This is a genomic window from Brevundimonas sp., from assembly GCF_003248455.1.
Lineage (GTDB): Bacteria > Pseudomonadota > Alphaproteobacteria > Caulobacterales > Caulobacteraceae > Brevundimonas.
In genome coordinates this window covers 1-56,241 of the sequence record NZ_QFNM01000013.1, presented here as the reverse complement: position 1 = coordinate 56,241, position 56,241 = coordinate 1, and the positions used below count along the sequence as shown (strand labels likewise).

The window sequence follows — 56,241 nt, the reverse complement described above, 5'->3', positions numbered from 1 at the left end:
CCGGGCGCCGTCGATGACGACGCCCGCCTGGTCGATGGAGAAGGTCAGGTCCAGGGCCGTGACCTCGGCCCCGGCCGACAGGCTGTCGGCGGTCAGCCGCTGGTTCGGAGCCGTGACCAGGGGCGTCAGGCTGGTGAAGGCGATGTCGCCCTTCAGCCCCTTCACCGCGCCGGCGGGGCTGACGAAATCCAGGCCGGGGGTGCTGAGACGGCCGCTGGAGGTCGGCTCGGCGTCCTTGGTCCAGTCGAAACGCCCCTCGAACCCGACCGAACCCTCGACAGGGGACTGGATGAAGTCGGCGACCAGGGGACTGAGCATGGCGGGCTGAAGGCCATGTTCGGCGAAGGCGACGTTCGGCGCGGAAACGGCGACGCCGCCCGCGCCGACGCGCCCGTCATGCGCCAGGGTCAGCCGCCCCAGGGCGTAGGCGGCGGCCGGCCCCGTTCCCTTCAAATCGAAGGCGCCGCTCCAGCGTTCGTCGGCCAGGGCGACCTGGCCGCTGGCCGACAGCGGCTCGAACCGTTCGGGCTTGGCCGTGTCGAATATCCGGGCGTCCGCCACGCTGGCCCTGAGGCCGACGCCCGCCCTGGCCCCGTCGACCACAACGCGGCCCGAGGCGTCGGCGAACCGCATCCCCAGGAAGGGCGCCTGGGCCGTCAGCCGGTCGAAGCCGGCCGCCACGCGCCAGACCCCGTCCTTGGACGTCAGCAAGGGTCCGGCCTCGGGGCACAGGCGGCCCGCGACCCGATGGACGTCGTTCTCGTCCATCTCCAGCCGTTCGACGGTCAGGTCCACGCAGTCCCGGGTCGTATAGGTCAGGCGGCCGGCGGCCAGGGCCAGGACGCCGCGCGTCCTGGCGTCCAGGCCCCGCGCCAGGTCGAAATCCAGCCGGGCGCGGCCGTCCAGCGTCGCCTCGAACCCGCCTTCGGTCAGGCGCCAGTCCGGCACGGCGACCGCCAGTTCCGGCAGGCCCTCGCCGCGCGTCGCCGTCAGCGTCAGGGCGCCGCCGCCCAGCCGGCCCGGCTCGGCCCGATAGGCGCCGCCTCCCCCCTGCGCGATCGTCAGCAGCCCGCCATTGGCGGGCGTGAGCGTCGCCGGGCGGGTCAGGTCGATCATCGTCCCGGCCGAGCCGGTCGATAAGCGCACCGCGGGCGCGTTCACGGCGAAGGCGGACAGCGCGCGCTTCATCCGACCCAGTTCGACGATGTCGTCGCGTCCGGCCGGGCCGAACAGGGGCCAGGCGCCGTCGGCGGCGCGCAGCGAGCCTTCGGCGCCGATACGGACGGCCCCGTCGCTGACGATGTCCAGGTCCAAGTCGGCCCGGCCGCGCTTCAGCGCCAGGTCGCCGAAACCGAAACGGTCGAAGGCCGCCGACAGCGGGCCGGTCGCCTCCAAGGCCGCATCCCGGCCGCCCAGGGTCAGGCCGCCGGACGACAGGGCCAGGTTCCGCACCTGGGTCTGGCCCAAGCGGGCCGAGGCGGCCGTCAGCGACAGCGGCGTCTGAACGCTCCAGCGCAGGGCGTCGTCGCGCGAGACCCTGACCTGGGCCCTGGCCGCCGTGACGACGGCTGCGGCGGCGTCCAGACCGGCGCCCTGAACCGCCCGGACGGCCAGGCGGGCGTCGGCCGCGCCGTCCAGCCGGAAGGTCTCGATCCACCCCGAGACGGCGCCGTCGAACCGGGCGGTCAGTTCGGCGTCGCGCGCTCGAACGGACGGGGACCCCAGCAGGTCGCCGGTCAAACGCGCGTCCAGCACGGCGCGACCGTCGCCGCGTCGGGTCTTCAGGTCGGGATAGGGCAGGTCGCCGGTCAGGTTCAGGATCGCGCCCCGGCCCTGGGCCGCGCGGGTGCGGAACCGATCGGCGGCGGCGTCGAGGCGCAGGGCCACGCGGTCGCCGGTCGTGGTCAGGTCCAGGACGGCGGACAGACCCGAAGCTTCCACATCGCCGCTCTTGAGGGCGCCGGCGGGCAGGCGCGCGGCCAGGCGCATCAGCTTGCCGTCGTCGATCCGCGCGTCGGCCAGCAGATCGACGGTCCCGTATTCGGTGGACAGCCGGCCGCGGCCGCCCTCGACGACGACCAGGGGGCCGCGCTGGTCCGGGCGAGGCGGGCCGCCGGTGAATTCCTCGACCAGCGGATCCAGCGATCCCAGCGACAGCCTGCCCCCCTTCCAGGTGGCGCGCACCACCGGGCGGACCAGGCGGATGCGGCTGGGCGCGACGCCCAGGCCGGTCTTCGACCACGGCAGGGCGACGGCGTAATCGACCTCGGCCCGCTCGACCGTCACATCGGGATTGCGCGGATCGCCGATGCGGATGCGGCCGACGAAACCGTCCAGCTCGATCCGTTCGATCTCGACATCGGCGGGAACCCCGCGCTGGTCCAGCCAGCCCACCAGCACCTCGCGCGCCACCGCCCGGCGGTTCAGGTAAAGCAGGGCCGCCGCCGCGCCGATCAGCAGGATCGCGACCAGGATCACGGTCGCGACGAGGCGAACGCGCCGGCGCGGACGGGCCGGCTGGGGCGCGGATGCGGCGGTCTGTGGCGTGGCGTCGGTCAAACGGGTCGATCGGCAGTTTCGAAAACGGCGTGGCGCCCACCATCGCCATCCTGATCCCCAGCACAAGATCAAAGCGCAGGCCGAACGCCGAACCTTGCATGACCTTCAAGCTGGGCCGGAAAGGGGCGCGGCGACGCTTTATCCGGTCGTGAAGAATCGCGACAGGGTAAGCGCCGCGTTAACCCTTTGTAACAGTCTGCTTCCCAAAGTGAGACGAGCAGGCTATACGACCGCCTTTCGCGCCACGGGCGATGGGCGCGGACTTCGAGAACGAGTAAGGCTTTGGCGCCGCCTGGCGTCGCAATACGACGGGGACCGATGGCTCAGTTCGACCCACGCCGCCAGCCCATGCGGTTGGCGCCGCATGCACTTACCGCTGTGGCTGCGATCTCGGTGGCGATGATCGCCGGCAGAGCCTATCAACCCGCGCAGGCCGAAGAAGTTCCCGCCCTGACCTCGGCCCAGATGGCCGCGATGGAGGCCCGGGCCTTCGCCGCCGCCAACGCTCCCGCCGGCCTGACCGCGCCGGAAGCCGTTCCCGTCCAGATTCGCCGCGGCGAAACCTTCGAACAGGCCGTCGCCCGCACCGGGGTCGCCCCCGAAGAGGCCAGCGCCGTCGCCGCCACCGTCGCCAACGCCTTCGACCTGGCCGACCTGCGCGCGGGCCTGAAGTTCGAGACCGCCATCGCCAAGCCGCGCGACGGCCGGGGCGACGCCCGCCTGATCGGCCTGACCATGCGCACCGGCCCGGCGTCGCAACTGACCGTGTCGCGCAGTTTCGACGGCGCCCTGCGCCTGCGTTCGCTGGAGGAGAAAGTCACCCAGGAGACCGTGGTGCTGAAGGGCGACGTGGAACGCAGCCTGTCGGCCAGCGCCCGCGACCTGGGCGCCACCGCCTCCATCGTCCGTGCGGCCAGCCGCCTGTTCGCCACCAAGTTCGACATGCAGCGCGACATCCGCGCCTCGGACGAATTCACCATGGTCTTCGACCGCGACGTGACCGAGGCGGGCCGCACGGTCAATGTCGGCGACCTGATGTACGCCGAACTGCGCGGCGTGACCTTCTATCGGTTCAAGCCGGCGGGCGCGAAGGAGGCCCAGTTCTTCGACGCCAACGGCAAGAACCTGCGCTCGGCCATGATGCGCACGCCGCTGCAAAGCTTCCGCCGCGTCTCTTCCAACTTCGGTTTCCGCACCCATCCGATCTCGGGCTTCAAGAAGATGCACCAGGGCATCGACTTCGCCGCCGGCGCCGGCACGCCCGTCGTGGCCCCCGCCGACGGGGTGGTGGTCGAGGCGCGCCGCTGGGGCGGTTACGGCAACTGGCTGCGCATCCGCCACAACAACGGGCTGGAAAGCGGCTACGGCCACCTGTCGCGCTACGGGTCGGGCATCCGCGCCGGCCAACGCGTCAGCCAGGGCCAGATCGTGGCCTATGTCGGTTCGACCGGCGCCTCGACGGGTCCGCACCTGCACTATGAACTGTGGCGCAACGGCCAGCGGATCAATCCGGCGGGCGTGCGCACCCAGGAAGGCACCGAGCTGAGCGGCGCCGACCTGGCCGCCTTCCGCGCCGAAAAGAGCCGCATCGACCGCATCATCGCCTCGGGCGGCCAGAAGCGGCCGGCCCTGCAGCAGGCCTCGGCCGAGGGCCTGCGTCCCGCGCGCGGCTGAATCCGCCTCAGCCGACCAGGCGCGGCGTGGCGCGCTGCTGGTCCGGGCAGGACAGACCATGGACGGCGACGTCCGCCTCGCCCAGCTTCAGCCCGAGCAGGTCGAGGACGGGGTTCAGCACCCCGTCCAGCACGGGCCCCAGCGGCGTCAGCAGCAAGCCCAGGGCCTTGGTCAGGTCGCCCAGACCCAGGCCGAGGCCGATCACGTTCACCGTCACCTCCAGCCGCTGGAGCAGGCTGGCGACCAGGCCGCCGACCAGGCCGCGCGACGTCATGGTCTTGATCTGCTGCGCCTGGATGTCGGCCGCATCGAACCGCAGGGGCCGAAAACCGGCGTCGGCGACCTCGATGTCGGCCTTGGCGGCGACCGAGACCAGGCCCAGCACCGACAGAAGGGTCGCCTGACGCGGGACCAGCGCGGTCTTGAAGTCGTGCAGCCGCGCCTCCTCCACCACGCCGATGGAGGCGCGCGCCAGGCCCGGCCGCACATCGACCTCGACCGACCGCGCCGGATCGCAGGACAGGGATTTCAGCCGAGCCTCCGACGCGGCGAGGTCGATCAGGATGGGCAGTTCGACGCGCGCGAGGCCCGACAGGGACTGGGCCGTCCGTGCACGGACATAGAGGCGCGCCTGGGCCGTGCGGATCACGGGCCGGCCGTCCGCCGTGACCGTCAGCCAGGGCGAACGGTTCGGGCGTTCGCCGATGGCCAGGGTGGTCTTCAGGTCCGCCAGGCCCGCCGGCACGCCAAGGTCCAGGGCGATCTGGCGCGGCCCGGCGCCGACCTCCAGCAGGGCCATGACCAGGTCCAGGGCCGAGACCGAGGCGTCCAGCCCCTGGCGCAGGCCGTCGGGCGCCTGAACATCCGCGCCGATCAGATCGCCCAGCTTCACCTCGACCCCCGCCGAGGCCGAGGCCAGCCGCCCCAGCGCCCCGCCGTCCTTCCCGCCGGCCAGCGCCTCCAGAACCTTCAAGGCCCGGCCCGCATCGACCTGGGTCGCCAGCAGCCGGTCGTAGTCGCCGACCTCGACCCCCAGATCGACGGCCAGGGCGTCGGTGAAGCCCAGCAGATTGACGTCCAGGTCGATCAGCCGCCGATAGTCCATCAGGCTGAGCGACACCTTGGAGCCGGTCAGGGCGCCCAGCAGCTGATTGACCAGGCCGCCGTCCAGCCGCGCCAGACGCGAGCCGATGGAGATCATGGCCTTGGGCGGGGCGCCGCCGACGCGCGCGGCGACGGCGCGGCGTACGACGACGACCCGATCCCGCCCCAGAAGGAGGGGAGCGAAGAACAGGGGCGCGGGACTGGCCACCTCGACCCGCGCGGCGTTTGCGGACCCGCCGGGCTGGAAGCGCTGGTTGCGCGGGATCCCGGGGTCGGGCCTGTAGACGCCCAGCACGGTGGAGACGGCGACCACCGCCTCGGGCGAGACATTGGCCTGGACCGTTCCATCGGCGGCGCTGCGGGCCGGCGCCTCGCCCCGCTCCAGGACCCGCGCCGCCGACAGGGCCGCCAGATCGGCTGCGCCCTGGACCCGGCGCGTATGCAGCGCCAGGACGCCCAGGTCGACCACGGCGGCGGTGAACAGGCACAGAAGCCCGCCCGCCACGGCGGCCATCACCGCGACCGCGCCGCCCCGATCCCGACGGAAGCGGACCAGGCGAAGCCGGGCGGCGCCGCGGATCACGACGGATCGCCGACCTGGACCACGGCCGCGCGGCGGATGACCGCCGGCGGGCGGGGCAGCATTCCGCCCATCAGCATCAGGGGACTGTCGCTGGCGTCATAGGCGACGACGATGCGCAGGCGACCGGCCTCCTCGGCGACCTGGACGCTTGTCCGCCGGGGGTCCAGGGCCACGCCGCGCACGGCGGTCGCGACCTCGCCGCGCGCCAGGGTCTCGCGCTCGGCGGCGTCAAGTCCCCCGATGGCGGCGCGGGCGCCTTCCGACGCCACGGCCTGGACCGTCTGGGCCGTCAGGAACCAGCCGCCATAGACGACGATGCCGATCAGAAGCAGGATCAGGATCGGCCCGACCAGGGCGAACTCGACCGCCGCCGCCCCCTCTCGCGTCCTGAGCCTATCGCATGAGATGGGACCGCGCCGCGTCATGCCAACCTCGTCAATACTCGTATTGGTTGTATTCCTGCGCGGTTAAGAGATCGTATCCGCCGAAGGCGGCCTCAGCGGCGGTTGGCGGAAAGCTCGAGGACGAAGGTCGCGCCGGTCGCGGTCTCCGCGCCCCGGCCGATGTCTCCAATGGCGCGGGTCAGGGCGCCGCCGCCGCCCAGCCGGTCGTCGGCCAGGGCGACCAGCCGCGCATTGGGGGTGGCGAAAGGGGCGGCGGCGCGCAGGCGGGCGGCCAGGACCGAAGCGGCGGGCGGCCCCTCGACCGCGCAGCCGACGGCGTAGGCGGCGGCGGGGGAACGGCTGACCCCCGCCCAGCAGTGGATCAGCAGGGGCGCCTGACCCGGCCAGGCGGCGGCGAAGTCCAGAAGGTCCGCGACCTGGCCCGGCGTGACGGCCTGCAGCCCCTCGCGCGGTTCGACGATGTCGTGAAAGGTCAGGGCCAGGCGCGACACGCCGGATGGCGCCGGAAAGGCCTCGGCCCCCGGCGACCCCAGGCTGACCAGATGCGAGGGCCGCCACCGGCGGATCGCCGCCTCGACCTCGTGCAGGGGGGCGACGACGATCCTCACGCCAGGACCGCCGCCAAGGCCAAGAGAAAGCCGATCTCGAACGCCTGTTCGGCCGCGCCCAGCACATCGCCGACCCAGCCGCCGATCAGCCTGCGCGCCAGAAGGGCGACGAAGGCGGCGCCGGCGGCGCCGGCGATCACGGCGGCCATCGCGGCGCCCGGAGCGGCCAAGGCCAAGGGCGCGACCGCCAGGGCGGCGAAGGCCAGGGCGACGAAGGTCTCGCGGCCCGTCACGCCGTCGGCTGTCGGCTTGACCTTGGTCCGGTCGCGGTCGCCGGCGTAGGGCGCCAGCCCCATGATCAGGACCGCCGCGCCGCGCCCGCCCCCATTGGCGCCGATCAGGGCTGCGACCGCGAGCGGGAGGGCGTGCGCCATCGCCTGGAGCGCGCCGATCCTCAGCGCCACCGACAGGATCAGGGCCAGGGCGCCGAAGGTGCCGATGCGGCTGTCCTTCATGATCTCCAGCCGTCGCGCCGGGGTCTGGCCGCCGCCCAGGCCGTCGGCGCTGTCCGCCAGCCCGTCCTCGTGAAAGGCCCCGGTCAGGGCGATAGCGGCGGCGACGGCCAGGACGGCGGGAACCGGGCCCGACCAGAGCTGGGACGCCCCGGCCAGAACCGCCGCCGATACTGCGCCGACCAGGGCCCCGACGACGGGGAAATAACGGGCCGAACGGGCGGTCCAGTCGGGCTGGAACCCCGGGATCGCCGGCACGGGGATGCGCGTCAGGAACTGGAGGGCCGTCAGGAACAGGGCGATCTGGCGCGCCACGTCAGAGACGGCCGGCCATGACGTCGTCCAGGCTGGCGACATCGGACAACAGGGCGGCGGCGGCGCGGACCAAGGGCGCGGCCAGAAGGGCGCCGGTTCCCTCGCCCAGCCGCAGGTTCAGGTCCAGCAGCGGCCGGGCGTCCAGCGCCTGGAGCATCCGGCCGTGGCCCGCCTCGGCGGAACGGTGGGCGAACAGGCAGACGCGGCGCGTCTCGGGCCTCAGGCGCACGGCGACCAGGGCGGCGGCGGTGCAGATGAAACCGTCCACGATCACCGGCGCATTGCGATCCGCCGCGCCATGTATGGCGCCGGCCATCATGGCGATCTCATAGCCGCCGAACTGGCGCAGCACCTCCAGCGGTTCGGTCGCGTCGGAGCGTCCGGCGGCCCGCGCCAGCACCGCCCGCTTGTGCGCCAACCCCGCCGCATCGTGGCCCGTGCCGACCCCGACGCAGTCGTCCAGCGGCGCGGGCGCCAGCCGGTGCATCAGCAGGGCGGCCGAGGCGGTGGAGCCGATGCCCATCTCGCCCAGCGCAAGGATGTCGGCGCCGCGATCCAGGGCGGCCCTGGCCTGCTCGGCGCCCCGCGCCAGGGCCAGGCGCGCCTGATCCGGGGTCATGGCCGGCTCGCGGGCGGCGTTTTTCGTGCCCCGGCCCGTCTTGGCGTCGACCAGGGCGGGATGGGACAGGTCGGCGGCGACCCCGGCGTCGATCACGGTCGTCTCGACGCCCACGGCGCGGGCGAAGGCGTTGGCCGTGGCCCGCCCGGCCAGGAAGGTGGCGACCATCGCCGGGGTGACGTCGGCCGGATAGGCGGAGACGCCGTCCTGGGTCAGGCCATGATCGCCGGCGAAGATCAGCAGGGCGATCCGATCGGCGCGGGGCGTGGCGGTGCGCTGGATCAGGGCCAGCTCGACGGCCAGATCCTCGATCCGGCCCAACGAACCCGGCGGGCGGGCCTGGGCGTCCAGCCCGGCGCGCACGGCCGCTTCGGTCGGGAAAGGCTCGCTCATGATCGCAACTCTCCAAGGCCCGCCAGCCGCGCCAGGGCCGCCACGTCCAGATGGGTTTCCAGAACGGCGGCGATCTCGTCCAGGGCCTGGTCGACCTGCAGCCGGTGATCCAGCGCCGTAGAGGCCGCGCCCAGGCCGGACAGAAGATCGGCGCGGGCCGGACCGCTGTCGAACAGCCGATGGACATAGGCGCCGAACACGCGGCCGTCGGCCGAGATCGCCCCCTCGCCCGTCCCGTCCGACCGCCGCAGCCAGGGCCGCGCCAGCCCCGGCCCGGTCGTGCGTCCCATATGCATCTCGAAGCCTTCGTAAGCCGCGCCGCCGGGCGTGAGGCCGCGACACGGCGCCAGCACCTTGTCCCCGGTCAGGACGGTGTCGATGGCCAGAAGGCCCAGGCCCGGCGTCGATCCGGGCGGACCCTCGATCCCGTCGGGATCGGCGACGCTGCGGCCCAGCATCTGGAACCCGCCGCAGACGCCCAGCACCCGGCCGCCGCGCCGCACATGGGCCGCGATGTCGATGTCCCAGCCCTGCTCGCGCACGAAGGCCAGGTCCGACAGGGTCGCCTTGGAGCCCGGCAGGACGATCAGGTCGGCGTCGCCGGGCAGCGGGGCTCCGGGCGGAACATAGGTCAGATCGACCGACGGTTCGGCCCGAAGCGGGTCGAAATCGTCGAAGTTGGCGATGTGGCGCAGGACGGGGACGGCGATCTTCAGCCGAGGCGCGCCGCCCCCGACCGGCGTGTCCAGCACCACCGCATCCTCGGCCGGCAGGCGGCGCGCGGCCGCCAGCCAGGGGACCAGGCCCAGGTCGGGCCAGCCGGTGCGGGTTTCGATCCAGCGCCGTCCGTCGTCGAACAGGGCGGGGTCGCCGCGGAACTTGTTGACGATGAAGCCCTTGATCGCCGCGGCGTCCGCCGCCTCCAGCACCGCCTGGGCGCCGACCAGGGCGGCGATGACATGGCCCCGGTCGATGTCCCCGACCAGGACGACAGGCACGCCGGCGGCCAAGGCGAAGCCCATGTTGGCGATGTCGCCGTCGCGCAGATTGATCTCGGCCGGACTGCCCGCCCCCTCGACGATGACCAGATCGGCCTCGGCTTCGAGCCGACGAAAACTGTCCAGCACCACCGCCAGCAGGGCGGCCTTTCGCGCCTGATAGGCCATGGCCGGATAGCTGGCCTCGACCTGGCCCCGCACGACCAGCTGGGCGCCGACATCGCTCTGGGGCTTCAGCAGGACCGGATTCATGTGGACCGTCGGGGGGGTGCGGCAGGCGACGGCCTGAAGCGCCTGGGCGCGACCGATCTCGCCCCGCCGCCCTGTCGCGTCGGGTTCGGTCACGGCGGCGTTGTTGCTCATGTTCTGGGGCTTGAACGGACGCACGACATAGCCGCGATCAGCGAACAGGCGGCACAGGCCCGCCACCAGCACCGACTTGCCCACGTCCGAGCCGCAGCCCTGGATCATCAGGGCCGCCATGCGCGTCCCCCGACGGCGACCGCCGCCCACAGCAGGCCGCAGGCGCGGACATGGATGTCCAGCGCGCGCCTCAGATCGCCGGGCGTCGGCGCCGGGCCCTCGCCGAAGGTCGGACGTTCGGTCATGACCCCGTCATAGGCGACCGGGCCGCCGAGACGAACCCCCAGCGCGCCCGCCATCGCCGCCTCGGGCCAGCCGGCGTTGGGCGAGGCGTGGCGACGGGCGTCGCGGGCCATGACGCGCCAGCCCGCGCTCCGTCCGCCCGCCGCCGCGATCAGCGCCCCGGCCAGACGCGCGGGCGCCAGGTTCATCACATCGTCGGTCCGGGCGGCGGCCCAGCCGAAATCGCGCCAGCGCGGCTCCTTGTGGCCGATCAGGCTGTCGGCGGTGTTGACGGCCTTGTAGGCGTAAAGGCCCGGCAGGCCCGCGACGACCAGCCAGAAGGCGGGGGCGACCACCCCGTCGTTGAAGCTTTCGGCCAGGCTCTCGATGGCGGCGGCGGCCACGCCCGAGGCGTCCAGGGCGTCGGTGTCGCGTCCGACGATCCGGCCCACGGCCAGGCGGGCGGCGTCCAGATCGTCCGCCTCCAGCGCCAAGGCGACGGCGGCGACATGGTCGTGGAGGCTGCGCTGGGCCAGGCCCAGGGTGGCGGCCAGCACCGGCGCCGGGCCGGGCAGGCGCGCGGCGAAAAGGCCGGCCAGGGCGGCGACCCCGGCCGCGGCCGCAACCGTCGCCACGCCCGCGATCCGGCGTTCAGACGGCAAACGATCCGGTCGGTTCAACCGCCGCTCGCCCGCGTCGATCAGGGCGCCCAGGCCGACCACCGGATGCGGCAGGACGCGGTGCAGGGCTTGCGGATAGCCCACGGCCGCCTCGCCGGCCAGGGCCGCCAGGGCCAGCCGGGCGCGGCGCCTAAGCACGGCGGACGACGTCTATCAGCGGCCCGCCGGCGCCCTGGGCCACGGTCGCCTCCACCCCATAGGCCCGGCGCAACACCTGGGGCGTCAGGGCCGTCTCGGGCGGATCGTCGGCCAGCACCCCGCCCTCGGCCAGGACGACGATCCGGTCGGCCAGCCGCAGGGCCAGGCTGAGATCGTGCAATGTCAGGACCACGCCCGCCCCGTCGTCGGCCAGGCGGCGGAACAGGGCGGCGGCGTCGATCTGGTGCGCCGGGTCCAGGCCGGTCAGCGGTTCGTCCGCCAACAGCCATTCGGGCTCGCCGGCCAGGGCGCGGGCGATCAGGACGCGGGCGCGCTCGCCCCCCGACAGGGTGTCGACGATCCGGCGTTCGAAGGCCGAGACGTTGGCGGCGGTCATGGCCCGATCGACGGCGGCGCGGTCGGCCGCCGTCTGGCCGCGCGCGCCGACGAAGGGGGTGCGGCCCAGTTCGACCAGGGTGCGCGCCTCGACCGACCAGGCGATCTCGGGCGTCTGGGGCAGGAAGGCGATGCGGCGGGCGCGGGCGCGCGGCTTCATCGCCGCCAGGGCCTCGCCGTCCAGGGCGACCGCGCCGGACGACGGCGCGCGCAGCCCGGCCAGGCAGGACAGCAGGGTGGACTTGCCCGCGCCATTGGGACCGACGACGGCCGTGACCCGGCCCACGGCGATGTCCAGGGCGACGTCGGACAGGATGCGGGTCGGACCGATGACGACCGACAGGTTCCGGCAGGCCAGGACGCTCATGCGACGGTCCTCCTCAGACGCAGCAACAGGACCAGGAAGAAGGGCGCGCCCACGGCCGCCATGGCGACGCCCAGCTTGACCTCGCCCGCCGCCGGGGTCAGGCGCACCAGGACGTCGCCGGCCAGGACGATGACCGCCCCGCCCAGGGTGCCGGGCACAAGAAGCGCGCCCGGCCGCGCCCCGACCAACGGCCGCAGCAGATGCGGCGTGACCAGGCCGACGAAGCCGATCACGCCCGTCACCGCCACGCTGGCCCCCGCCGCCAGCCCGACGCCCAGGGCCAGGGTCCAGCGGGTCAGCGGCATGGACACGCCCAGCGACCGCGCGCCCGTCTCGCCCAGGGTCAGGGCGTCCAGCGCCCGGCCCAGGGTCAGCAACAGGCCGCAGCCGACGACGATGAAGGGCAGGGCCGTCCTGACCTCCTCGAAGCTGCGGTCGGCCAGCGATCCCATCAGCCAGTCGACGATCTCGTTCACCGCCCAGGGATTGGGCGCCAGCGACAGGGCCAGGGACACGCCCGCGCTGGACAGGATGTTCAGGATCGCCCCGGCCAGGATGAAAGTGACCAGGCTGGAGGCCGAACCGGACAGGGCCATCAACACCCCCACCCCGATCAGGGCGCCGCTGATCGCCGCGACCGGCAGGGCCCACGGCGCCACGGCCGTCACCCCGTAATAGAGGGTCAGCACCGCCCCCAGGGCCGCCATCGCCGACACGCCCAGCACGCCGGGATCGGCCAGGGGGTTGCGCGTATAGCCCTGCAGCACCGCGCCCGACAGGCCCAGAGCCGCGCCGACGGCGACGCCCAGAATCGTGCGCGGCAGACGCAGTTCAAAGACGATGGCCCAGCGCGGGTCGATGTCTGGAGACATCCAGGCGGTCCAGGGCACCCAGACCTTGCCGGCGATCAGGCTGGCCCCCGACAGGATCAGCAGCAGGACGACAAGACCCGCATAGAGAAGGGGTCGGCTGACAGGTTTCATCTTCGGCTCGCCAATGCGTCGTCGCGCGCCCGGGCCAGGGCCGCCGCCGTCTGGATCAGGACCGGGCCGCCGCAGAACAGCAGCCGCTCGGGGAAGGTCGCCCGGTTCATTCCGCCCGCCAGATGCGACAGGGCCGGATGCTCCATCACCCGTTCGGCCCAGCTGGGCGCGCCGGGATAGGGTTCGCCGGACAGGAGGACATCGGGCGGATCGGCGATGACCTGTTCCAGCGGCACGTTCATGGTGCGGCGCAGGCCATAGCGGCCGGCGGCGTTGATCAGGCCCGCGCGGCGCATCATCTCGTCCATCAGGGTGCCGGGGCCGGAGGCGAAGCCGCCGGGCATGAAGACCAGGGCCGACAGGAGCGGAGTTCCGGGCGGCGGGGCGGCGGTGGCCAGGGCCGCCTCGATGCGGCCGACCAGGGTCTCTCCGCGCTCGGGATGCCCGACGGCGGCGGCCATCTCGCGCACCTGGGCCAGGCTTTCGGCGACGGTGTCGGGCACGCCGAACAGGGCGGCGGGAATCTTCAGCCGATCCAGGGCGTTGCGGGTGGCCAGCGACGAATGCCGCCCGGTCAGGACCAGATCGGGGCGAAGGGCGATCACCTCCTCGGCCGTCTCGTAGGTGAAGGGCAGGGTCCGGGCCAGGGGCGCGATGGTCGAGCCGTAGTCCTCGCGCGCATAGTGGCTTAGGGCGGCGATCTGGTCGCGGTCGGCGACCTGCACCAGGATGACATCCAGACAAGGGTTCAGCGACACCACGCGACGTGGCCGCCCCTCCGCATTCGCCGTGGACGGAGGCCGCGCGACCGGCGCAGGCGTGCATCCGGCGGTCATCGCCAGCCCTGCAACCAACAGCCCTCGCCGGTCGATGGTCATCAGAAGTCGATCCCCCGCTGGGCCTTCACCCCCTGGTCGAAGGGATGTTTGACCAGGGTCATCTCCGTGACCAGATCGGCGGCGGCCAGCAGCTCCGGCCTGGCGTTGCGGCCGGTGACGCAGACGTGCTTGCCCTGCGGCCGCGCCGTCAGCCCCGCCACCACCGCATGGATGTCCAGATAGTCGTAACGCAAGGCGATGTTCAGCTCGTCTAGCAGCACCAGGTCCAGCGTCGGATCGGCGATCATCTCCAGCGAAATCGCCCAGGCCGCCTCGGCCGCCGCGATGTCGCGCGCCCGGTCCTGGGTGTCCCAGGTGAAGCCCTCGCCCATGACCTCGTAACGGACTTGGTCGGGGAAGTTGCGGAAGAACTGCCGCTCTCCGGTGATCCACTTGCCCTTGATATATTGCACCACCCCGACCCGCTGGCCCCAGCCCAGGGCGCGCGCGACCATGCCGAAGCCGGCCGTGGACTTGCCCTTGCCGTCGCCGGTGTTGACGATCAGCAGGCCCCGCTCCTCGGTCTTGGAGCGCATCAGCTCGCGCCGTTCGGCCTGAAGCGCCTTCATCGCCTCGGCGTGTTCGGCGTCGGTCTTGGTCTCGTCGGTCATCGCGACATCTCCAGGGCGGTTTCAAGTCGCCGCCAGTCCTTGGCCCCCGGCAGGCCGAAGCGGATCAGGGTCGGGTCGTGATCGAAGGTTCGCACCAGAACCCCCTGCCCCGCCAGCCGCCGCGCGCGCGCCGTCCCGTCCGCGCACCGGGTCAGCCGGAACAGGTCCGCGCCGCCCGCGATCTCGAACCCGTGCGCGGCAAGAAGCCGATCCAGCCGCGCCGCCTCGCGCGCCAGCCGCATCCGCATTCGCGCCGCCCATCCCCCGTCCGCATAGGCGGCGCGCCCCAGGGCGATGGCGTCGGCCCCGACCGGCCAGTCGCCGATGCGGCGCCGGATATCGACCGCCAGCGCAGGCGCGCAGACGACGAAGCCCAGCCGCACGCCCGCCAGGCCGTAGAATTTTCCGAACGAGCGCAGGACGACCGTGCGATCGTCGGCCAGGGCGGCCGCGCTGATCTCCGGCCGCGTCTCCACGAAGGACTCGTCGACGATCAGCCAGCGCCCCTCGGCCGCCGCGACCAGTTCGGCGCCCGGCGTCGCCGCCCCGTCGGGATTGTTGGGATTGACCACCACCAAAACCTCGGCGTCGCTGCGAAACAGGTCGGCGCGCGCCACGGCCTGGACCGTCGCGCCGGCCTGGCGCCAGGCGTCGGCGTGACTGCCGTAGGTGGGCGAGGCGACCGCCGCATGGCGCACGTCAAGGAGATCAGGCAACAGCCGCAACCCCGCCTCGGCCCCCGCCACCGCGACCACCCCCTGGGCCGCCACGCCGAAGGCCGCAGCGGCCGCCGCCTCCAGCGCCGACGTATCCGCCGGGTCCGGCAGAGACGTCAAAGCCGAAAACGCCGGCCGTCCCCGGCGCCATCCGTGGGGATTGATCCCCGTCGACAGGTCGAGCCAGGGCCGGGGCGCAAGCGGATGATCCGCCTGCGCCTGCCCCAGTCGCCCGCCATGCGGAACGGCGCCGGTCATTTCAGCCCTAGAAGCGCGCCCGCACGCCCACGAAGGCGCCGCGACCGGCGACCCCGTAGTTGCGCGTCGTCTCATAGTGTTCGTCGCCGACGTTCTCGACGCGGCCATAGACCTCCAGCGTCGCGTTGATCGGATAGGAGGCGCGCAGATCGACCAGGGTGTAAGGCTCCAGCCGGGTGCTGTTCGACGCATTGTCGAAGCTTTCGCCCGCATACTGCACCGCCACCGTGGTCGACAGGCGGAACGGCCAGACATAGGTCGCCGACAAATTGGCGGCCTCCTCCGGGCGGCGCGCCAGCCGCCGGCCGAAGTTGGCGCCCGGCGTCTCGTTGGTCGCGTCCGTATAGGTGTAGTTGGCCTGAACCTCGACCGGCCCCAGCGACGCCGCCGCCGCCAGTTCGACGCCCTTGGCCTGGGTCTTGGCGGTGTTGTCGTAATAGCCGAACCGGCGCACGCTGTTGACGAAGCACAGCGGCTGGGCCGCCGGCGTCGCCGAGGCGGCGCAGGACACATAGTCGATCTGGTTGGTCGTATCCCGGTCGAAATAGGTCGCCGAAACGATCAGACGGCCATCGAACAGATGCTGTTCGACGCCGGCGTCCCAGGCGTCCGCCTCTTCCGCCGCCAGACCGGTGTTCCCGTATTCGCTGTAGAGCTGATACAGGCTGGGGGCCTTGAAGCCCTGGCCGAAGCTGGCGCGCAGCACGGTCGCGCCCTGGTTCAGCGACCAGGCGACGGCCGCCTGGCCCAGGGTCTTGCCGCCGAACGTATCGTGCTCGTCGCGACGCACGCCGCCGGTCAGGGTCAGGCCGTCGATCACCTCGCCCTGAATTTGCAGATAGGCGCCGTCGATGCCGACCGAGGCCCGCGCCGGCGTGGGATCGGGCGCGAAGGCCGAGGGCGAGGCCGAACGGAATTCGCTGTCCTCGTGCTCGGCGCCGAAGGTGGCGACCCAGCCCTGGCGGATGTCGAACACGCCCTGGTATTCATAGCGCTCGTTCTTCCCCTGGGCGTCGAAGGTCAGGGTCGTGACCGCCTGGTCCGGGTTGAAGTTCTGGCGGTCGGTCCGGGTGTAGGCGTAGCCGATCCGGTTCGACAGGCGGTTGTCCAGCAGGCCAAAGTTCAGGCCCGCATAGGCGACCAGATCCTTGGTCTCGGCGTATTCGCGCGTGTCGCCGAACGCATAGGTCGGCGCCGGAAAGCCGTCGATATCCACCCGGCCGTCCGAATAGACCGAACGCAGGTCCAGCGACAGGTCCTGGGCCAGCTTCAGATTCAGGCTGCCGCTGAGGCCGGTGTTCTCATAGCCGTCGTCCTCGGTCCCGCGCGCGAAGGTCGAGAAGCCGTCGGTGGCGAAGTGCGACGCCGCCAGGCGCCAGACCGCGCGTTCGCCCGCCCCGCCGACGCCGCCGCGCAGATATCGCGTGCCGCGCTCTCCGGCCTCGGCGTCCAGCGAGGCTTCCAGCGGACGCCTGGGCCGGGCCGTCTGGATGTTGACCACGCCGCCGATGGCCTGGCTGCCCCACAGGGTCGACTGGGCCCCGCGCAGCACCTCGATCCGGGCGATGTCGCCGACCAGAAGGTTGCCGGCGTTGTAGCCGCCGCCGGTCGAGGACGGGTCGTTCAGCTTGACGCCGTCGATGACGACCACCGTCTGGTCGGTCTCGGCGCCGCGAATGCGCAGCGAGGTCGCGGCGCCCACGCCGCCGTTGCGCGACAGGGTGACGCCCGGCGTGCGGACCAGCAGGTCGGCGACCGCGACCGCCTGGCTGTCCTGGATGTCGGCGGTGGTCAGCACCGTGACCGACTGGCCGACGCGATCGGCGGCTTGCGCCGAACGGTTGGCGGTGACGACCACGTCGCCCAGCAGGTCCGGATCGGTCTGATCCGTCGCCGCCGCGGCGATCTCGGGCGTTTCGGCAAGCGCGCCGTTGGCGCTCAGCAACAGCGCGGCCGCGGCGGCGCTCAGATGAAGTTCGGGTCTCATGCGGGTCCTATCCCTTGCTCGACAACGAGCCGGCCGCACGACGCCGCGACGGGACATGGACGCGCCCCGTCACGACCGCGCGCGAGCGCGGCCCAACAGACGTCGTCATTCGGGATATTCCCCGTTCCGCCCGGCACACCACGTCCGCGCGAAGGACGACCGCGACGGGCAGGTCTCCTGGCTCGCGGGTCTACGCCGGTGCGCACCGCCTTCCCAGATCCTCCGGCTTTCGCCTTGTGGGCCCAGTGGCTAATGGTGCGCGGGCTCGCCGCTTACAGTTGCGTGGGCAGCCCAGGTTTCACACCTGAGTTCCCTTTTCATCCCCATCGCTGGGGAACCTGTCGCGCTGCGGGCCATAAGCCATCGCGACGCTTCAGGCAACGGAGTGATTGGAATGGCGACGCTGGTTCTGGGCGGGGCGCGATCCGGCAAGACGACCTACGCCCTGGCGCGGGCCGAGGCCCTGGCGGCCCAAACGGGCGGACGGAGGGTCATGATCGCCACGGCCGAGGCCTTCGACGACGAGATGCGCGCGCGGATCAGCCGTCACCAGGCCGAGCGCAGCTCCGCCTGGGCCACGCGCGAGGCGCCGCACGACCTGATCGCGGCGATCGCCGCCCTGGCGCCCGACCAGGTGGCGGTGGTCGATTGCCTGACCCTCTGGCTCAGCAATCTGATGGCCGGCGGAAAGGACGTCGACCAGGAGACCGACCGGCTGTGCGCCGCCGTCGCCGCCTGCCCCGCCCCGCTTTTCCTGGTGTCCAACGAGGTCGGCTGGGGCGTCGTGCCCGACAACGCCCTGGCCCGCGCCTTCCGCGACCACGCCGGCCGCCTCCACCAACGCCTTGCCGCCCATGCCGACGAAGCCGTCCTCATCGTCGCTGGCCTGCCGCTCGCGCTGAAACCCGGCCCGCGCTGACGACGCGTCCGGCGGACAGGAAACTTAAACCTTCAGGGAAAGTGTCGGACATCACATAAGGCTGGACTGCGGGATTAAGCCAATCAATCACTTAGGCGCGCCGACGTCAGATGAGCTGGACCTGAACGGTCACGGAAGGCTGGACTAACCGACGACTTCGCCACATATCATTGGACTCCGCGAGGCTATCGGATTTCCTTTCGCCAGTTCCGGTCGAAGACGGGAGCGTCGATGATGTCCTCGAGCCTTTCAGGCGACTTCCAGATCCAGCCCTCTTCGCCGAATACCCCCGGCAGCGGCCGCAGGCCCAGATGGCGCTCGTAGTATCGGATCATGGCGCGACGCCTCCTCTCGAAAGCAGACCTTTCCGGTGCGTCGTCCGGCAGCTTGCCTTCGTATTCAAGCGGATAGGCTTTCGCGATGATGATCGCGGTTTGTCGTCTCACTCGCCGAAAAAGCTCACGGACGACAGGAATCCAAACTCCAGATGTCCGTTGTCCAGGCTCCACCCAGAGACGGTTCAATTCCAGAACCGAACCGTAGCACGCGACATCGAACGGGAAATCGGGCCATGCGGATAGCAGGACTTCTGAAAGCTCGTGAGTCTCACGGCTGTAGGCATCCATCGCCTCCCAGAACCAACCGATAGAGATTTGCGGGATATCGTATTCGACGATCTTCACGCCCCCGATCACTTCACCGTCTCGTTCGATGGAGGCGGACGTGAACCTGTGGCGAAGGCGAGAGACATCCTCGTCTTCCTCCGAAAAATCATCAAGGATATGCCACCTGCTACGGCCAAATCGGGCCTGATAGCCTGGCGCGGGATCAGGCAACTTCTGAGATAACCGGACTTCTGGCTCTCCAGGACCGAACAAGCTTACTGAACCCGGCAGGCGTCTTATTCTCATTTGAGAGGTCAAAGGGCGCCCGTGGGTTCAAGTGCGCGATGCGGGAGCAGGGTAATCCAGCGCCCCATCAATACGCGCGATGGCTGCGGCTCTCGCTTCCGCCTTGGTTCTCGCATCGCCGCGTCCCAGGGGCGTGACTTGATCGGAGCTGAAAGCCATCCAGGTAAAAGCCGGGACGTCTGGGGCGAATATCGTAGTAGCGATCACGATGGGTTGGCATCAAAAACGCCTACCATCAGATCGGAACAATACAAGAACAAAATTCGGCACGATCAATCCTCCCATGTCGGGGTCAGGTCGCGCGGCAGGCCCCGTGCGAACCGTCGCGCGCGATCGCGGCCGCCAGTTCGGACCTGCGGAATTGGTCGGCGGAGGGGCTGCGTCCCTTCAGGCGAATGAGAGGCTGGATACTGCGGCGGAAGCAAAATTCGTCAAAGCCAGCCAGCGACAGGTTCACCAACCTTGCCGCCTCTCTCCTCGAGATGAGATCGTCCAGCACATCCTTCAATTGCGAGACGGCGGTGCGATCGAAGCAGTGCGACTGAGCTCGGCGCGAGCTGGCGTCCGTAAGGCCGAGCCTGACCGCTATGGTGCGTAACGAACTGTGGGAGATGTGGAGTTCAGCCGCGAGTTCATGGAGGCCCTTGAGCCCGGCTTTCCGTCTGAGCTCCGCGCCGCCTTTACGCGAGAAGATGCCTTTCGCCGCAGCCAGTTCTGCCAGCAGGTCTTTTAGGCGCGAAGATACCGGATTCGGTTCAAGCGTGTTTATGGCTTCCCTGATCCAGCCCCAGTAGGTGTAGAAGGTGAAGTTCATTCGACCTGGAACGGGCTTCACCGTAGAGCCAGAAGCGTAACCTTCCAGGCACTTGGCTTCGGCGCCACGCGCCAGGATATCGAAGCCGGTGGCCACGGCTTCGCGGAACGATCCGGAATGCTTCTTCTGCCGCTGCGGGGCGGACCGCGACCATCCTCGAAGATGAGCGTACTGCTGATCGACGCGTGCCTGCTCGGCCGCGATGATGGCGATGTGCCGTTGGCAGGCGGACATGATGCTTGCCTGCATACCGTCGTATTTTGCCCGCGCCGCTTGGCGGAGTTTCTGCAACTCCCGACGGGAGGCCTCCTTCCGCTCCTTGCCGGCTGTGATGATTTCGACCTCGTTCATCGCTTTGATCCTTTCGTTGGCAGCCTCCGTGGCTTGATGATTGAGAAATATTCGGAATGGAAAAGATTGTCAATGGTCATTCCGAATTTTTCTGCTAAAAGCATTTCATGGCTACAGCAGGTGAAATGATCAGCGTCGTCGCAGGCGCGATCGCGCGGCCCCAGGCGACCGTGACGTCCTACTATGGCGTGCTACGAAAGGGCGGCCTGATATCCACCACCGGGCGTGGGAGAAGCGCTCAGCACCTTTCCTCGCTGGATGTCGCCCGCATCCTTATCGTGATGCTGTCGGCGGACTCATTGCAGGAAGGCGAAGCCGTCACCCGCCTTGTCGGACAGCTAAGACACGATCGAAGCGACGAAGAGTTCAACTCTATCTGCGATCTTAAGTTTGAGGGTGCGCTTGCCAGGCTCATCGATTTCAAGACTGCTCGCCTTCATGGCAGGCCCACGAATGATGAAGGACACCTTGGCGATCTGAACTCCGACGACATTCAGGTGCGCGTCACCGCCACCCACATGACCGCCGAGATCATCGTTGCGGGCGAGACGACGCAATTCGTCGATTTGAGCGGCGCCAATCCTCCTGTCACCTATCCAGACGATTGGGAGGAGGTGTCGATAGAAGACCGCCTCATCCTAAGGGCGATGATGGAGGGCATGTCGGTCACGCGTGAGATCGATCAGGTGGTGATCTCCAGAGTCGTTGCGGCGATGCCTTAGCGAGGAATGTCAGGGCATCTTCGTGCGAGGGCAATCTGCGGCGAGTGACTGTTTCGCTGTGGCTCCGGGCCGTCGATCTGACGATCCCGCGCCGCCAACCCGGTTAAGCCGCATAGATCGTAGTCTGCGCCGTTCCAGCCCGTCGTCCTCCAAGCGTTGAGAGCGAACAGGATGGCCTATGCGATGTCTGGGCGTCCGAGCGGATGGCCCGCGCGCTATCATCAGACCATCACCCTAACGTCGTGATCCGTCGCTATTCGGCGCAGCAGGCCATTTGAATCGCGCGCTTTCGATGTCATCACAGGATTCCTCGGAAGCGACCCCGTCGCAGCGGCCGCTGACCGAACAGGTCGGCCTCGAACGCGCGCGCTGGTTCGACCGGAACATCCTGCCGCACGAGGCGGATCTGCGCGCCTGGCTGCGTCGGCGGCGTCTTGAATCCAGCGATATCGAGGACGTTATCCAGGAAACCTACGCTCTCCTGGCGTCGCGAGCGCGGCTGGACGATCTGATCCATCCCAAGGCCTATATGTTCAGGGTGGCCCATTCGCGCGCCGAGCACAGACCAACTGTCTCTGTCCGTGGCGGCGGGTCCGTTCGGTTCCTTCCCTTTGCAAGGTGGCGTCACCTACAGCAGAAACGAAGCCGTCGATGGTGTCGGTGCCCTGCCGGAGCCGACGCCCGAGATTGAGGCCGCCTTTCCAGAGCGGTTCCAACGCGATTCCGACGGCCGCCTCGTCAGCATCGACCAGCGCCCCATCAACCATGCGTCCACACTTGCCGAAACCCTCAACGCGAACCTCGGCGCCACCTTGCAATTCGGGCAAGGCGACAGGAGCCAGAGATCGACTCTTCGACTGCGCTTGAACCATAGCTGGAATCTCAGCAACGCCTCGACCATTCATAGCGGCCTGCCGTCGATGGACCGTCTGGCGGGCGACGGCGGCGGTATGTCGCGACGCAGGGCGGGCCTAGCGGTGGACCTGAGCCGCGGTGCCTGGGGCGTGAATGCGGCGGCGAACTGGCGGGATGGCTACCGCACCAGCCGAACGATCGGGCAGGATGGCCCAGATGACCTGCGCTTGGACGCGTTCAGCACCGTCGATCTGAAATTCAGCTATCAGTTCGCAGGACCGTCTCCAGAGGGGGGAGGTCGGGCGCGGCGGGGAACGGCCCTCCAACTCGAGTTCGCCATCGCCAATCTCTTCGATACGCGACCCAGCGCCCGCCTCGGCGATGGCCGGCCCGCGCCCGGCTATGGCCGCGACGACCAGGATCCGGTGGGACGCACCATCCTCCTCAGCCTGAAGCGGCGTTTCTAACCTCAGGGAGGGTTCACCATTCGTCATTTCATCGAGAGCCCATGTCGGCGCCATGGTGGCGTCTACCGGTGGACATCTCGCGTCCTGGGCTTGTCTCGACAAGCTGGACGATTGCGGTTGTCGCAATCCCGACTTCTGACTGGGGCTCATGACCAGCCTGCCCCATTCGACGACACGCTGGCTGGCGATCCACGCCTTGCCGAATGAGCCGGCCCTGCGCAGATGGCTTGGCTCGCGTTCGGTCGCGGGGCTCGATATCGACGACATCATCCAGGACACCTACGCCGCCCTAGCGCGGCGGGATGACCTGGACCAGATTCGCAACCCGCGCGCCTATATGTTTCGGGTCGCCTATACGTTGATCCTCAACGAAGTTCGTCGGGCCAAGGTGGTGTCGATAGACGCCTATGGCGATCTGGCGCGCCTGGAGATCGCCGGTGACGCGCCCTCGCCCGAACAGGCGACCGTCGATCGCGATGAACTGCGAAATCTGGCCCGTTTCATCGACGAACTGCCGCCACAACCGCGCCGTGTTTTCACCCTGCGACGTGTGCGGGGCCTGTCGCAGCGCGAAGTGGCACGGGAGATGGGATTGTCGGAAAATACCGTCGAGAAATACATGACCCAGGCTTTACGTCGGCTCTCTGATCATTTCGGACGTGACGGAAAGGGGTCGTCTCGCGCATCTAACGAACATGGAGAAGGAACGAATCGGCTTGGCGACGGAAAGGGAGAGCAGTCTGGCGATTGAGGCGGAGGCCGCCCAGTGGGTGGCGCGCTCCGATCGCGGGCCGTTATCGGCCCCTGACCAGGCTCGTCTCGATGAATGGTTGGCGGGGGATTCGCGGCGCCTGGGCGCCTATGCCCGCCTTAGCGCCCTGTTCTGGCGCACGGAACGGGGCGAGGTGCTGGCCTATGACGACACCGCCGCTGCTGGCCGCCGGACCTGGGCGGTTCGACTGGTGGAAAAGACAAGATCCGGGATGGATCGACGCCGGTTGTTGATGGGGGGCGGCATGGCCGCCGCCGCTACGGCGACCGTGGGCGGACTGGCCTTGTGGGGCGGCTCGGGCGGCACAGCCTATGCGACCACCCTGGGAGAGGTCCGGCGCATCCCCTTGGGCGAGCGTGTGACTGCCACCCTCAATACCGACACCGCCTTGCGGTCGAAACGCGCCGGCCAGATCGAACTGATGAAGGGCGAGGCCCTCTTCGAGGTCGGCGCAGAGGACGCGCTTCCCTTCCGCCTGAACATCCGGGATGTCGATGTTCAGACTGGCGGCGCCGTCTTCGCCGTGCGTCGCTTCGCGGATGGCGGTCTTGGCCTGTGGGTGCGCCAGGGGATGCTGCGTCTGGATCATCGGAAGAAGAAGTTCGCGCCGACCCGGGTCAGCGAAGGGTTTTCGGTCCGCCTGGCCGGAGCGTTGGATGCGTCCCTTGAAGTCAGCCCGATCACCCCTGAGGCCATGGGCCGCATACTGGCCTGGCGCGAGGGTGAACTGGCCTTCGCCGACGACACACTGGCCTTCGCCGCCGCCGAATTCGCTCGCTATGGCGGCCCCCCCATAGTCATCGCGGACCCGCAACTCGGCCGCAGCGCCATCAGCGGATGGTTTCCCGCGCGCGATCCGGCGGCTTTCGCCACGGCGGCGGCGACGGTGTTCGACGCTACGGTGAGGATCGAGTCCGACCGTATCGTTCTGGACTCCAGATAGGTTCGCTCGAAGCTGTCGCGGCGGCGTCTCGTGAAGTTTGTGCGACAGCCCCCCGGGAAAATGCGGCGCTGTGCATCTGCCTCCTTGAGGGGAGGGCGCAGAGCGATCCCCGGCATTTAACGGGGAGCTATCGTGTCCAAAAATTCCTATCGCCGCTTTCTGGCGACAAGCGCGGCCGTCATCGCATTGGCTGGCGCCGGCCATGCGGCGGCCCAGCAACGCAACTTCAATCTGCCGGCTCAGTCTGCGGTGAACGCCATTCCCGAGTTCGGTCGCCAGTCGGGCGTGGCCATCATCGCCCCTGCTGAAGCGCTGCGCGGCGTGAACACCCCGGCGTTGCACGGCGAACATGACGTCCGCAGCGGTCTGCGCCGTCTCATCGCCGGGTCGAATCTGGAGGTCGCCAGCGACACCGGGTCCATGATCACCCTGCGCGTGGCTCGACAGGCCCCGGCACGCCCGCGCGCCAATGCAGCCTCGGTTCAGGATGCACCGGTGACGCCGCGCCGTCGCCCGACCGCACCGCCTCCTCAGGCGGCTCCCGTCGGTCCGCAGGTTTCCACGGTCGAGGACATCGTCGTCACCGCGCGTCGGCGCGAAGAGCGGATCATCGACGTGCCCATCGCGGTTTCGGCCTTCAGCGAGGAGCGGCTGGAGACCCTGCGCATCGATGGGGGTTCGGAGCTTCTGCGCGCCATTCCGAACGTCAACTTCTCTAAGGACAATTTTACCGGCTACAATTTCTCCATCCGCGGCATCGGGGTGAAGGCCCTATCGGTCACCGCCGATCCGGGCGTGGCGGTGTCGTTCAACAACACCGCCCTGCTTCGGAACAGGTTGTTCGAGCAGGAATATTTCGATGTTTCACGGCTGGAGGTGCTGCGCGGGCCGCAGGGCACCCTCTATGGCCGCAACGCCACGGCGGGCGTGGTCAACATGCTGCCCAACCTGCCGGAACTGGGTGAGTTCGACGGCGAGATGCAGTTGGAGGTGGGCAACCACGACACCCGCCGTGGGCGGGGTTTCGTCAACATCCCGATCGGCGACACCCTGGCGGTGCGCGTCGCTGGCGCCTTCACCCAGCGGGACGGCTTCGACTACAACACCGTCACCGAGCAGAATGTTAATGGTCGCGACCTGTGGGCGACGCGGCTGGGCGTGTTGTGGGAGCCGAACGCACGGTTCCGCGCCAACCTTCTGTGGGAGCATTTCTCGGAGGACGATAATCGTGCGCGCACGGGCAAGCAACTGTGCACGCGCGGCGAGGCGCCGACCAGTTTCGAATGGACAGACGCCTCGGGCGCCACAAAAACCGCGTCGAATCTTCCTTACTGGACCCGCACTAGCATAACGCCAGGCTGTCAGCCTGGCAGCCTCTACTCTGATGATGCTTTCGGCGCGCCTAACGGAACGGGCTTCCCGATTGTCACAGGCTTGATCCTGGCCACTCCCTACAGGGACGGATCGTCACTGCCTGGCATTCCCTGCCGGACGGCGCCTGCTGGGACGCAATGCTATGGCAACTACACGGGACCCCGCGGCGCCTGGGGCGGTTATCTGTTCCAGACTGAAATTGATCCCTTCTCACCGAACTCGGGCCGCCAATCCTCGACGGATCTGCGCGAGATCGAAACCTTCTACGACCCGACGTTCCAAGCGGAGAACGACGTCTTCCAATTGAATATGGAGTTGGATCTGACGCCGAATCTGACGCTGCACTCCCAGACGCTCCATATGGAGGACCGTTATTACGGGTCTCAGGACTACTTCCGCCTGAACCCCGTGGGCGGCCTCATCGCCTGCGCTGACATCCGGCAAGTGGATGTCGCGTTCGAGGGCTATCTGGGAGGTTGTTCTGCTGACCGACCGACCGATCGTAACGAGATGGCCTATTGGGGCGGCGGCAGCTTTATCGATCCGCAACTGGGGGAACTGGATCGCCTGGTGGCGGTGGACCTGAGCCGGTCCGAGAGCCGTCAGTTTTCCCAGGAGTTCCGTCTGCAATCCGCCTTTGATGGGCCGATCAATTTCAATCTTGGCGCCAACTATCTGAAATTTGAGACGAACGAAGACTACTATATCTTCTCCAACGCCTTCACCATCGCGGCCCTCGGACAGAACAGCGCAGAAGGTCTTAAGGGCGATTGCACGCCGGCTACGCCGGCCGCCAATCCTGACCCTAACGCTTGCACCTACATTGACCCCAATCCGATCGACCAAATCGACGGCGAGGGCCACAACTACTATCGCAACATCAATATCGCCGAGACGGAATCTTGGGCGGTGTTCGGCGAGGGTTATTTCATCCTAGGTCCCGATCTGCGCCTGACGACGGGCCTGCGCTACACCGATGACAAGAAGACCATCACTCCGGTGCCGACTCAGCTGCTGAACTCGTCTGGTGCATTCAGCGGCGCCGATCTGGGCCGGGGTCATCCGGCCCTGCCGGATGTGACCTATCACTGGCGCGAATGGACCGGCCGCCTGGCCATCGACTGGAAGCCCGATCTGTCCTTCACCGACGACACCCTGGTCTATGCCTCCTATTCGCGCGGCTACAAGGGCGGTGGCGGCAACCCCAGCGGCCCGGCCAACGGGTTCGACACCAACTATGTCCAATTGGATCCCGCCTTCGACGCGGAATTCGTCGACGCCTTCGAGATGGGGGTCAAGAACAGCCTGATGGACGGCCGTCTGATGCTGTCTGGCTCGGCCTTCTTCTACGACTATCAGGACTATCAGGTCGCCCAGGTTATCGACCGCACCCTGCACAACGAGAATTTCGACGCCCGCATCTGGGGTGTGGAGTTCGAGACCGCCTGGGCGCCCACCCGCAACTTCCGCATCGACGCCACGCTGGGCCTGCTGCGCACCGAGATCGCCGATGGCGAAACCTCCATCGACGTGATGAACCGCACACAAGGAAATGAAGACTGGCTGGTGCTGCGGCCCTGGCCCACCAATCCCAACACCTGCATCGTTCCGAAGAGCATCTACGGTAAAAACAGTAACGCGAACACAGCCTTCATCAAGGTGCTTTGTCCAGGTCCCAATATCCTAGGGCTGACGCCGGACAGGTTCGGATACGACTGGAACAACGCCCCTAACCAGGGCCGGGGCTTCGACGCCGACCTGTCGGGCAACGAACTGCCCAACGCGCCGAAGATGACGTTCAACGTCGGCGCCCAGTACCGGTTCGAACTGCCGCAGGGCTGGGATGTCACCGTGCGCGGCGACTACTATCGTCAGTCCGACAGTTGGATGCGGGTCTACAACCTCGCGCCTTACGATCGGCTGGAAGGCTGGGGCAACGCTAATCTGTCCATGACCGTCGCCAACCCCGACGGGACCCTGACGGCCCAGCTCTATGTGAAGAACCTGTTCGACGACGCCCCCATCACCGACGGCTTCACCGGGCCGGACGAGATCGGCAACACGACCAACGTCTTCACGCTGGACCCGCGCATCATCGGTCTGTCGGTGCGCAAGAGCTTCTGACCTCCCCGAGCCTGGGATGGCGCGGCCTGAGTTCGAGGACTCCGGGTCGCGCCGTCCCGTTCTTTCCTCTGACGGAGACCTTCCATGATCCGATCTTCCATTGTGTTCGCGGCCATGGCCGTCGTGCTTCCAGTGGCCGCCTGCGCCTCGGCCCAGGAAGCTCCGGCGGCGGCCGATTCTCGGTCGGCGGCTTCCGCTCCGGTTGCGGCCCATACGCTGGACACGCCGATCGAGCGGCTGGTCGCCGATCCGGCGGCCAAGACCGTGCTGGACCGAGAGCTTCCGGGCCTGACCACCCACGCCCGCTATGACCAGTTCAAGGGCATGAGCCTGAAGGCCCTCAAGCCCTTCTCCGGCGGCCTGATCACCGACGAACGCCTGGCCGCCGTCGAGGCGGGCCTGCGCGCCCTGGCTTCAGAACGTTGACCTGATCCTCCCGCCCCCATAGGCCCATGTTCCGTCGTCTCACGACGCTCGCCGCCCTGCTTGGCGCGGCGAGCCTGAGCGCCTGCGCGACAGGCGCCGACATGACCCCCGTCAACGCCCCGCGCGCGGCGGCGGCCGTGACCGCTGTCCCCGCCGGGGTTCCGGTTCCGGCGGACCGGGGGCTGGAGGGCGAGGTGGTCGCGCTGGCCTTCTCGGGCGGCGGGGCGCGGGCGGCGGCGTTTTCCTATGGCGTGCTGCTGGAGCTGAGGGACCGGCGCCGCCCCGACGGGGTGCGCTGGATCGACCGGCTGGCCTTCGTCACCAGCGTGTCGGGCGGGTCGCTGACCGCCGCCTGGTTCGGCCTGCACGGTCCCGACGGCCTGGACGGCTTCAGGCCCGCCCTCCTGGACAAGGACTGGCACGGCGACATCCATTCCAGCCTGGCCTGGCCGACCAACTGGGCCCGCCTGGCCCAGGGCGGCGTCAACGGGCGCGACCGCATCGCCGACTGGCTGGACCGCGAAGTCTATCACGGCGCACGGCTCAGCGACCTCACCGGGCCGCCCGTGCTGCTGAACGCGGTCGAACTGATGACCGGAACGCCCTTCGTCTTCGCCGAGCCATGGATGGACGCCCTGTGCAGCGACCTGGGCGAGGTGCGGGTCGCCGACGCCGTCGCCGCCTCGGCCGCCTATCCGTTCGGCATGCGGCCCGTGGTGCTGGGCGCCCATGGCGAGACCTGCGACCGGCCCCTGCCGGACTGGGTGAATGAAGCCGCCGCAGAGCGCAACGGGCCGGTGGTGGTGCGCGACACCGCCCGCGCCTTCCAGATGTTCCGCGACCCCGAGCGCCTGGCCTATGTCCACCTGCTGGACGGCGGGATCGTCGACAACTACGGCCTGTCGGGGATCGCGGTGATCCAGCGCGCCTCGGGCCTGCCGTACGGTCCGCTGATGGGACCGGGTGATGCGGTCGGCATCCGCCGCCTGCGGGTGATCGTGGTCAACGCCGAACGCGGCGCCGAGCGACCCTGGGGCCAGGCGCCGGACGGACCCGACGGCGTCCAGGTGCTGGGCACCGTCGCCGACCACTTCGTCGACGGGATCAAGCGCAACGCCTATGACGCCCTGTTGGGCCATCTGGAGCGGTGGGAGCGCGACACCATCGCCTGGCGCTGCGCGCTCACGCCCGAAGACGCCGCCGCCCTGGGCGCCTCCGAAGGCTGGGACTGCGCCGACCTCGACTACACGCTGGAGGTCATCGCCTTCGCCGACCTCTCGCCCGAACGCGCCCAGCCCCTCCTCGCCATCCCCACTCGCCTCAGCCTCCCCGCCCAACAGGTCGACCTCGCCATTCAGGCCGGGAGAGACCTCGTCGCAGGCAGGCTCAGGTGAGGGCGCGGGCGGGTCTGCGCCGTCGCTTTTCTTGGCCGCATCAAAAATTCACGCGCCTGACATGGGGATCGGCATCGCTCGTTCGTCTTGTTTGATGAGGACTGTCGTGAAAGGCCCCGCCATGTTCCGTATCGCTCTTTCCCTGCTGGCGACCCTGATGCTCGCCGCGCCCGTACAGGCGCAAGCGTCCGCCGGAACGTCGCAGGCTCAAGGTCGGGATCAGGCCCGCACGCCCGCCTTCACCCTGGACACTCCCATCGAGCGGCTGGTCGCCGATCCGCGCGCCCGCGCCGTGCTAAACCGCGAACTGCCCGGCCTGACGACCCATGATCGCTACGACCAGTTCAAGGGCATGAGCCTGAAGGCCCTCAAACCCTTCTCCGGCGGCCTGATCACCGATGCGCGTCTCGAAGCCGTGCGGCGCGGCCTGGCCGAACTCTAAGGCAGCGGCGAACCGAGCATGGCCGACGGCTCCGCCTGTCCAGGATTCGCCCCCGTCGAACGCGTGCTGACTGGGGATGCGGCGTCACGCCGATTGACCGACAGGGCCGTCCGCCTGTTCCTGGACGCCCTGCCGCATCGCGTGAAGTTTCCTGAGGCGGCCAGGGCCCTGGGCGTCACGGCGCGCGACCTTGAGGCGGCCTTCGGTCGGCAGGCCCTGCATCCCCGCCATCATCTGCGCAAGGCGCGCTTGGCGCAGTTGCACGCCGATCTGCGCGCCGCGAGGCATCCCACGGTTGCTCAGGCCCTGATGCGCTGGGGGTTCCCCTCCGCCAGCGAGGATGCCTTACGGGATTACCTGACACGTTACAGATGTACACCTCAGGCCACTCTGGACGAGGCTCGGCGTGTGGTCTCGGGATTACCGGGCAGCCAAAAATCTTGACAAAATTCAATGACCATGGTAGGTAGAAAACATCCGCAGGGGCTGCGGACAATCCCTACAATAGGTCGTCATGGCGATGCGCGTCTGCGCGTCGGATTTCCCACATGGATCAGTTTCCTTCCCCCGTCCGCCTCGGCGCAGGACCGATCTGGCCGCGCCTGCATCTTGTTGGGCCGTTCCGCGCGGAATTGCGTCCCACGCCTTTCGCCGTTCGCCAGAATCCTCCGGATCGCCTCCTGGCGGGCTTGCTCACCGAAGGCGCGAGCCTGACCGGAACGGCCTATGTGGAATCCCCGCACACGGCTCTGGAGCGTCGACCGGTCAGGCTGAGCCGCACCGGCCGGCAGACGCTGATTATCCCTCATGCGTTCGCCTTCCGGCTGCCCGGCAGCGGCCTGGTGGAACAACTTGGCTTGTTCGACGAAGACGGCCGCCTGCTGTTCTTCGGAAACCTTAGAAGTCCTCGCCAGGCGGTCGAACGGCCTGAGACTTTCGATTTCCCGGAAGGCGCGGTTACACTCCTGCACGAGCGTGTGACGACGCATTAGGCAAGCTGATGGATGGCGGTCAGCATCCACGGGGAAGAGCAGGGATCCATTTCAGTGTACGATCGCGTCTGCTTCTGGCGCGCGGACGAACCACTCGGCAAATCGACCCTGCGGAACTCGCATTTGTTGAGACGATCGAAGGGCGTCTCGCGGGAAGGCGTTGAACCCTCGCCCGGATGGCTAAAGTTCTGGTTCTCGGATTGTCGCGAATAGCCGCTCTTGGCGCTAACCGATGGCGCCTTCCCGCCAGAACGGGCTTCAGGTCCAATTTTCTCTGTCGGAGTCCAACCTTATGTGTCGTCCGACAGAAAGTGGCGCACCCGGAGCGATTCGAACGCCCGACCCTCAGATTCGTAGTCTGATGCTCTATCCAGCTGAGCTACGGGTGCGGCTGCCTTGCGGCGAGGGCGGGTCTTTAGCGGGTGGATGGGTCGGACGCAAGCGGGGGAATGCAGTTTCTGAGGATCGGGAGGTTGGCGCGGAGCCGCGGACAGCTTAGGCGTTGAGGCGACGCCTCTGTTCGACCCATTCTTCCCGTTTCGGATATCCTCATGCGCCCTCTTCGCCGCCGGCTGGCCGCCCTGCTCGTTCCCGTCGTCCTGGCCGGATGCCAGACGGGGGCGCCGACGGGCGGGGCGCGGCCGGTCGCGACGATCGAGACAGGCGCGTTCGCCGATGCGGCGACGCGGACGGCGGCGCGGGGGCCGTTCGTGGCGGCGGCCAATCCGGTGGCGGTCGAGGCGGGGATGGCGGTGCTGCGGCGCGGGGGATCGGCGGTGGATGCGGCGGTGGCCATCCAGGCCGTGCTGGGTCTGGTGGAGCCGCAATCGTCGGGCCTGGGGGGCGGCGCCTTCATGATGGCCTATGACGCCGAAACGGGGGCGGCCACGGCCTATGACGGGCGCGAGACCGCACCGGCTTCTGCGACGCCCGAACTGTTCTACGAGGACGGCGAGCCCCTGCCTTTCATCGACGCGGTTCTGTCCGGGCGCTCGACCGGCGCGCCGGGGGCGGTGGCCATGCTGGCGATGGCGCAGAAGGATCACGGCAAGCTGGCCTGGCGCGACCTGTTCGGCGACGCCGAACGGCTGGCGCGCGACGGCTTCACGGTCAGCCCCCGTCTGTCCGCCATGATCAACGGGAACAGCCCCCAGGCCAGGACCCGATGGGCGAGCGCCTATTTCACCCGGCCGGACGGGCGGCGATACCAGGCCGGGGACACGCTGAAGAACCCCGCCTACGCCGAGACGGTGGCGCGGCTGGCGGCGGAGGGGCCGGGGGCGATCTATGGCGGGCCCATCGGGCGCGAGATCGCGGCGGCCGTGCGCGAGGGACCGCGGCCGGGCGGCCTGAGCGAGGCCGACATCGCCGCCTATCGCCCCTTGCGCCGGGACGCCCTGTGCCGACCCTATCAGGTCTATGTGGTCTGCGTGCCGCCGCCGCCGTCCAGCGGCCTGGCCCTGCTGCAGTTCCTGGGCATGGCCGAGAAGACGCCGGACCTGGACAAGGGCGCCCAGAGCCCCGAGGCCTGGGTGGCGTTCGGGCGGCTGCAGCGGCTGATGTATGCGGACCGCGACCGCTATGTCGGCGACAACGACTTCGTCGGCGTGCCGATCGCGGGGCTGCTGGACCCCGACTATATCGCCAGGCGCGCGGCCCTGGCACCCCAGGTGAACGGGCCTGTCCCAGCGGGCGCGCCCACGGGTTCGCCGCCGCGCGGCGTGGACCAAACCGCCGAGCCCGGCGGCACCACCCATTTCGTCGTCGTCGACGCCTGGGGCGACGCCGTCAGCATGACCACGACGGTCGAGAGCCTCTTCGGCAATGGGCGGATGGTCGGCGGCTTCTTCCTGAACAACCAGCTGACCGACTTCTCCTTCACCCCGCAGGAAGACGGCCATCCGGCGGCCAATGCGGTGGCGGCTGGCAAGCGCCCCCGGTCGTCGATGACGCCGGTGCTGATCCTCGACCGGGAGGGGAGACTGGTCGGGGCGGTCGGCTCGCCCGGCGGCTCGAGCATCCTGGCCTATGTGGCCAAGGCCCTGGTGGGGACGCTGGAGTGGAACCTGTCGATGCAGGAGGCCGTCGCCCTGCCCAATCTGGTCGTGCGGGGCGCCATGGTGGGCGCGGACACCGAGATGATCTCGCCGGCGATCCGGCAGGCCCTGGGCGCGGCGGGCATGCCGCTGCGGCCCAATGCGACCGAGACGTCGGGCCTGCACGGGGCGATCTGGCGCGACGGCCGCTGGGATGCGGGGGCCGATCCTCGCCGCGAGGGCGTGGCGGTCTCGGAGGTCCGCTAAGCTTCTAGCGGCCGGGGCGGATCGACAGCTGGAAGGCCAACAAACCCTCGCTGACGTCGGTGTCCACGCCGTTCATGCCGCGCAGCCCCTTGCCGGCGTCGATCTCGCGATAGACGACGCCGATGGAGGTCTGCATGGCGCCCTTGCGATAGGCCACGCCGACGGAGGCGTCGCCCAGGAAGCTGCCGCGATCCTGGGTGTAGCCGGAGCGGGCGTAGTCCCCGTCGCGGGTGCGGGCGAAGTTGTAGCCGACGGCCCGGCCCGAGCCGGCGGCGTACAGATACCATCGCGGGCGCTCGCCGAACCGTTCCGCGCCGTTGGGGGCCAGACGCTCCAGCCCCTCGCCGATCTTGAGCGTGACGCCCGCCTCGGCCGAGCGGCCCTCGCTGCCGACGCCGAGGCCGGCATGGGGCGTCAGGCTGACCTCCAGGCCCGAGGCGGTATGGCCGTGGGCGCCCCGGAAGCCGCGGACATAGCGCAGGTCGTAGGCGTCGGGCGACAGTTCGGCCCGGTCGGCCGGCGTGACCGGCAGGGGCGAGCCGTCGGCGCGGCGCAGGCGGCCGGCCGTCTCCAGCGTGACCCGGTCGGTGAAGGCGGCGTGGTCGATCCAGACGTCGCGGCGGGTGCTGGCCTCCAGGCCCGAGCGGTTCTGGGGCTGGAAGGCGGGGGGCAGTTCGATGTCGCCGCCGAAGCGGGCGTCCGGCGCGACCCGGAAATGGGTCCGATCAGCCAGACGGGCGGCGGCGTTGTCGGGCGGCGTGTCGAAGGCGTTGGGGGCCCAGGTCTGGGCGCGGGCGACATCGGCGCCGATCCCGGCCGAAGCCAGGACGCCGCAGGCCCCCATCATCATCGCCTTGGAACGCATTCGGTCTCCCCACCGATCCGCTGGCGAACACCCTGCAACCAAGAGACGCGGGAGTCCAACGGAGTTTTCGACACGGTTTTGTCGCTTTTCAACGGCGGGTCCGTGCGATGGGTTCCCGAACGAAAAAGGGCCCCGCGATCGCGGGGCCCTTTCGGAGGTCTCGACGCCAAGCCTATTGGCAGGCCAGGCACTCGTCATAGTCGGTCTTGGGCATGGAGAAGAGGTCGGGCTGATTGGGGTCGATCTCGGTCTCGGCCTTGTCCTCGGCGCCGGCGAAGGCGGCGCGCTGCACCGACTTGGAGCGCAGATAATACAGCGACTTCACGCCGCGCTCCCAGGCGGACCAGTGCAGCATGTGCAGGTCCCACTTGTTGACGTCGCCGGGAATGAACAGGTTCAGCGACTGGGCCTGGCAGATCTCCGGCGCGCGGTCGGCGGCCAGCTCCACCACCCAGCGCTGGTCCAGTTCGAAGGCGGTCTTGAACACGCCCTTCTCGTCTTCGTTCAGGGCGTCGATGTGCTGGACCGAGCCTTCATGCTCCAGGATCGAGTTCCAGACGGCTTCGGTGTTGACGCCCTTCTCGTCCAGCAGGCGCTCCAGATAGGGGTTCTTGACCGCGAACGAGCCCGACAGGGTCTTGTGGGTGTAGATGTTGGCCGGGATCGGCTCGATGCCCGCCGACGTGCCGCCGCAGATGATCGAGATGGAGGCGGTCGGGGCGATGGCCAGCTTGTGGCTGAACCGCTCCATGACGCCGCGCTCCTCGGCGTCCAGGCAGGGGCCCTTCTCCTCGGCCAGCAGGCGGCTGGCCTTGTCGGCCTCGCGGCGCAGGTGCTTGAAAAGCCGCATGTTCCACGACTTGGCCATGGCGCTTTCGAAGGCCACGCCCTGAGACTGCAGGAAGGAATGGAAGCCCATCAAACCGAGGCCGACCGAACGCTCGCGCTTGGCCGAATAGACCGCGGCGGCCATGGCCGGCGGGGCGCGGCGGATGAAGTCCTCCAGGACGTTGTCCAGGAAGCGCATAAGGTCCTCGACGAAGCGGGGCTCCTCGCGCCACTCTAGGAAGGTCTCGGCGTTGACCGACGACAGGCAGCAGACGGCGGTCCGGTCCACGCCCAGGTGGTCGCGGCCGGTGTGCAGCATGATCTCGGCGCACAGGTTCGACTGTTTGACCTTCAGGCCCAGGGCGCGCTGGTGCGGCGCCAGCTGGCGGTTCACCGTGTCGGAGAAGATCATATAGGGCTCGCCGGTCTGCATGCGGATGTCGAGCAGCTTGGTCCACAGCGAGCGGGCGTCGACGGTCTTCATGACCGCGCCGTCCTTGGGCGACTTCAGATCGAAGGTTCCGCCGACCTTGACCGCCTCCATGAACTCATCGGTGATGTTGACGCCGTGGTGCAGGTTCAGGGACTTTCGGTTGAAGTCGCCCGACGGTTTGCGGATTTCGAGGAACTCCTCGATCTCCGGGTGGTGGATGTCCAGATAGACGGCGGCCGAGCCACGACGCAGCGAGCCTTGCGAAATCGCCAGGGTCAGGCTGTCCATCACGCGGATGAAGGGGATGATGCCCGAGGTCTTGCCCGCGCCCTTGACCTTTTCGCCGATGGAGCGGACGCCGCCCCAATAGGTGCCGATGCCGCCGCCGTTCGAGGCCAGGGCCACGTTCTCGTTCCAGACGTTCTGGATGCCGTCCAGGCTGTCGCCCACCGCGTTCAGGAAACACGAGATCGGCAGGCCGCGATCGGCGCCGCCGTTCGACAGGACGGGCGTGGCGGGCATGAACCACAGTCGGCTCATATAGTCGTACAGGCGCTGGGCGTGTTCGGCGTCGTCCGAGAAGGCGGTCGAGACGCGGGCGAACATGTCCTGATAGCTTTCGCCCGGCAGCAGATAGCGGTCTTCCAGGGTCTTCTTGCCGAAGTCGGTCAGCAGATCGTCACGCGAGCGGTCCACCTGGACCGATCTGACCACGGTCAGATGGGGGCGCTCGGGCGTCGGCGTCGCCGCAACGCCTTGGAATTCCGTCGTCTTCAATGCCTCGCCGCCAGCCATGGTCATCTGCGTCCTGAACAAAAAATCGCCTGAGCCGTCGCGCCTGAACCACATCATCTAGTGGGCTTCGCGCTCGCCGTGCCCACATATAGGGCGCACATGCCTAATAACCCGTCAACGGGCTTGACGCAGGCTTTGTGGGCGAATCGGTCGGACAACTGGTCCGCGACTGGGGAAAAGCCCCACAGCAAGCCATCGCGTCCCGCAGCGACGACCGGACCGCCGGCGATCACGACCGCGTGATCGGAACATAGCGCCAGCTTTACCGTTCGCCTGCCTATGACCCTCTCCGATTTTCGCGCCTTTTCGATGCGTGTCCTGACTGTCGCCCGCACCGAGATCGCGGCCCTGACCGCCCTGCTGGTCGTCACGGGCGGGGTGCTGAGCTTCATCGAGATCGCCGACGACATGACCGAGGCGGACGGTCAGGCCTTCGACCGAAGCGTCCTGGCCTTGATGCGGCCCTATGCCGACGATCCCGGCCGGCCCTGGGGACCGTGGTGGCTGAAGGAGGCGGCGTCCGACATCACTTCGCTCGGCGGCATATCGGTTCTGGGCCTGTTCGCCCTCATCGTGATCGTCTTTCTGCTGAGCCAGAGGAAGTGGTTGTCGTCGCTGCTTCTGGTCCTTGGGCTGGCGGGGGGCGTGATGCTGAGCGAGGGGCTGAAGGCGGTTTTCGAGCGTGAACGCCCGCCGGCCGCCATGCAGGCGGTGGAGACGATCAACGCCAGCTTCCCATCGGGCCACGCCCTGCTGTCCACCGTCTTCTATCTGTCGATCGCGGTCATGCTGACCCGCGCCTTTCCGCGACGCCGGCTCAAGGCCTTCGTGCTGGGGGTCGGCATGCTGATGGCCGTGCTGGTCGGGCTCACGCGGGTCTATCTGGGGGCGCACTGGGCCTCGGACGTCCTGGCCGGATGGGCGGTGGGTGCGGCCTGGGCCATGGCGCTGTGGCTCGTCGCCTATGTGGTCGAGCGACTGCAGAAGCGCCGCCACGCCCCGTTGCAGGACGAACAGTCCCTGGAAACGGCCGACGCCGATCCGACCAAAGTCTAGGCCCCCTGTCGCGCGCGACAGGGGATAGTGAACCCTGGACGCCTCCGCAGCATCAGGAGAGAGGCCCAGACGGAGATACGCCATGGACGCCGCCGCCCTCTACGCCGAACGGCTGAAAACGCCCGACCAGGCCGCCGCCCTCATCGCTTCGGGCGCCAAGGCGGCCATGGGCCTGGGCGTGTCCCAGCCCCCGGCCCTGCTCAAGGCCCTGGCCCAACGGGCCGAGCGCGGCGAGGTGGAGAACGTCAACCTCTACTATCTGCTCAGCACCGCCATCGCCGGCCAGACCGTGCTGCGCGACGAACTGATGGGCCGCATCCGGCCGTGGAGCCTGTTCCATTCAGCCATCGAACGCGGCCTGGAGCAGCGCGCCCGCGAGGCCGGACGGCCCAATCCGGTCCAGTTCATCCCGACCGGCTTCCAGCAGTCGCCGCGTCTATTGTGCGACGAGGTCGGGGTGGACACGCTGATCTGCACCGTGTCGCCGATGGACGAGGACGGCTTCTTCTCCTTCGGCACCAACACCGACTACGCCAAGCCGGTGTCCGAGACGGCCCGCACGGTGATCGTGGAGGTCAATCCGCATATGCCGCGCGTGTTCGGCGACTGCACCGTCCATGTGTCCCGGGTCGCCGCCGTCGTCGAGCATTCGACCCCGCTTCTGGTCGTGCCCAAGGCCCAGCCGCAGCCGGCGGACCTGGCCATCGGCCAGATCATCGCCGGCCTGATCGACGACGGCGCGACGCTGCAGATGGGCATCGGCGCCCTGCCCAACGCCGTCTGCGACGCCCTGAAAGGCCATCGCGGCCTGGGCGTCCATACCGAAATGCTGACGCCCGGCGTGGTCGAACTGATGCAGGCGGGCGCGGCCGATCATTCCCGAAAGACCCTGCACCCCGGCGTCGGCGTCTTCGCCTTTTCGATGGGCGACCAGAACACCTACGACTTCCTGGACGGCAACCGCGGCATGGAGGCCCATCCGGTCTCCTATGTGAACGATCCGGCGGTGATCGCGCGCAACGCCAAGATGGTCTCGGTCAACGCCACGCTTCAGATCGACCTGTCCGGCGCCTGTTGTTCGGAGTTCCTGAACGGGCGCCAGTTCACGGCCGCCGGGGGACAGCTGGATTTCGTGCGCGGGGCCTATGGCTCGGACGGCGGCAAGTCGATCATCGCCTGCCATTCGACGGCCGCCAAGGGAACGGCGTCGCGCATCGTGACGCGCCTGGACGGGCCGGTCACGACGCCGCGCAACGACACCCATATCGTCGTCACCGAACACGGCTGGACCGATCTGAAGGGCAGGTCGACCAGCGAGCGGGCGCGCGCCCTGATCGCCCTGGCGGCGCCCCCGTTCCGCGACGCCCTGACCGCCGAGGCGCGAGAGCAGGGCCTGATCTGAGGTCTCGCCGTCCCGGGTTCCACGCCGCGTCGGTCCATGGCTAAGGTGTCGACATGAGCGAACCTCTCTTGTCCATCGACCGCGTCGGCGTCGCCCGCGGCGGCCGCGTTCTGCTGGACGGGGTCAGCCTGGTCATTCCCGAGGGCCGCCACACCGCCATCCTGGGCCGCAACGGCTCGGGCAAGTCCACCCTGGTCAAGCTGATCACCCGCCAGATCTATCCGACCGCGAGCCCGGCGGGCGAACGGGGCGAGACGCGCATCTTCGGCCGCACCCACTGGGATGTGTTCGAACTGCGCGGTCTGCTGGGGGTGGTCTCGCCCGCCGTCCAGTCGGACTTCGCCGGCGAAGCGGGGCTGGAGGTCTTCGACGCCGTGGTCTCGGGCTTCTTCGCGGCGCGCGGCCTATGGAACCACAGGGTGACGGAGCCGATGCGCGACGCCGCCCGCGAGGCGCTGGACCGGATGGGGGTCGCGCACCTGATCGGGCGCGACATGGCCAGCCTGTCGACGGGCGAAGCGCGGCGCGTGCTCATCGCCCGCGCCCTGGCCCACCGGCCTCGCGCCCTGCTGCTGGACGAGCCCTGCGGCGGATTGGACCCCGCGACGCGCCGGCTGTTTCTCGAAACCCTGCGCGAGGTGGCGCGGTCGGGCGTCACCCTGGTGCTCGTGACCCATCACATCGAGGAGATCCTGCCCGAGATATCGCATCTGGTCCTGCTGCGGGACGGCCGAGTGCTGGCCGACGGCGCCAAGGCGGACCTGCTGACCGGCCCGGTGCTGAGCGACCTGTTCGGCCTGCTCGCCACGGTCGAGCGACGCGGAGACTGGACCTGGGCGCATCTGGACTGAGCGCCCAGGCCGTCGTCGTCTTCCTCACGCGCGTGTCGAGAGGGAAGGAGAGCGGCCCTAGCTGTTGCGCGCGTCGCGCTTGGCCAGAACGCGCAGGCGGAGCGCGTTCAGCTTGATGAAGCCGGCCGCGTCCTTGTGGTCATAGGCCTGGACGCCTTCCTCGAACGTGACCAAATCCTGGTCGTAAAGGCTGTAGGGGCTCTCGCGGCCGATGACCGAGACATTGCCCTTGTACAGCTTGACCTTGACCGTGCCGGAGACGTTTTCCTGGCTCTTGTCGATGGCGGCCTGGAGCATTTCGCGCTCGGGCGAAAACCAGAAGCCGTTGTAGATCAGCTCGGCGTATTTCGGCATCAGCTGGTCCTTCAGGTGCATGGAGCCGCCGTCCAGGGTGATGCTTTCGATGCCGCGGTGGGCGGCGATCAGGATGGTCCCGCCGGGGGTCTCGTAGACGCCGCGCGACTTCATGCCGACGAAGCGGTTCTCGACCAGATCCAGGCGCCCGACGCCGTTGTCGTGGCCGTACTGGTTCAGGGCGGTCAGGATCGTCGCCGGGCTCATGGCCTCGCCGTTGATCGAGACGGCGTCGCCCTTCTCGAAGCCGATCTCGATGACGGTCGCCACGTCCGGCGCATCTTCGGGGCTGATCGTGCGCTGGTGGACGAACTCGGGCGCCTCGACCGCCGGGTCCTCCAGCACCTTGCCTTCGGACGAGGAGTGCAGAAGGTTGGCGTCGACCGAGAAGGGCGCCTCGCCGCGCTTGTCCTTGGCGATCGGAATCTGGTTCTTCTCGGCGAAGTCCAGCAGGGCCTCGCGGCTGCGGAATTCCCACTCGCGCCAGGGGGCGATGACGCGGATGTCGGGCTCCAGGGCGTAATAGCCCAGCTCGAACCGGACCTGGTCGTTGCCCTTGCCGGTCGCGCCGTGACAGACGGCGTCGGCGCCGACCTGGCGGGCGATCTCGATCTGGCGCTTGGAGATCAGCGGGCGGGCGATGGAGGTGCCCAAGAGATAGTCCCCCTCGTACTGCGCATTGGCGCGGAACATCGGGAAGACGAAGTCGCGCACGAACTCCTCGCGCAGGTCGTCGATGAAGATGTTCTCGGGCTTGATGCCCAGCTTCAGCGCCTTCTCGCGCGCCGGGCCAAGCTCTTCGCCCTGGCCCAGGTCGGCGGTGAAGGTCACGACCTCGGCGTTGTATTCGGTCTGCAGCCACTTCAGGATGATCGAGGTGTCCAGGCCGCCGGAATAGGCGAGGACGACTTTCTTCACGGGCTTGTCGGCGGGGGCGGACATGGCGGCTCTTTCGGTAAAAACTCGGGCAGTCGGGATCGGGAAGTTGACGCGCGCATAAGACCGGGGGTCCGGCGATGCAACCTTTTCCGGGCGTCAGGACGCGGACATGAACCTTTGGTCATGTTTCATTCCGCCGCGTTGCCCGAGCGCCGACCGGCGTTATGGTGCGATCCACCTGTAATCCGAGGATCACATATGCGCCGCACCGGCTCTCTCGTCGCCGCCGCCGCCCTTCTGGCGGTCTCCACACCTGTCTGGGCCTCCGTCGAGGCCGCGCCCGCCGCACAGAGCGCCGCCCTGGCCTCAGCGCCCGCGACCCAGGCTGCGCCGGTCGCCGATCTGGTCGCCGCCGTCGACATTCCCTACACCAAGTTCACGCTGGACAACGGCCTGACCGTGCTGGTCCACGAAGACCGCAAGGCGCCGGTCGTCGCCGTGTCCGTCTGGTACAACGTCGGCTCCAAGGACGAACCGGCGGGCAAGACCGGCTTCGCCCACCTGTTCGAACACCTGATGTTCGGCGGTTCGGAAAACGCGCCCGGCAGCTATTTCACGCCGATGCGAAACATGGGCGCGACCGACATGAACGGGACCACCTGGTTCGACCGCACCAACTATTTCGAGACGGTCCCGACCCCGGCGCTGGAACAGGCGCTGTTCATGGAAAGCGACCGCATGGGCTATATGCTGGGCGCAATCAGCCAGGAGACGCTGGACCTGCAGCGCGGCGTCGTCCAGAACGAGAAGCGCCAGGGCGACAACCAGCCCTATGGCCTGAACCAGTACAAGCAGCTGGAGGCCCTGTTCCCCGAAGGCCACCCCTATCGCCACTCCACCATCGGTTCGATGGCCGATCTGGACGCCGCCTCGATGCAGACGGTGCGCGACTGGTTCACCTCCAATTACGGCCCCAACAACGCCGTGCTGGTGCTGGCCGGCGACATCACGCCCGCCAAGGCGCGTGAGCTGACCCAGAAATATTTCGGCCCGATCGCCAGGGGGCCGGTGAACAATCCCGCGCAGGCCCCGGTCCCGACCCTGGCCGCCCCGCTCAGCGAGACCACGCACGACCGCGTCTCCAACGCCCAGGTCGAGATCAGCTGGGCGGTGCCCGGCATGCTGGACGCCGATTCCGTGCCCCTGAGCGTCGCCGCCTCCGTGCTGGGCGGCCTGGCCTCGTCGCGGCTGGACAACGAACTGGTGCGCGGCGAACAGACCGCCGTCTCGGTCAGCGCCTCCAACGGCGCCTATCATCGTGTCGGCATCTTCGAGATGAGCGCCATGGTCAAGCCGGGCGAAGACCCGGCCGCCGTGGAGGCGCGGATGCGTGAAATCCTGAACGGCCTGATCGCGGACGGCCCGACCCAGGACGAGATCAACCGCGTCGTCACCCAATACGCCTCGCGTCGCATCCAGGGGCTGGAGCAGGTCGGCGGCTTCGGCGGCAAGGCCACGGCGCTGGCCGAAGGCCAGCTCTATGCCGGCGATCCCGAATTCTACAAGAAACAGCTGGCCGCCTACGCCGCCGTCACCCCGGCCCAGGTCCAGGCGGCGATGCAGAAGTGGCTGACGCGCCCGGCCTATACGCTGACCACCCTGCCCGGGCAGCGCGAGGCCTATCAGGAGGCGGCCGACGCGCCGTCCGGCGCCAATCACACGCCGGCCCCTGAAATCCAGCGCAAGCCGCGCATGCCCAGGCCCGAGATCGGCCAGGTCGCCAACGTCGATTTCCCGGCCGTCGAACGCGCCCGGCTGGCGAACGGCATGGAGGTGATCTACGCCCATCGCGACGCCACGCCGACCACGAAGATCGCCATCGACTTCGACGCCGGCCTGGCCGCCGACGACCGGTCGAAACTGGGTCTGCAGACCCTGATGCTGGACCTGATGGACGAGGGCACCGGCGGCCTGAACGCCACCCAGCTGGCGGAGGCGCAAGAGGCCCTGGGCGCCAGCATCACCACCGGCGCGACCATGGACAGTTCGGTGATCCAGTTGTCGGCCCTCACGCCGAACCTGCAGCCGTCCGTGGCCTTGCTGGCCGACGTCGTGCGCAATCCGACCTTCGCGCCGGCGGAGCTGGAACGCCTGCGCGCCACGCGTCTGTCGCGCATCGCCGCCGAGCGCACCCAGCCGGCGGCCCTGGCCAGCCGCGCCCTGCCCGAGCTGATCTATGGGCCGGACAGCCCTTATGGCCGCCCGTTCAGCGGCGCCGGCGACGAGGCCAGCGTCAAGGCAATCACCGACGCCGACATCCGCGCCGACTACGCCAAGTGGATCCGCCCGGACAACGCCAAGATCTTCATCGTCTCGGACAGGCCCCTGTCGGAAGTGACGCCGATCCTGGACGCCGCCTTCGGCCAGTGGGTACCGCCCGCATCGGCCAAGCCGGTCAAGGACTTCTCGGCGCCCATCCCGGCGACGACGCGCAAGATCGTCCTGATCGACCGCCCGCAATCGCCCCAGTCCTACATCATGGGAGGCGAGGTCCTGGGCGTCACCGGCAAGGACGACCTTCTGGTGCTGAACGCGGCCAACAACGTGCTGGGCAACGACTTCCTGTCGCGCATCAACACCGATCTGCGCGAGACGAAGAGCTGGTCCTACGGCGTCAACGCCTCGGTCAATCCGTTCGCCGGACGCGTGCCCTATCTGGTGACCGCCCCGGTCCAGGCCGACAAGACCGGCCCGGCCATCGAGGCGCTGAACCAGCAATTCGCGGACTTTCTGTCGGGCGGAAAGGGCGTGACGGACGAGGAACTGCAACGCACCATCAACGGCAACACCCGCCGTCTGGCCGGCAGCTACGAAACCTCGGCCGCCGTCCTGGGGACCATGCGCACCAACGACCTGCTGGGCCGCCCGGACGACTATCCCGAGACCGTCGCGGCGCGCACCAATGCACTGACGGCCGCCCAGTTGGACGCCGCCGCAAAGGCCGCCATCGATCCGTCCAGGTTCGTCTGGGTCGTGGTCGGCGACGCCTCGGTGGTCAAGCCGCAGCTGGACGCCCTGGGCATTCCGGTCGAGGTCCGCTCCGCGGAGCCGGCCGCCCGGTAGGGCGAAGGCGGTCTGGAACGACGAAGGCCCGGAGAACGATCTCCGGGCCTTTTCGTTCGCGTGCTTTTCCTTCGTGATCCTCGGGCGATCCCCGCGACGGAGGGGGAGGGGGAGACCGGAGGATGACGAAAAGGACTTAATCCAGCGTCGCGCCGGTGGTGCGCATGATCTCGGCGCGCAGTTCGGGCAGGCCCAGGCCCTTTTCCGACGAGGTCAGGGCCACCACCGGAAAGGCGGCGGGGCGTTTGGAAATGGCCTTCAGCGTGGCCGCCTGAACCCGTTCGCCCTCGCCTGTCTTCAGCTTGTCGGCCTTGGTCAGGACGATCTGATAGCTGACGGCGGCCAGATCGAGGGCGTCCAGCGCCTCCGCATCCACCGACTTCAGGCCATGGCGGCTGTCGATCAGCAGATAGACCCGCTTCAGCGTCACCCGCCCGCGCAGATAGTCTCGGCCCAGGTCCTGGAACTTCTTGACCGTGGTCTTGGACGCCTTGGCCCAGCCGTAGCCGGGCAGATCGACCAGGCGCAGCCGGCCGTCCAGGTCGAAGAAATTCACCTCGCGCGTCCGGCCTGGCTCGTTGGAGGCGCGCGCCAGCTTGTGCATGCCCACCAGCCCGTTGATCAGGCTGGACTTGCCGACGTTGGACCGGCCAGCGAAGGCGATCTCGGGCAGGTCGGGATCGGGCAACTGCTCGATCTTGGCCGCGCCCATGACGAAGGTCGCGGACCGCGCGAACAGGATGCGCGCGGCCTCGATCTCCTGGGGCGTGAACGCGGTCTCTTCGATCACGCCGGCGACTTCTTGAAGCGCGCCAGGAAGTCGTCGATCGGATTCTCGGCCTTGTAACGGTGCATGATGACGTACTGCTGCAGAATGGTCAGGACGTTGGACCAGGCCCAGTAGATCAGCAGGCCCGCCGCGAACGGCGCCATGATGAAGGTGAAGATCAGCGGCATGAACTGGAAGATCTGGCGCTGGATCGGATCCGTCGCCGGCGGGTTCATCGCCGTCTGCAGCCACATGGTCAGGCCGTAGGCGATGGCCAACAGGCCCAGGTGCAGCGGGCCGGCCAGAAGGCCGCCGATCAGCGGCGCGGCCGCCGGATCCCACGGGATCAGGCCGAACAGGTTCCAGATCGACGACGGATCGCGCGCCGACAGGTCGTGGATGAAGCCCAGGAACGGCTGATGGCGCATTTCGATGGTGACGGTCAGCACCTTGTACAGGGCGTAGAAGACCGGGATCTGCAGTACCAGAGGAAGACAGCCGGCGACCGGATTGATCTTCTCGCGCTGATACAGGGCCATGGTCTCCTGCTGCTGCTTTTGCGGATCGTCTTTGAACTTCTTCTTGATCTCCTCCATCTTGGGCTGGAGGTTCCGCATCTTGGACATCGAGGCGTAGGCGTTGTTGGCCAGCGGGAACATGACCAGCTTGACGATGACGGTCAGAGCCAGGATGGCCACGCCGAAGCTGCCGACCAGGCCGTAGACGTTCTCCAGGATCCAGAAGATCGGTCGCGTCAGGAACCAGAACATGCCCCAGTCGATCGCATAGACGAAGCGCGGCAGGTTCAGGCTCTGCTCGTAGGATTTCAGCACCTCGGCGCGCTTGACCCCGGCGAACAGGCGCTGGGTCTCGGTCGCGGTCGCGCCGGGCTGGATGGTGCGGGTCGTGCCTAGGACATTGGCTTCCAGCTGCTGGGCGGCGCCCTCGCCGCGCACGCGGAATTCGGTCTCGACCGCCTCGTTCTGCTGGGGCAGCAGGGCCGCCAGCCAGTATTTGTCGGTGATGCCCAGCCAGCCGCCCGTCGAGGCGTTCTCGATGCGCGGCTCCTTCAGCCAGTCCTTGTACTTCTTCTGCTCGGTCCGGTAGTCGCCCGGCTTGCCGAAGGTGCCGATCGCGCCCTCGTGGACGATGTGCGAGGAGCCGGCCGAGGGGGGCACGCCCTGGCGCTGGACGCTGCCGTAGGGGGCGATGGTGATGGGCTGGGTTCCCAGGTTCTGGACCGTGTCCTGGACCGAGAAGACATATCTGTCGTCCACCGACATGACGCGGGTGAAGCGAAGCCCCTGGCCGTTGTCCCAGGTCAGGGTGATCGGCGTGGCCGGCGTCAGGGTCGAGCCGCTGGTCAGGCGCCACAGGGTGTTGGGGCCGGGCACGCCGCCGGCCACGTTCGGCCCGGTCCAGCCGAACTGGGCGAAATAGGCGTTCTGCATCCCCTGCGGGCGGAACAGCTCCACCGGCTGGGGCTTGTCCTGGACCTCGCGATAGTCGGTCAGGAAAAGGTCGTCGATCCGCCCGCCCTGCAGCGACAGCGAACCTTTCAGCGTGCCGGACTGGATCGGCACCCGCGCGGCGCTGCTCAGCGCCTGGCTGCGGTCGGTAACGAAGGTCGGCCCTTGGGGGCTCAGCGCCGTGCGGGCGGCGTTCTCGGCCGTCTGCGACTGTTCGGCGTGGGCCTTCTGCTGAACGGCCCGGCGCTCGGCCTGGGGACGCAGGACGGCGAAATAATAGATTCCCATGATCAGGGCCGAGCACACGATGAAGATGATCGTGTTGCGCGTGTTCTCGTTTTTCATGGATTCTGGCGGTCCTGGCCGGATGGGGCGCGGGCGGGCGGAGGCCGGTCGGCCCCCCGATCGTGTCTCGGTGTCGCCAGCCTTGTAAGGGTGGATTTCACGTCGTCAAGCAGACGGTCCCACGCGCGCTCGGTCGTGCCCATGCGGGCGATGAAGACATAGTCGCTGCCGGGCATGCCGTGTCGGGGCAGCATGGCCCGCGCCGCCTCGCGCAGACGGCGTTTGGCGCGGTTGCGCTGAACCGCGCCGCCGATCTTTTTCGTCGCGGTGAAACCCAGGCCGATGTGCGACGAACCGTCGCCGCGATCCAGCCGCTGGATCACCACGGCCCCGCGCGCCTCGGAAACGCCTTTGGCGGCCGCCAGGAACTGGGGCCGCCGCAACAGACGCTTGATCTGTAAAGGGTCGCTCATGCGTCCAGAGACCGGGACGCGATAAGCCGCTTACGCCGTCAGACGCTTGCGGCCCTTGGCGCGACGGCGCGCAACGATCTTCTGGCCGTTCTTGGTGGCCATCCGGCTGCGGAAGCCGTGACGGCGCTTGCGCACGAGTCGCGACGGCTGATAGGTCCGCTTCACGGTCGGCTCCTGACGTTAAAAGGTTGGGCGACGGGGCAAGAGGCGTCCGCCGCAGGAAGGGCGGGCGTATAAGTCGCAAGACCGCGCGAGTCAACGCTCGGTCGGCATTTCGGGAATGACGAGCCTATGGCGAAACGAACGGCGAGGGAATGGGGCCTGCGGCTGGCGCCGCTCGCGGCCGTCGCCGGTCTGGTGGTCGCCTTCTTCGCCCTGGGCTGGAACCGCTATCTGTCGATGGACCTGATCCGCGAGCACGGGCTGAACCTTCAGGCCTATGCGCAGGACCACTGGTGGACCGCCCTGGGCGCCTTCGTCGCCGTCTACGCCCTGGCCACCGCCTCGACCATTCCGGGGCCTGTCTTCCTGACCCTGCTGGGCGGGATGATGTTCGGGCCCCATGTCGGCGCCCTGGCCCAGTCGACCGGGGCCACTCTCGGCTCGGTCGTCATCTATTACGTCTATCGGACCTCGATCGGAACCTGGCTGCGCGCCAAGTTCGAGGCGGACGCCGGCGTCATGGACCGGCTGGCCAAGGGGATCGACCGCAACGCCTTCACCACCCTGTTCACCCTGCGCGTGATCCCCAGCGTCCCCTTCGTCCTGGTCAACGCCACGGCGGGGATGATGGCGGTGCCGCTCAGGCCCTATGTGGTCGCCACCTTTATCGGCCTGTTGCCGTCCACCTTCATCTATACCTGGATCGGTTCGCGGCTGGGCGACCTGCTGAAGGCGGGGGTGCGGCCGGACCTGCCGCTGCTGCTTCATCAGTTCTTCTGGCCCCTGATGGGGGTGGTCTTCCTGTCGCTGCTGCTGCCTGTCGGCATCAAGCTGTTTCAGATGATCCGCGCCCGGCGGATCGCGGGCAGGCCGGCGTGAGCGCCCTGTTCGACCAGGTCGCGGCGCGACTGAAGCTGACGCCGGAACAGGCGGCGGCGTGGCGCGAACGGCTGACTCCGCGCGCGCCCGACGGCCTGTCGGCGCGACTGCTGCTGCTGACCGCCGCCTTCACCCTGGCGGTCGAAGCCCTGATCATGGGGCCGAACCTGGCGGCCTTCCACGAACGCTGGCTGCGCGACCGGCTGCAGGCCGCCGAACTGGCCTCGGTCGGGGTCGAGGCCCTGCCCTATAGCGCGGTGGAGGACGATACGGCCGCCGAACTGATGCGGATCGGCGGGGTCCAGGCCGTGGCCCTGACCGAACAGGGGGTGCGGCGGCTGCTGCTCCAGGCGCCCAATCTGCCGCGCGCGCCCGAGCTGATCGACCTGAGACGCCAGGACAGCTGGGCGCGGCTGACCGACCCCTGGCGCACCCTGTTCGGCCACCCCGACCGCTCGCTGCGGGTCCAGGCCAAGCCGCGCTATCGCTCGGGCGACTTCATCGAGATCGTCACCCCGGCCCAGCCGCTGAAGATCGAATTGCGGGCCTTTCTGCTGAACAGCCTTATGGTGTCGCTGCTGATATCCGTGACGGCCGGCGCGCTTCTGTACGGCGGCCTGGCGCTTCTGGTGCTGCGGCCGCTTCGGCGCGTGACGCGCTCGATGGAGCGGTTCGCCGCCGACCCCGAGAGCGAGGCCGAGACGCCGTCGGATCGCCACGACGAGATCGGTCGGGTCGAGCGCGAACTCAGCCGGATGCAGGAGGAGGTGCGCCATTCCCTGCGCTCGCGCGCGCGCCTGGTGGCGCTGGGCGAGGCGGTGGCCAAGATCAACCACGATCTGCGCAACATGCTGACCTCGGCCCAGATGGCGTCGGACCGGTTGGCCTCCTCGGCCGACCCCCAGGTGGCCAAGGCCCTGCCGCGGCTGGAGCGCGCGCTGAGCCGCGCCGCCAGCCTGTCGCGCAACGTGCTGGAATACGGCAAGAGCGAGGAGCCGGCGCCGCAGAAGACCCGGGTCGTCCTGACCAAGGCCCTGACCCTGGCGGCCGAGGACGCCGGGCTGGACCCCGAGGGCGTGCGCCTGGTCAAGCAGTTGCCCGCCCGGTTCGCGGTCGAGGCCGACCCGGACCAGCTTTACCGCATCCTGGTCAATCTGATGCGCAACGCCCGCCAGGCGATCGAGGCCGATCCCGGCCGTCCGCCGGAACGGCGCGGCCGGGGCGCCGTCACCGTCAGCGCCTTCGGCGAGGACGGCTTCTGCGTGATCAGGATCGCCGACGACGGACCCGGCATTCCGTCCCGCCTGGCCGAGCGGCTGTTCGAACCCTTCGTCAGTTCCAAAAGCTCGGACGGCACGGGCCTGGGCCTGACCATCTCGCGCGAACTGGCCGCCCTGCACGGCGGGGATTTGCGGCTGGTCGAGACGGACGGGTCCGGGGCGACGTTCGAACTGCGCCTGCCGGCCTGAGGCCGGGGAAGGCGCCTATTCCAGCCCGTCGTCGGACACGACGAAGGCGCGGTTCTCGGCCTTGGCCTGGGCGGCCAGTTCGTCCTGCACCAGGTGCCAGCGCCGCAGCCGTTCATAGTCGATGGCGTGTTCGGGCGAAGCGTCCAGCCAATGGCGGAAGTCCTCGATCTGCAGGCGGGCGTCGGCGGCCGATTCATCCGGCAAGGCCGGGACATTGGGCAGCTGGCGCGCCACTTCGGCGGGAATGGGGAAGTCGCCGGACGAGGTGCTGAGGATCATGCGTCGTCTCTGAATCGAGGGTCGGGAAGGCTCTTGGCGGACCATGCCGCGAAGCTGGGCCGCGCGCCACCTTTTCATGGCTTCGGCGTTGTCCAGAAGGTCCGATATGGCCAAGCTGCGCATGACCGGCCGCTGCAAGGAGAAGTCCGATGATCTTACGTCCCGCCCTCTTCGTCCTGGCCCTGGGGACGGCGGGCGCGTCGGCCCTCGCCCAGACGACGCCACAAACGACGCCCCAGACGACGCCCCGCGGCGCGGCGCCGACCGTGCTCGACCAGACCCGGCCGTATGCGGGGCCCGACGCCTATCGCGACCAGCGCGCCCTGCCCGACCCGGCGGATCGCGACGCCCTGCTGAGGGCGCGCGGCGAGGCCTATCGCCGCGCCGGAGACGACAAGCAGACCGAGGAGGAACTTCGCGCCACCCGCGCCCTGAACGACGAGATCGCGGCCCGGAACGCCCTTGCGGACAAGGCCGACGCCGACGCCCGCCTGGGCTATGACGCGGCCCTGGCCCGCCACCAGATCGCGGTGCGTCAGACCGAGGAACAGGCCCGCGCCGCCGCCGAGGCGACCCGCCGCCCAGGATCGGTACGATCGCGACTACGCGGCCTGGCGCGAACAGGTGCGTCTGTGCCAGTCGGGCGTCCGCTCGGCCTGCGGGACGCCGGTCGGCCCGGCGCGCTAGGCGGCGAGCGAGCGTCTGCGCCGGGTCAGCCCGCGACCAGGCTCATGTCGCGACGGGCCATCATCCGGTCGAACTCGGTCCAGACGCCGTCGGCGCCGTGCCAGTTCCCTTGCGTGGCGGCCTTGGAATATTCGGTGGCGCGCGCCTCGAAGAAGTTGGCGTGTTCGACGCCCGACAGCAGCGACTGCAGCCAGGGCAGCGGGTTTTCCGTCACCCCATAGACTTCCGGCAGCTTCAGCTGGCGCAGGCGCCAGTCGGCGATGAAGCGGATGTACTGTTTGATGTCCTCGGGCGTCATGCCCTCCACCGAACCCATCTCGAAGGCCAGGTCGATGAACTTGTCCTCCATGTTCACCACCGTCTTGCACTTGTTGAAGGCGTGGTAGAGCTTGATGATGCCTTCGCAGTGCAGGCTCTCGTCGCGCACCGACCAGGACACGATCTGGCCCATGCCCTTCATCTTGTTCATGCGCGGGAAGTTCATCAGCATGGCGAAGCTGGCGAACAGCTGAACCCCTTCCGAGAAGCCGCCGAACATGGCCAGGGTCCGGCAGATGTCGGCGTCGCTGTCGACCCCGAACTGGCCCATGTAGTCGTGCTTGTCCCGCATGGCCTCGTATTCCATGAAGGCGCCGAACTCGCTTTCGGGCATGCCGATGGTTTCGAGCAACAGGGCGTAGGCCGCGATATGGATGGTCTCCATATTGCCGAAGGCGGCCAGCATCATCTTCACCTCGGTCGGTTTGAACACCCGGCCGTAGCGCTCCATGTAGTTGTCCTGAACCTCGATGTCCGCCTGGGTGAAGAAACGGAAGATCTGGGTCAGCAGGTTGCGTTCGCCGTCGTTCAGGGTCGAGGCCCAATCCTTGACATCCTCGCCCAGCGGCACCTCTTCGGGCATCCAGTGGACCTGCTGCTGCTTCTTCCACATGTCGAAGGCCCACGGATACCGGAACGGCTTGTAGGCGAGAGACGGGGTCAGAAGACCGGCGCGTTCGGGATGGATGATCGGGGTGCTGGCGCTCATCGAACTGGACCTGAAAGCGATTCCGAAGACGCATTCACCATGCGACTCCGAACCGGCGGCGCCAAGCCGAAATCGCTCTATCTTGCGGTCAAAATTGTCCTACCCGCTACATCTAGTGGATTTGCCGAGAGAATCCTGGGGAGGAGGCTGGGGACCGATTTATCCGGTCCCGCCGGGCGGCCTGGGTCTCTGTCGGGACCGCCCTCGCGCGGCGAACACCGCCTCGAAGGCGGACGACCGCATCGCCTCGTCGAGAGACGGCCCCTGTCGTGCGACGGCCATGAAATGAAGGCCTGACGATCCCGTGTTCGACGGCTTAGGCGCCTCCCCGGAACCGGCGCGGACCGGGCTCGTTTCCCAGCCCTCGCCAGGGAGGGTGCAGCCGATGTCAGACGTGATCGCCGAACCGACGTTCGAACCCCCGGCCGACGCCCTGGCCTTCTACGAGGAAAGCCTGCGCCTGCTGAAGGAAAGCGGCATTCCCTTCCTCCTGTCCGGCACATACGCCGTCACGGCCTACACCGGCATCCGGCGTCCGACCAAGGACCTGGACGTCTTCTGCAAGCCCGGCGACTATCCCCGCATCCTGGCCTTCTTCCAGAAGCACGGCTACCGCACCGACGTCGAGGACGAACGCTGGATCGCCAAGGTCTGGAAGGACGAGAAACACTTCTTCGACGTCATCTTCGCCATGTCGAACGGCACCATCGCGGTGTCCGACAGCTGGTTCGGCGAGGATCGGATCACCGTCTATGGCCACCAGGTGCAGATCACCCCGCCGACGGCCCTGATCCTGTCCAAGGTCTTCATCCAGGACCGCTATCGCTATGACGGGGCGGACGTGAACCACGTCATCCTGAAACAGTCCGACGCCATCGACTGGAAAAGCCTGCTGGACCAGATGGACCTCTACTGGGAGGTTCTGGCGGCGCATCTGCTGAATTTCCGCTTCGCCTATCCGACCGAACGCGACCGCGTGCCGCGCTGGCTGATGGAGGAGTTGGTGGCGCGCCTGACGGCCCAGATCGACCTGCCCGCGCCGCGCGTGAAGGTGTGTCGCGGCCGACTGTTCAGCCCGCGCGATTATGTCGCCGACGTCGCCGAATGGGGCTTTGGCGACGTAGTCGGCAAGGGGCTGGAGGAGCGCCACGATCCCGTCAACCTGGGTCGCTGAGGAGGCCGCCGCATGACAGACGCAACCGTGGCCGCCCAGACGCCCCAGCCGGGCCTCGAGCCGGGTCCGGCCAGGAAGATGCGCGTCGCCGCCGTCGGCGACCTGCATGTCGGCGAAACCAGCGAGCGCCCATATCGCGATCTGTTCGAACGGGTGTCGGACGACGCCGACGTCCTGTGTCTGTGCGGCGACCTGACCAACTACGGCAAGACGCCGGAGGTGGAGCGGCTGCTGGAGGATCTGAAACTCTGCAAAATTCCGATGGTCGGCGTCCTGGGCAATCACGAACACGAGTGCGGCCAGCCCGAGGAGGTCGAGCGGATGCTGACCGACGCCGGGGTCAGGATGCTGAACGGCGAGGCCTATGAGATCGACGGCGTGGGCTTCGCCGGAGGCAAGGGGTTCGTCGGCGGTTTCGGCCGCTATATGCTGTCGTCCTTCGGCGAAGCCTCGATCAAGCGGTTCGTGCAGGAGGCGGTCGAGGACGCCAATCTGATCGAGAACTCCATACGCAAGCTTCGCACCGAACGCTCGGTCGTCCTGCTCCACTATGCGCCGGTGGTCGAGACCGTGACCGGCGAGCCGCCCGAGATCCACGCCTTCCTGGGGTCGTCGCGCCTGGCCGAGACCATCGACCGCTACGACAACGTCAGCCTGGTGGTGCACGGCCACGCCCATCGCGGCGGGCCGGAGGGGCGGACCAACCGGGGGGTTCCCGTCTATAATGTCGCCCTGCCGGTGCTGAAGACCCTGGGCGACAGACCCTATCGGGTCTTTGACATCTGAAGCTTATGGGCCAGGATGGGTGATCGCGGACCGGGCGAGGGTCCGCCCATCGGCCGCGTGCGGCCTGTCCCGGAGCGTTTCCATGCGTATTCTGTCCTCCATCGCCGTCGTCGCGATCCTGGCCCTGAGCGGCCCGGCCCTGGCCCAGACCCAGCCCCAGGCCCAGCCCCAAGCCGCCCCCGACGCCCCGCAGCAGGCCGCGCCTCCCGCCGCCGACGAAGACAGCGACGCCGAAGCGGCCTTCGAAGCCAAGGGCGAAGCCTTCGGCAAGAGCATGGAGACCATGGCCTCGGAAATGCAGGCCGCCGCCGCCCAGGGCGACAAGGCCAAGGCCAAGACCGACCTGGACGCCCTGCAGGCGCGCTATCAGATCGAGACCGACGTCTTCGCCGCCGAAATGCAGACCTTTGCAGCGGCCCAGGGGGCGCCCGCCGACCAGATGGCGGCCGCGGCGACCCAGATCAAATCCATACCGGCCATGGTGCGCGCTCAGGTCGAACAGGCCGCCGCGGCGCCTGCGCCCGCCCCGGCCCAGCCGCAGTAGGTCGCGCCTTACCGCGATTTCACTTGAGGCGGGGCGACGGAGGGCGGAGGCTGCGCGGGTCGTTCCCAGGGAGCCGTCCCATGATCCGCCTTCTCGGCCTCAGCGCCGCCCTGATCCTCGCCCCGCTGTCCGTCCATGCGGCGACGGCCCAGGAGGACGCCGCGCCCCATGACGCTGCGCCCCGCGCGGCCGAAGCGCGGCTGGAATCCGCCGCCAGCGCCTTCGAGGCGCGGATGGAGACCTTCGGCAAACGCGCCGAGGCCATTTCCGAGGACCAAAGCCTGAGCGAGGCCGAGCGCGGCGCCCGGATCGCCGCCCTGTGGTCCGAATACGCCCCCGACGTGGCCGCTTTTACGGCCGAAACGACCCAGCACGCCGCCGAAATGGCGGCCGAGGCGCTGAAGGAGATCGACGTCGACGCCCTGGTCGCCGAAGCCCTGAACGACCCCGAGGTCAAACAGGCGATGGAGGAGGGAGCGCAGCACGGCGTCGCGGCCGCGACCGGCATCGTCCGCAACAGCGCCTGGACCAACCCCGACCCCGATCAAATGGTCACATATGGGCTGATCGCCCAATATGCGCTGGACCAGGCCGCCGACACCGTCACGGCGGAAGCGGTCGAGCCGCCCGCGCCGCCTGCCCCGCCGCCCCCGCCCGAAGCCCCCCGGCGCCCCGGCGCCTGATTTCGTCGCGGGTCATCGACCAAGCTTGACCGTCAGGCTTGACCGCGCGGGGCGGACCGGCGACATCGCGCCGCATGTCCGTCCTGCCCGTCGATCCGCACCTGTATTCGACCTTCCTCGGGGTCATGGCGGTGATGGCGGTCACGCCGGGTCCGGCCAATCTCTTCGCCGTGGCGACGGGGGTCGAAAAGGGCCGCGCCTCGGCCCTGGTCGGGGTGATCGGCATGAATGCGGCGACCCTGGTGTGGTTCGGCGCGGCGGCCCTGGGCCTGGGCGCCCTGGTCAAGGCCTTTCCCGCCGCCTTCAAGGTGATCGCCGTCCTGGGCGCCCTCTATGTCGCCTGGCTGGGGGTCAAGGCCTTGCGCGGCGCCTTCGCCAGCGCCGCCCAGCCCGACCATGTCGAGGTCCGCCGGGGCCGCAGCGCCCTGATCGACGGCTTCACGGTTCAGATCGCCAATCCCAAGGCCATATTGTTCTTCACCGCCGTCCTGCCGCCTTTCGTGGACGTAAACAGGCCCGTCGCGCCGCAGATGGCTCTGTTCGCCGTCGCGGCCATCGGCATGGACATGATGTCGATGAGCGCCTACGCCCTGTCCGGCGCCGCCCTGTCGCGACGAATGCAGCAGCCCCGCTTTCGCAAGGGATTCGGCGTCTTTGTCGGCGTGCTGCTGATGACGGCGGCGGTGCTGATCGTCGCACGGCTCTAGACCTGGCCAAGCTTCGCCCTAGATTGGTCGGGAACGCCGCCGTTCATGCTCCGTTCAGCCGTCAGCGCGCCCGAATGGGCGATCAAGGAGTTTTGATGTCATGAAGTCCCTACCCATGAAGACCCTGGCGATGACGGTGGCCGCGGGGCTGGCCCTCGCCGCCTGCGCCACCGCCACGCCGTACCAGCCGGCCGGTCTGAACGGCCAGCGCGGCGGCTATGCCGAGCAGCGGCTGGAGACCAACCGCTACCGCGTCAGCTTCTCCGGAAATTCCGTGACCTCGCGAGAGCAGGTCGAGATGGGCCTGTTGCTGCGCTCGGCGGAACTGACGGTCGAAAGCGGCTATGACTGGTTCGCCACCGTCAACCGCGCCACGGACCGCGACACCCGTTACGTCGGCACGCCCGATCCCTTCTATTCGCGCTACAACAGCTTCTACGGCCCCTATTGGGGGCCATCGTGGCGCTACTATCGCGGCGGCTTCTGGAGCCCATGGGACCGCTGGGGCGCCAACGACTTCGACGTGCGCCAGATCGACCGTTTCGAGGCCAACGCCGAGATCGTCCTGGGCCGCGGACCCAAGCCCGCCAACGACCCCAACGCCTTCGACGCCCGCGAAGTGATTCAGAACCTGGGTCCGCAGGTCACGCGCCCGGCCTCGTGATCCGAACCTCGGCCCTTCGTCTCGCGACGGAGGGCCGATGGACCGCCCTCAGCCGACGCGCGGCGATTTCAGCCGGCGCTTGTTGGAGTGGGTGGCCGGCGCGGCGCCCAGGTTTTCCGGCACCTCGCCCTTGAAGTAATAGCGTTGCCACGCCTCCTTGGCCGCGTCGGGATCTCCGCCGGCCAGACGCTGATTGAAATCGGTGCGCGCGCGGTTCCAGGCCTCGAACTGGCCCTTCATTACCGGGTTGGACTCCAGGGAGCGGATGATCGGCTGGAACTGCTCCACCTTCTTGTGCTCGATCAGATTGACGAAGCAGAAGGGTTCGCCCTTCTCGAAGGTGATCCGCCCCGGCCGGGTGAAGATCCAGTTCATCGTGAAGGGGAAGGGCAGCCAGTCGGTCTCGATCAGGCCGACCAGCGGCTGGATGCCGTCCTTCACATGGTTGGGCGACCCCGAACACATCATCCCCCAGCCCGGC

General features: G+C 68.6%; 53 protein-coding genes, 1 tRNA gene and 1 riboswitch (1 of these 55 only partly in view). Of the genes, 26 read left to right on the top strand and 28 right to left on the bottom strand.

Translation table 11 applies throughout. From position 1 onward, the window contains the following. On the bottom strand, positions 1–2,559 hold the 5' portion of the coding sequence (locus tag DI624_RS06715) for a YdbH domain-containing protein (RefSeq protein ID WP_291536906.1). The gene continues 675 nt to the left of window position 1, outside the view; the window shows 2,559 of its 3,234 coding nt (coding positions 1–2,559); it begins with the start codon at positions 2,557–2,559; its stop codon lies beyond the left edge, outside the window. 318 nt (positions 2,560–2,877) lie between these two features. On the opposite strand from DI624_RS06715, the gene DI624_RS06710 reads away from it, so the two are divergent. Next, a complete protein-coding gene (locus tag DI624_RS06710) occupies positions 2,878–4,233 on the top strand; it encodes a M23 family metallopeptidase (protein WP_291536904.1) in 1,356 nt (451 codons plus the stop codon). 7 nt (positions 4,234–4,240) lie between these two features. Here the strand turns inward: DI624_RS06710 and DI624_RS06705 are convergent, their stop codons facing one another. The 13 genes from DI624_RS06705 to DI624_RS06645 all read right to left on the bottom strand — a co-directional run bounded on the left by DI624_RS06705 (position 4,241) and on the right by DI624_RS06645 (position 17,308). Beyond that, positions 4,241–5,920, bottom strand: coding sequence for a TadG family pilus assembly protein (locus DI624_RS06705; RefSeq protein WP_291536901.1), 1,680 nt, complete (start codon positions 5,918–5,920; stop codon positions 4,241–4,243). After that, on the bottom strand, positions 5,917–6,345 hold the full coding sequence (locus tag DI624_RS06700) for a TadE/TadG family type IV pilus assembly protein (protein ID WP_291536897.1): 429 nt from the start codon (positions 6,343–6,345) through the stop codon (positions 5,917–5,919). Before DI624_RS06700 ends, DI624_RS06705 begins: the two co-directional genes overlap by 4 nt. A 71-nt stretch (positions 6,346–6,416) precedes the next feature. Then, a complete protein-coding gene (locus DI624_RS06695; RefSeq protein ID WP_291536894.1) occupies positions 6,417–6,932 on the bottom strand; it encodes a hypothetical protein in 516 nt (171 codons plus the stop codon). Beyond that, positions 6,929–7,699, bottom strand: a complete 771-nt coding sequence (cobS, locus tag DI624_RS06690) for an adenosylcobinamide-GDP ribazoletransferase (RefSeq protein WP_291536892.1) — start codon at positions 7,697–7,699, stop codon at positions 6,929–6,931. The genes DI624_RS06695 and cobS overlap by 4 nt, the downstream gene beginning before the upstream one ends. A gap of 1 nt (position 7,700) precedes the next feature. Beyond that, positions 7,701–8,711 carry a nicotinate-nucleotide--dimethylbenzimidazole phosphoribosyltransferase gene (gene cobT / locus DI624_RS06685; protein ID WP_291536890.1) on the bottom strand — a complete coding sequence of 337 codons (1,011 nt, stop codon included), beginning with the start codon at positions 8,709–8,711 and terminating at the stop codon, positions 7,701–7,703. Beyond that, on the bottom strand, positions 8,708–10,192 hold the full coding sequence (locus DI624_RS06680) for a cobyric acid synthase (protein WP_291536889.1): 1,485 nt from the start codon (positions 10,190–10,192) through the stop codon (positions 8,708–8,710). Before DI624_RS06680 ends, cobT begins: the two co-directional genes overlap by 4 nt. Then, positions 10,180–11,112, bottom strand: a complete 933-nt coding sequence (gene cbiB / locus DI624_RS06675; protein WP_291536887.1) for an adenosylcobinamide-phosphate synthase CbiB — start codon at positions 11,110–11,112, stop codon at positions 10,180–10,182. Before cbiB ends, DI624_RS06680 begins: the two co-directional genes overlap by 13 nt. Beyond that, positions 11,105–11,875: an ABC transporter ATP-binding protein gene (locus tag DI624_RS06670; protein ID WP_291536884.1), complete on the bottom strand. Its 771-nt coding sequence runs from the start codon at positions 11,873–11,875 to the stop codon at positions 11,105–11,107. Before DI624_RS06670 ends, cbiB begins: the two co-directional genes overlap by 8 nt. After that, positions 11,872–12,858, bottom strand: a complete 987-nt coding sequence (locus DI624_RS06665; RefSeq protein ID WP_291536881.1) for an iron ABC transporter permease — start codon at positions 12,856–12,858, stop codon at positions 11,872–11,874. Before DI624_RS06665 ends, DI624_RS06670 begins: the two co-directional genes overlap by 4 nt. Next, positions 12,855–13,736, bottom strand: coding sequence for an ABC transporter substrate-binding protein (locus tag DI624_RS06660; protein ID WP_291536879.1), 882 nt, complete (start codon positions 13,734–13,736; stop codon positions 12,855–12,857). The genes DI624_RS06665 and DI624_RS06660 overlap by 4 nt, the downstream gene beginning before the upstream one ends. Beyond that, complete coding sequence (cobO, locus tag DI624_RS06655) at positions 13,736–14,347, bottom strand: cob(I)yrinic acid a,c-diamide adenosyltransferase (RefSeq protein ID WP_291536877.1); 612 nt, start codon at positions 14,345–14,347, stop codon at positions 13,736–13,738. The genes DI624_RS06660 and cobO overlap by 1 nt, the downstream gene beginning before the upstream one ends. Continuing rightward, positions 14,344–15,321, bottom strand: a complete 978-nt coding sequence (gene cobD, locus DI624_RS06650; RefSeq protein ID WP_291536876.1) for a threonine-phosphate decarboxylase CobD — start codon at positions 15,319–15,321, stop codon at positions 14,344–14,346. The genes cobO and cobD overlap by 4 nt, the downstream gene beginning before the upstream one ends. A 7-nt stretch (positions 15,322–15,328) precedes the next feature. Continuing rightward, complete coding sequence (locus tag DI624_RS06645) at positions 15,329–17,308, bottom strand: TonB-dependent siderophore receptor (RefSeq protein ID WP_291536875.1); 1,980 nt, start codon at positions 17,306–17,308, stop codon at positions 15,329–15,331. A gap of 149 nt (positions 17,309–17,457) precedes the next feature. After that, positions 17,458–17,665: riboswitch (cobalamin riboswitch) on the bottom strand. A gap of 37 nt (positions 17,666–17,702) precedes the next feature. Between DI624_RS06645 and cobU the strand changes: the two genes are divergently transcribed. After that, on the top strand, positions 17,703–18,227 hold the full coding sequence (gene cobU / locus DI624_RS06640) for a bifunctional adenosylcobinamide kinase/adenosylcobinamide-phosphate guanylyltransferase (protein WP_291536873.1): 525 nt from the start codon (positions 17,703–17,705) through the stop codon (positions 18,225–18,227). A gap of 185 nt (positions 18,228–18,412) precedes the next feature. On the opposite strand, the gene DI624_RS06635 is transcribed toward cobU, so the two are convergent. Next, positions 18,413–18,910, bottom strand: coding sequence for a hypothetical protein (locus tag DI624_RS06635; protein ID WP_291536872.1), 498 nt, complete (start codon positions 18,908–18,910; stop codon positions 18,413–18,415). A gap of 520 nt (positions 18,911–19,430) precedes the next feature. Next, a complete protein-coding gene (locus tag DI624_RS06630) occupies positions 19,431–20,303 on the bottom strand; it encodes a hypothetical protein (RefSeq protein ID WP_291536871.1) in 873 nt (290 codons plus the stop codon). 125 nt (positions 20,304–20,428) lie between these two features. Between DI624_RS06630 and DI624_RS06625 the strand changes: the two genes are divergently transcribed. After that, the gene (locus tag DI624_RS06625; protein WP_291536869.1) at positions 20,429–21,025 is read left to right on the top strand and encodes a hypothetical protein; all 597 of its coding nucleotides are present in this window, start codon (positions 20,429–20,431) and stop codon (positions 21,023–21,025) included. Between the two features lie 298 nt (positions 21,026–21,323). Here the strand turns inward: DI624_RS06625 and DI624_RS06620 are convergent, their stop codons facing one another. Further along, on the bottom strand, positions 21,324–21,542 hold the full coding sequence (locus tag DI624_RS06620; protein ID WP_291536937.1) for a hypothetical protein: 219 nt from the start codon (positions 21,540–21,542) through the stop codon (positions 21,324–21,326). Here DI624_RS06620 and DI624_RS06615 point away from each other — a divergent pair. From DI624_RS06615 to DI624_RS06570, 10 genes are all read left to right on the top strand, one after another. Continuing rightward, positions 21,444–21,716 (top strand): hypothetical protein, encoded by a 273-nt coding sequence (locus tag DI624_RS06615; RefSeq protein WP_291536928.1) that lies wholly within the window; start codon positions 21,444–21,446, stop codon positions 21,714–21,716. The genes DI624_RS06620 and DI624_RS06615 overlap by 99 nt on opposite strands. Further along, positions 21,607–22,347 (top strand): hypothetical protein, encoded by a 741-nt coding sequence (locus tag DI624_RS06610; RefSeq protein ID WP_291536935.1) that lies wholly within the window; start codon positions 21,607–21,609, stop codon positions 22,345–22,347. The genes DI624_RS06615 and DI624_RS06610 overlap by 110 nt, the downstream gene beginning before the upstream one ends. A 148-nt stretch (positions 22,348–22,495) precedes the next feature. Further along, on the top strand, positions 22,496–23,098 hold the full coding sequence (locus tag DI624_RS06605; RefSeq protein ID WP_291536868.1) for a sigma-70 family RNA polymerase sigma factor: 603 nt from the start codon (positions 22,496–22,498) through the stop codon (positions 23,096–23,098). Continuing rightward, complete coding sequence (locus DI624_RS06600; protein ID WP_291536866.1) at positions 23,043–24,062, top strand: FecR domain-containing protein; 1,020 nt, start codon at positions 23,043–23,045, stop codon at positions 24,060–24,062. Before DI624_RS06605 ends, DI624_RS06600 begins: the two co-directional genes overlap by 56 nt. Positions 24,063–24,194: 132 nt before the next feature. Beyond that, positions 24,195–27,560: a TonB-dependent receptor gene (locus DI624_RS06595; protein WP_291536865.1), complete on the top strand. Its 3,366-nt coding sequence runs from the start codon at positions 24,195–24,197 to the stop codon at positions 27,558–27,560. Positions 27,561–27,644: 84 nt separating this feature from the next. Continuing rightward, a complete protein-coding gene (locus DI624_RS06590) occupies positions 27,645–27,986 on the top strand; it encodes a hypothetical protein (RefSeq protein WP_291536863.1) in 342 nt (113 codons plus the stop codon). A gap of 26 nt (positions 27,987–28,012) precedes the next feature. Further along, a complete protein-coding gene (locus tag DI624_RS06585; protein WP_291536861.1) occupies positions 28,013–29,380 on the top strand; it encodes a patatin-like phospholipase family protein in 1,368 nt (455 codons plus the stop codon). A 121-nt stretch (positions 29,381–29,501) separates the two neighbouring features. Next, complete coding sequence (locus DI624_RS06580; RefSeq protein WP_291536859.1) at positions 29,502–29,822, top strand: hypothetical protein; 321 nt, start codon at positions 29,502–29,504, stop codon at positions 29,820–29,822. An 18-nt stretch (positions 29,823–29,840) separates the two neighbouring features. Beyond that, on the top strand, positions 29,841–30,266 hold the full coding sequence (locus DI624_RS06575; protein WP_291536857.1) for a hypothetical protein: 426 nt from the start codon (positions 29,841–29,843) through the stop codon (positions 30,264–30,266). A 104-nt stretch (positions 30,267–30,370) separates the two neighbouring features. After that, positions 30,371–30,814 carry a hypothetical protein gene (locus tag DI624_RS06570; protein WP_291536855.1) on the top strand — a complete coding sequence of 148 codons (444 nt, stop codon included), beginning with the start codon at positions 30,371–30,373 and terminating at the stop codon, positions 30,812–30,814. 312 nt (positions 30,815–31,126) lie between these two features. Here DI624_RS06570 and DI624_RS06565 read toward each other — a convergent pair. Next, positions 31,127–31,203: transfer RNA gene (locus tag DI624_RS06565), tRNA-Arg, on the bottom strand. Between the two features lie 162 nt (positions 31,204–31,365). Here DI624_RS06565 and DI624_RS06560 point away from each other — a divergent pair. Further along, on the top strand, positions 31,366–33,117 hold the full coding sequence (locus DI624_RS06560) for a gamma-glutamyltransferase family protein (RefSeq protein ID WP_291536853.1): 1,752 nt from the start codon (positions 31,366–31,368) through the stop codon (positions 33,115–33,117). A gap of 4 nt (positions 33,118–33,121) precedes the next feature. Here the strand turns inward: DI624_RS06560 and DI624_RS06555 are convergent, their stop codons facing one another. Together DI624_RS06555 and DI624_RS06550 are read right to left on the bottom strand one after the other, a co-directional pair. Continuing rightward, positions 33,122–33,982 carry a lipid A-modifier LpxR family protein gene (locus tag DI624_RS06555; RefSeq protein WP_291536851.1) on the bottom strand — a complete coding sequence of 287 codons (861 nt, stop codon included), beginning with the start codon at positions 33,980–33,982 and terminating at the stop codon, positions 33,122–33,124. A 172-nt stretch (positions 33,983–34,154) separates the two neighbouring features. Next, positions 34,155–36,044, bottom strand: a complete 1,890-nt coding sequence (locus DI624_RS06550; protein WP_291536850.1) for a ribonucleoside-diphosphate reductase subunit alpha — start codon at positions 36,042–36,044, stop codon at positions 34,155–34,157. Positions 36,045–36,347: 303 nt separating this feature from the next. On the opposite strand from DI624_RS06550, the gene DI624_RS06545 reads away from it, so the two are divergent. The 3 genes from DI624_RS06545 to DI624_RS06535 all read left to right on the top strand — a co-directional run bounded on the left by DI624_RS06545 (position 36,348) and on the right by DI624_RS06535 (position 39,347). Further along, positions 36,348–37,094 (top strand): phosphatase PAP2 family protein, encoded by a 747-nt coding sequence (locus DI624_RS06545; protein ID WP_291536849.1) that lies wholly within the window; start codon positions 36,348–36,350, stop codon positions 37,092–37,094. 82 nt (positions 37,095–37,176) lie between these two features. After that, positions 37,177–38,496: an acetyl-CoA hydrolase/transferase C-terminal domain-containing protein gene (locus tag DI624_RS06540; RefSeq protein ID WP_291536847.1), complete on the top strand. Its 1,320-nt coding sequence runs from the start codon at positions 37,177–37,179 to the stop codon at positions 38,494–38,496. A gap of 53 nt (positions 38,497–38,549) precedes the next feature. Further along, complete coding sequence (locus DI624_RS06535) at positions 38,550–39,347, top strand: ABC transporter ATP-binding protein (RefSeq protein ID WP_291536845.1); 798 nt, start codon at positions 38,550–38,552, stop codon at positions 39,345–39,347. Between the two features lie 57 nt (positions 39,348–39,404). Here DI624_RS06535 and DI624_RS06530 read toward each other — a convergent pair whose 3' ends face one another. Then, positions 39,405–40,643 carry an argininosuccinate synthase gene (locus DI624_RS06530; RefSeq protein WP_291536843.1) on the bottom strand — a complete coding sequence of 413 codons (1,239 nt, stop codon included), beginning with the start codon at positions 40,641–40,643 and terminating at the stop codon, positions 39,405–39,407. A 195-nt stretch (positions 40,644–40,838) separates the two neighbouring features. On the opposite strand from DI624_RS06530, the gene DI624_RS06525 reads away from it, so the two are divergent. Then, positions 40,839–43,703: a pitrilysin family protein gene (locus DI624_RS06525; protein WP_291536842.1), complete on the top strand. Its 2,865-nt coding sequence runs from the start codon at positions 40,839–40,841 to the stop codon at positions 43,701–43,703. A gap of 136 nt (positions 43,704–43,839) precedes the next feature. Here DI624_RS06525 and yihA read toward each other — a convergent pair whose 3' ends face one another. From yihA to rpmH, 4 genes are read right to left on the bottom strand one after another with little or no spacing between them, the layout of a single operon-like run. After that, entirely contained in the window at positions 43,840–44,493 is a 654-nt protein-coding gene (gene yihA / locus DI624_RS06520; RefSeq protein ID WP_291536840.1) for a ribosome biogenesis GTP-binding protein YihA/YsxC, read from the bottom strand. Next, positions 44,490–46,286, bottom strand: a complete 1,797-nt coding sequence (gene yidC, locus DI624_RS06515) for a membrane protein insertase YidC (RefSeq protein ID WP_291536839.1) — start codon at positions 46,284–46,286, stop codon at positions 44,490–44,492. Before yidC ends, yihA begins: the two co-directional genes overlap by 4 nt. Next, positions 46,283–46,699, bottom strand: coding sequence for a ribonuclease P protein component (gene rnpA / locus DI624_RS06510; RefSeq protein ID WP_291536838.1), 417 nt, complete (start codon positions 46,697–46,699; stop codon positions 46,283–46,285). The genes yidC and rnpA overlap by 4 nt, the downstream gene beginning before the upstream one ends. A 30-nt stretch (positions 46,700–46,729) precedes the next feature. Beyond that, positions 46,730–46,864, bottom strand: coding sequence for a 50S ribosomal protein L34 (gene rpmH / locus DI624_RS06505; protein ID WP_003164000.1), 135 nt, complete (start codon positions 46,862–46,864; stop codon positions 46,730–46,732). A gap of 126 nt (positions 46,865–46,990) precedes the next feature. On the opposite strand from rpmH, the gene DI624_RS06500 reads away from it, so the two are divergent. Beyond that, entirely contained in the window at positions 46,991–47,740 is a 750-nt protein-coding gene (locus tag DI624_RS06500) for a TVP38/TMEM64 family protein (protein ID WP_291536810.1), read from the top strand. Beyond that, entirely contained in the window at positions 47,737–49,209 is a 1,473-nt protein-coding gene (locus DI624_RS06495) for a HAMP domain-containing sensor histidine kinase (RefSeq protein WP_291536809.1), read from the top strand. Before DI624_RS06500 ends, DI624_RS06495 begins: the two co-directional genes overlap by 4 nt. A 15-nt stretch (positions 49,210–49,224) precedes the next feature. Here the strand turns inward: DI624_RS06495 and DI624_RS06490 are convergent, their stop codons facing one another. Then, positions 49,225–49,488, bottom strand: coding sequence for a hypothetical protein (locus DI624_RS06490; RefSeq protein WP_291536808.1), 264 nt, complete (start codon positions 49,486–49,488; stop codon positions 49,225–49,227). 712 nt (positions 49,489–50,200) lie between these two features. Then, positions 50,201–51,202 (bottom strand): ribonucleotide-diphosphate reductase subunit beta, encoded by a 1,002-nt coding sequence (locus tag DI624_RS06485; RefSeq protein WP_291536807.1) that lies wholly within the window; start codon positions 51,200–51,202, stop codon positions 50,201–50,203. Positions 51,203–51,587: 385 nt separating this feature from the next. Here DI624_RS06485 and DI624_RS06480 point away from each other — a divergent pair, with 385 nt between their 5' ends. The 6 genes from DI624_RS06480 (at position 51,588) to DI624_RS06455 (ending at position 55,760) form a co-directional block, all read left to right on the top strand. Then, positions 51,588–52,376, top strand: a complete 789-nt coding sequence (locus DI624_RS06480; protein ID WP_291536805.1) for a hypothetical protein — start codon at positions 51,588–51,590, stop codon at positions 52,374–52,376. Positions 52,377–52,388: 12 nt separating this feature from the next. Further along, entirely contained in the window at positions 52,389–53,162 is a 774-nt protein-coding gene (locus DI624_RS06475) for a metallophosphoesterase (RefSeq protein ID WP_291536804.1), read from the top strand. 82 nt (positions 53,163–53,244) lie between these two features. Continuing rightward, positions 53,245–53,706 carry a hypothetical protein gene (locus DI624_RS06470; RefSeq protein ID WP_291536803.1) on the top strand — a complete coding sequence of 154 codons (462 nt, stop codon included), beginning with the start codon at positions 53,245–53,247 and terminating at the stop codon, positions 53,704–53,706. 80 nt (positions 53,707–53,786) lie between these two features. Further along, entirely contained in the window at positions 53,787–54,389 is a 603-nt protein-coding gene (locus DI624_RS06465; RefSeq protein WP_291536801.1) for a hypothetical protein, read from the top strand. Positions 54,390–54,463: 74 nt separating this feature from the next. Next, entirely contained in the window at positions 54,464–55,096 is a 633-nt protein-coding gene (locus DI624_RS06460; RefSeq protein WP_291536800.1) for a LysE family translocator, read from the top strand. A 100-nt stretch (positions 55,097–55,196) separates the two neighbouring features. Then, positions 55,197–55,760 carry a hypothetical protein gene (locus DI624_RS06455; RefSeq protein WP_291536799.1) on the top strand — a complete coding sequence of 188 codons (564 nt, stop codon included), beginning with the start codon at positions 55,197–55,199 and terminating at the stop codon, positions 55,758–55,760. Between the two features lie 48 nt (positions 55,761–55,808). On the opposite strand, the gene DI624_RS06450 is transcribed toward DI624_RS06455, so the two are convergent. Further along, a partial coding sequence (locus DI624_RS06450) for a DUF6065 family protein (RefSeq protein WP_291536798.1) occupies positions 55,809–56,241 on the bottom strand: 433 nt, incomplete at its 5' end.

What these genes read in the sequence shown, in the direction of transcription:
- cobD (WP_291536876.1), bottom strand. Translation starts at nt 15,321, where the DNA reads ATGACCGGCGCCGTTCCGCATGGCGGGCGACTGGGGCAGGCGCAGGCG.
- DI624_RS06600 (WP_291536866.1), top strand. Translation starts at nt 23,043, where the DNA reads ATGGAGAAGGAACGAATCGGCTTGGCGACGGAAAGGGAGAGCAGTCTG.
- DI624_RS06545 (WP_291536849.1), top strand. Translation starts at nt 36,348, where the DNA reads ATGCGTGTCCTGACTGTCGCCCGCACCGAGATCGCGGCCCTGACCGCC.
- DI624_RS06525 (WP_291536842.1), top strand. Translation starts at nt 40,839, where the DNA reads ATGCGCCGCACCGGCTCTCTCGTCGCCGCCGCCGCCCTTCTGGCGGTC.
- DI624_RS06455 (WP_291536799.1), top strand. Translation starts at nt 55,197, where the DNA reads ATGAAGTCCCTACCCATGAAGACCCTGGCGATGACGGTGGCCGCGGGG.
- DI624_RS06585 (WP_291536861.1), top strand. Translation starts at nt 28,013, where the DNA reads ATGTTCCGTCGTCTCACGACGCTCGCCGCCCTGCTTGGCGCGGCGAGC.
- DI624_RS06660 (WP_291536879.1), bottom strand. Translation starts at nt 13,736, where the DNA reads ATGACCATCGACCGGCGAGGGCTGTTGGTTGCAGGGCTGGCGATGACC.
- DI624_RS06560 (WP_291536853.1), top strand. Translation starts at nt 31,366, where the DNA reads ATGCGCCCTCTTCGCCGCCGGCTGGCCGCCCTGCTCGTTCCCGTCGTC.
- DI624_RS06620 (WP_291536937.1), bottom strand. Translation starts at nt 21,542, where the DNA reads ATGGATCAGATCGTCCAGCCGCGCTCGCGACGCCAGGAGAGCGTAGGT.
- DI624_RS06645 (WP_291536875.1), bottom strand. Translation starts at nt 17,308, where the DNA reads ATGAGACCCGAACTTCATCTGAGCGCCGCCGCGGCCGCGCTGTTGCTG.
- DI624_RS06540 (WP_291536847.1), top strand. Translation starts at nt 37,177, where the DNA reads ATGGACGCCGCCGCCCTCTACGCCGAACGGCTGAAAACGCCCGACCAG.
- yidC (WP_291536839.1), bottom strand. Translation starts at nt 46,286, where the DNA reads ATGAAAAACGAGAACACGCGCAACACGATCATCTTCATCGTGTGCTCG.
- DI624_RS06575 (WP_291536857.1), top strand. Translation starts at nt 29,841, where the DNA reads ATGGCCGACGGCTCCGCCTGTCCAGGATTCGCCCCCGTCGAACGCGTG.
- cobO (WP_291536877.1), bottom strand. Translation starts at nt 14,347, where the DNA reads ATGACCGACGAGACCAAGACCGACGCCGAACACGCCGAGGCGATGAAG.
- cobU (WP_291536873.1), top strand. Translation starts at nt 17,703, where the DNA reads ATGGCGACGCTGGTTCTGGGCGGGGCGCGATCCGGCAAGACGACCTAC.
- DI624_RS06470 (WP_291536803.1), top strand. Translation starts at nt 53,245, where the DNA reads ATGCGTATTCTGTCCTCCATCGCCGTCGTCGCGATCCTGGCCCTGAGC.
- DI624_RS06535 (WP_291536845.1), top strand. Translation starts at nt 38,550, where the DNA reads ATGAGCGAACCTCTCTTGTCCATCGACCGCGTCGGCGTCGCCCGCGGC.
- DI624_RS06625 (WP_291536869.1), top strand. Translation starts at nt 20,429, where the DNA reads ATGATCAGCGTCGTCGCAGGCGCGATCGCGCGGCCCCAGGCGACCGTG.
- cobT (WP_291536890.1), bottom strand. Translation starts at nt 8,711, where the DNA reads ATGAGCGAGCCTTTCCCGACCGAAGCGGCCGTGCGCGCCGGGCTGGAC.
- DI624_RS06475 (WP_291536804.1), top strand. Translation starts at nt 52,389, where the DNA reads ATGACAGACGCAACCGTGGCCGCCCAGACGCCCCAGCCGGGCCTCGAG.
- DI624_RS06700 (WP_291536897.1), bottom strand. Translation starts at nt 6,345, where the DNA reads ATGACGCGGCGCGGTCCCATCTCATGCGATAGGCTCAGGACGCGAGAG.
- DI624_RS06465 (WP_291536801.1), top strand. Translation starts at nt 53,787, where the DNA reads ATGATCCGCCTTCTCGGCCTCAGCGCCGCCCTGATCCTCGCCCCGCTG.
- DI624_RS06530 (WP_291536843.1), bottom strand. Translation starts at nt 40,643, where the DNA reads ATGTCCGCCCCCGCCGACAAGCCCGTGAAGAAAGTCGTCCTCGCCTAT.
- DI624_RS06490 (WP_291536808.1), bottom strand. Translation starts at nt 49,488, where the DNA reads ATGATCCTCAGCACCTCGTCCGGCGACTTCCCCATTCCCGCCGAAGTG.
- DI624_RS06605 (WP_291536868.1), top strand. Translation starts at nt 22,496, where the DNA reads ATGACCAGCCTGCCCCATTCGACGACACGCTGGCTGGCGATCCACGCC.
- DI624_RS06550 (WP_291536850.1), bottom strand. Translation starts at nt 36,044, where the DNA reads ATGACCATGGCTGGCGGCGAGGCATTGAAGACGACGGAATTCCAAGGC.
- DI624_RS06570 (WP_291536855.1), top strand. Translation starts at nt 30,371, where the DNA reads ATGGATCAGTTTCCTTCCCCCGTCCGCCTCGGCGCAGGACCGATCTGG.
- DI624_RS06500 (WP_291536810.1), top strand. Translation starts at nt 46,991, where the DNA reads ATGGCGAAACGAACGGCGAGGGAATGGGGCCTGCGGCTGGCGCCGCTC.
- DI624_RS06590 (WP_291536863.1), top strand. Translation starts at nt 27,645, where the DNA reads ATGATCCGATCTTCCATTGTGTTCGCGGCCATGGCCGTCGTGCTTCCA.
- DI624_RS06680 (WP_291536889.1), bottom strand. Translation starts at nt 10,192, where the DNA reads ATGGCGGCCCTGATGATCCAGGGCTGCGGCTCGGACGTGGGCAAGTCG.
- DI624_RS06485 (WP_291536807.1), bottom strand. Translation starts at nt 51,202, where the DNA reads ATGAGCGCCAGCACCCCGATCATCCATCCCGAACGCGCCGGTCTTCTG.
- DI624_RS06665 (WP_291536881.1), bottom strand. Translation starts at nt 12,858, where the DNA reads ATGAAACCTGTCAGCCGACCCCTTCTCTATGCGGGTCTTGTCGTCCTG.
- DI624_RS06580 (WP_291536859.1), top strand. Translation starts at nt 29,502, where the DNA reads ATGTTCCGTATCGCTCTTTCCCTGCTGGCGACCCTGATGCTCGCCGCG.
- DI624_RS06630 (WP_291536871.1), bottom strand. Translation starts at nt 20,303, where the DNA reads ATGAACGAGGTCGAAATCATCACAGCCGGCAAGGAGCGGAAGGAGGCC.
- DI624_RS06710 (WP_291536904.1), top strand. Translation starts at nt 2,878, where the DNA reads ATGGCTCAGTTCGACCCACGCCGCCAGCCCATGCGGTTGGCGCCGCAT.
- DI624_RS06460 (WP_291536800.1), top strand. Translation starts at nt 54,464, where the DNA reads ATGTCCGTCCTGCCCGTCGATCCGCACCTGTATTCGACCTTCCTCGGG.
- rnpA (WP_291536838.1), bottom strand. Translation starts at nt 46,699, where the DNA reads ATGAGCGACCCTTTACAGATCAAGCGTCTGTTGCGGCGGCCCCAGTTC.
- DI624_RS06480 (WP_291536805.1), top strand. Translation starts at nt 51,588, where the DNA reads ATGTCAGACGTGATCGCCGAACCGACGTTCGAACCCCCGGCCGACGCC.
- DI624_RS06670 (WP_291536884.1), bottom strand. Translation starts at nt 11,875, where the DNA reads ATGAGCGTCCTGGCCTGCCGGAACCTGTCGGTCGTCATCGGTCCGACC.
- DI624_RS06555 (WP_291536851.1), bottom strand. Translation starts at nt 33,982, where the DNA reads ATGCGTTCCAAGGCGATGATGATGGGGGCCTGCGGCGTCCTGGCTTCG.